Source organism: Acidiferrobacteraceae bacterium (genome assembly GCA_037388825.1).
Taxonomy (GTDB): Bacteria; Pseudomonadota; Gammaproteobacteria; order Acidiferrobacterales; family JAJDNE01; genus JARRJV01.
Map to the genome: position 1 here is coordinate 1 of JARRJV010000006.1, position 40,594 is coordinate 40,594.

At 60.8% G+C, this 40,594-nt stretch carries 44 protein-coding genes; 18 read left to right on the forward strand and 26 right to left on the reverse strand.

What is annotated here, in order from left to right; all coding sequences use genetic code 11:
* Nucleotides 1-571 (reverse strand): hemerythrin domain-containing protein (locus P8X48_01930; GenBank protein ID MEJ2106072.1); only part of this gene is annotated, 571 nt, incomplete at its 3' end.
* A gap of 4 nt (nucleotides 572-575) precedes the next feature.
* On the opposite strand from P8X48_01930, the gene P8X48_01935 reads away from it, so the two are divergent.
* A complete protein-coding gene (locus P8X48_01935) occupies nucleotides 576-1,316 on the forward strand; it encodes a pseudouridine synthase (GenBank protein MEJ2106073.1) in 741 nt (246 codons plus the stop codon).
* 61 nt (nucleotides 1,317-1,377) lie between these two features.
* On the forward strand, nucleotides 1,378-2,481 hold the full coding sequence (locus P8X48_01940) for a quinone-dependent dihydroorotate dehydrogenase (GenBank protein ID MEJ2106074.1): 1,104 nt from the start codon (nucleotides 1,378-1,380) through the stop codon (nucleotides 2,479-2,481).
* A gap of 12 nt (nucleotides 2,482-2,493) precedes the next feature.
* On the opposite strand, the gene P8X48_01945 is transcribed toward P8X48_01940, so the two are convergent.
* The 4 genes from P8X48_01945 to P8X48_01960 all read right to left on the reverse strand — a co-directional run bounded on the left by P8X48_01945 (nucleotide 2,494) and on the right by P8X48_01960 (nucleotide 7,266).
* Complete coding sequence (locus P8X48_01945) at nucleotides 2,494-3,087, reverse strand: DUF938 domain-containing protein (protein ID MEJ2106075.1); 594 nt, start codon at nucleotides 3,085-3,087, stop codon at nucleotides 2,494-2,496.
* A 51-nt stretch (nucleotides 3,088-3,138) separates the two neighbouring features.
* Nucleotides 3,139-4,254: a DegT/DnrJ/EryC1/StrS family aminotransferase gene (locus tag P8X48_01950; GenBank protein MEJ2106076.1), complete on the reverse strand. Its 1,116-nt coding sequence runs from the start codon at nucleotides 4,252-4,254 to the stop codon at nucleotides 3,139-3,141.
* The gene (locus P8X48_01955) at nucleotides 4,242-5,210 is read right to left on the reverse strand and encodes a Gfo/Idh/MocA family oxidoreductase (protein ID MEJ2106077.1); all 969 of its coding nucleotides are present in this window, start codon (nucleotides 5,208-5,210) and stop codon (nucleotides 4,242-4,244) included. Before P8X48_01955 ends, P8X48_01950 begins: the two co-directional genes overlap by 13 nt.
* Nucleotides 5,211-5,337: 127 nt before the next feature.
* Nucleotides 5,338-7,266 (reverse strand): HD domain-containing phosphohydrolase, encoded by a 1,929-nt coding sequence (locus P8X48_01960; GenBank protein ID MEJ2106078.1) that lies wholly within the window; start codon nucleotides 7,264-7,266, stop codon nucleotides 5,338-5,340.
* A 92-nt stretch (nucleotides 7,267-7,358) separates the two neighbouring features.
* Here P8X48_01960 and P8X48_01965 point away from each other — a divergent pair, with 92 nt between their 5' ends.
* Entirely contained in the window at nucleotides 7,359-8,216 is an 858-nt protein-coding gene (locus tag P8X48_01965) for an SDR family oxidoreductase (protein ID MEJ2106079.1), read from the forward strand.
* Here P8X48_01965 and P8X48_01970 read toward each other — a convergent pair.
* The 3 genes from P8X48_01970 to P8X48_01980 all read right to left on the reverse strand — a co-directional run bounded on the left by P8X48_01970 (nucleotide 8,213) and on the right by P8X48_01980 (nucleotide 12,223).
* Nucleotides 8,213-9,163 carry an LbtU family siderophore porin gene (locus tag P8X48_01970; GenBank protein ID MEJ2106080.1) on the reverse strand — a complete coding sequence of 317 codons (951 nt, stop codon included), beginning with the start codon at nucleotides 9,161-9,163 and terminating at the stop codon, nucleotides 8,213-8,215. The genes P8X48_01965 and P8X48_01970 overlap by 4 nt on opposite strands.
* A gap of 137 nt (nucleotides 9,164-9,300) precedes the next feature.
* Nucleotides 9,301-10,899 carry a hypothetical protein gene (locus P8X48_01975; GenBank protein ID MEJ2106081.1) on the reverse strand — a complete coding sequence of 533 codons (1,599 nt, stop codon included), beginning with the start codon at nucleotides 10,897-10,899 and terminating at the stop codon, nucleotides 9,301-9,303.
* Nucleotides 10,900-10,987: 88 nt separating this feature from the next.
* On the reverse strand, nucleotides 10,988-12,223 hold the full coding sequence (locus P8X48_01980; GenBank protein ID MEJ2106082.1) for a DUF1015 family protein: 1,236 nt from the start codon (nucleotides 12,221-12,223) through the stop codon (nucleotides 10,988-10,990).
* A 101-nt stretch (nucleotides 12,224-12,324) separates the two neighbouring features.
* Here P8X48_01980 and P8X48_01985 point away from each other — a divergent pair, with 101 nt between their 5' ends.
* The 3 genes from P8X48_01985 to P8X48_01995 are packed head-to-tail and all read left to right on the forward strand — an operon-like array spanning nucleotide 12,325 to nucleotide 15,464.
* Entirely contained in the window at nucleotides 12,325-13,377 is a 1,053-nt protein-coding gene (locus P8X48_01985; protein MEJ2106083.1) for an agmatine deiminase family protein, read from the forward strand.
* Nucleotides 13,378-13,379: 2 nt separating this feature from the next.
* Nucleotides 13,380-14,297 carry a carbon-nitrogen hydrolase gene (locus tag P8X48_01990; GenBank protein MEJ2106084.1) on the forward strand — a complete coding sequence of 306 codons (918 nt, stop codon included), beginning with the start codon at nucleotides 13,380-13,382 and terminating at the stop codon, nucleotides 14,295-14,297.
* Between the two features lie 30 nt (nucleotides 14,298-14,327).
* Nucleotides 14,328-15,464, forward strand: coding sequence for a hypothetical protein (locus P8X48_01995; protein MEJ2106085.1), 1,137 nt, complete (start codon nucleotides 14,328-14,330; stop codon nucleotides 15,462-15,464).
* Here the strand turns inward: P8X48_01995 and P8X48_02000 are convergent.
* The 3 genes from P8X48_02000 to P8X48_02010 form a co-directional block, all read right to left on the reverse strand.
* The gene (locus P8X48_02000; protein ID MEJ2106086.1) at nucleotides 15,443-15,835 is read right to left on the reverse strand and encodes a hypothetical protein; all 393 of its coding nucleotides are present in this window, start codon (nucleotides 15,833-15,835) and stop codon (nucleotides 15,443-15,445) included. The genes P8X48_01995 and P8X48_02000 overlap by 22 nt on opposite strands.
* Nucleotides 15,832-17,106 (reverse strand): citrate synthase, encoded by a 1,275-nt coding sequence (locus tag P8X48_02005; GenBank protein MEJ2106087.1) that lies wholly within the window; start codon nucleotides 17,104-17,106, stop codon nucleotides 15,832-15,834. The genes P8X48_02000 and P8X48_02005 overlap by 4 nt, the downstream gene beginning before the upstream one ends.
* Before the next feature lie 99 nt (nucleotides 17,107-17,205).
* Complete coding sequence (locus P8X48_02010) at nucleotides 17,206-18,126, reverse strand: hypothetical protein (GenBank protein MEJ2106088.1); 921 nt, start codon at nucleotides 18,124-18,126, stop codon at nucleotides 17,206-17,208.
* Nucleotides 18,127-18,223: 97 nt separating this feature from the next.
* On the opposite strand from P8X48_02010, the gene P8X48_02015 reads away from it, so the two are divergent.
* The 3 genes from P8X48_02015 to P8X48_02025 all read left to right on the forward strand — a co-directional run bounded on the left by P8X48_02015 (nucleotide 18,224) and on the right by P8X48_02025 (nucleotide 22,061).
* Nucleotides 18,224-19,123, forward strand: coding sequence for a hypothetical protein (locus P8X48_02015; GenBank protein ID MEJ2106089.1), 900 nt, complete (start codon nucleotides 18,224-18,226; stop codon nucleotides 19,121-19,123).
* An 83-nt stretch (nucleotides 19,124-19,206) separates the two neighbouring features.
* Nucleotides 19,207-21,225 carry a UvrD-helicase domain-containing protein gene (locus P8X48_02020; GenBank protein MEJ2106090.1) on the forward strand — a complete coding sequence of 673 codons (2,019 nt, stop codon included), beginning with the start codon at nucleotides 19,207-19,209 and terminating at the stop codon, nucleotides 21,223-21,225.
* A 131-nt stretch (nucleotides 21,226-21,356) separates the two neighbouring features.
* Nucleotides 21,357-22,061 (forward strand): hypothetical protein, encoded by a 705-nt coding sequence (locus P8X48_02025; GenBank protein MEJ2106091.1) that lies wholly within the window; start codon nucleotides 21,357-21,359, stop codon nucleotides 22,059-22,061.
* 12 nt (nucleotides 22,062-22,073) lie between these two features.
* Here P8X48_02025 and trmD read toward each other — a convergent pair whose 3' ends face one another.
* From trmD to queD, 3 genes are read right to left on the reverse strand one after another with little or no spacing between them, the layout of a single operon-like run.
* On the reverse strand, nucleotides 22,074-22,823 hold the full coding sequence (gene trmD / locus P8X48_02030) for a tRNA (guanosine(37)-N1)-methyltransferase TrmD (GenBank protein ID MEJ2106092.1): 750 nt from the start codon (nucleotides 22,821-22,823) through the stop codon (nucleotides 22,074-22,076).
* Nucleotides 22,824-22,846: 23 nt separating this feature from the next.
* Complete coding sequence (locus P8X48_02035; GenBank protein MEJ2106093.1) at nucleotides 22,847-23,386, reverse strand: TlpA disulfide reductase family protein; 540 nt, start codon at nucleotides 23,384-23,386, stop codon at nucleotides 22,847-22,849.
* Nucleotides 23,379-23,741 (reverse strand): 6-carboxytetrahydropterin synthase QueD, encoded by a 363-nt coding sequence (queD, locus tag P8X48_02040; GenBank protein ID MEJ2106094.1) that lies wholly within the window; start codon nucleotides 23,739-23,741, stop codon nucleotides 23,379-23,381. The genes P8X48_02035 and queD overlap by 8 nt, the downstream gene beginning before the upstream one ends.
* 128 nt (nucleotides 23,742-23,869) lie before the next feature.
* Between queD and P8X48_02045 the strand changes: the two genes are divergently transcribed.
* Complete coding sequence (locus P8X48_02045; protein ID MEJ2106095.1) at nucleotides 23,870-24,439, forward strand: rhodanese-like domain-containing protein; 570 nt, start codon at nucleotides 23,870-23,872, stop codon at nucleotides 24,437-24,439.
* Nucleotides 24,361-24,687 carry a rhodanese-like domain-containing protein gene (locus P8X48_02050; protein MEJ2106096.1) on the forward strand — a complete coding sequence of 109 codons (327 nt, stop codon included), beginning with the start codon at nucleotides 24,361-24,363 and terminating at the stop codon, nucleotides 24,685-24,687. The genes P8X48_02045 and P8X48_02050 overlap by 79 nt, the downstream gene beginning before the upstream one ends.
* A gap of 19 nt (nucleotides 24,688-24,706) precedes the next feature.
* Here P8X48_02050 and P8X48_02055 read toward each other — a convergent pair whose 3' ends face one another.
* Nucleotides 24,707-25,882 (reverse strand): pyridoxal phosphate-dependent aminotransferase, encoded by a 1,176-nt coding sequence (locus P8X48_02055; GenBank protein ID MEJ2106097.1) that lies wholly within the window; start codon nucleotides 25,880-25,882, stop codon nucleotides 24,707-24,709.
* Nucleotides 25,872-26,633, reverse strand: a complete 762-nt coding sequence (locus P8X48_02060; protein ID MEJ2106098.1) for an HAD family hydrolase — start codon at nucleotides 26,631-26,633, stop codon at nucleotides 25,872-25,874. Before P8X48_02060 ends, P8X48_02055 begins: the two co-directional genes overlap by 11 nt.
* 155 nt (nucleotides 26,634-26,788) lie before the next feature.
* On the opposite strand from P8X48_02060, the gene dksA reads away from it, so the two are divergent.
* The 7 genes from dksA to P8X48_02095 all read left to right on the forward strand — a co-directional run bounded on the left by dksA (nucleotide 26,789) and on the right by P8X48_02095 (nucleotide 32,760).
* A complete protein-coding gene (gene dksA, locus P8X48_02065) occupies nucleotides 26,789-27,229 on the forward strand; it encodes an RNA polymerase-binding protein DksA (GenBank protein MEJ2106099.1) in 441 nt (146 codons plus the stop codon).
* Nucleotides 27,230-27,316: 87 nt separating this feature from the next.
* Nucleotides 27,317-28,624 carry a dihydroorotase gene (locus P8X48_02070; protein MEJ2106100.1) on the forward strand — a complete coding sequence of 436 codons (1,308 nt, stop codon included), beginning with the start codon at nucleotides 27,317-27,319 and terminating at the stop codon, nucleotides 28,622-28,624.
* 37 nt (nucleotides 28,625-28,661) lie between these two features.
* Nucleotides 28,662-28,847 carry a hypothetical protein gene (locus tag P8X48_02075; protein ID MEJ2106101.1) on the forward strand — a complete coding sequence of 62 codons (186 nt, stop codon included), beginning with the start codon at nucleotides 28,662-28,664 and terminating at the stop codon, nucleotides 28,845-28,847.
* Between the two features lie 56 nt (nucleotides 28,848-28,903).
* The gene (locus P8X48_02080; GenBank protein MEJ2106102.1) at nucleotides 28,904-30,418 is read left to right on the forward strand and encodes a diguanylate cyclase; all 1,515 of its coding nucleotides are present in this window, start codon (nucleotides 28,904-28,906) and stop codon (nucleotides 30,416-30,418) included.
* 9 nt (nucleotides 30,419-30,427) lie between these two features.
* Entirely contained in the window at nucleotides 30,428-31,348 is a 921-nt protein-coding gene (gene gluQRS, locus P8X48_02085; protein MEJ2106103.1) for a tRNA glutamyl-Q(34) synthetase GluQRS, read from the forward strand.
* Nucleotides 31,323-31,784: a hypothetical protein gene (locus tag P8X48_02090; GenBank protein ID MEJ2106104.1), complete on the forward strand. Its 462-nt coding sequence runs from the start codon at nucleotides 31,323-31,325 to the stop codon at nucleotides 31,782-31,784. Before gluQRS ends, P8X48_02090 begins: the two co-directional genes overlap by 26 nt.
* Nucleotides 31,777-32,760, forward strand: a complete 984-nt coding sequence (locus tag P8X48_02095) for a hydrolase (GenBank protein MEJ2106105.1) — start codon at nucleotides 31,777-31,779, stop codon at nucleotides 32,758-32,760. The genes P8X48_02090 and P8X48_02095 overlap by 8 nt, the downstream gene beginning before the upstream one ends.
* A gap of 92 nt (nucleotides 32,761-32,852) precedes the next feature.
* Here P8X48_02095 and P8X48_02100 read toward each other — a convergent pair whose 3' ends face one another.
* From P8X48_02100 to P8X48_02145, 10 genes are all read right to left on the reverse strand, one after another.
* Entirely contained in the window at nucleotides 32,853-33,683 is an 831-nt protein-coding gene (locus P8X48_02100; GenBank protein MEJ2106106.1) for an EAL domain-containing protein, read from the reverse strand.
* A 376-nt stretch (nucleotides 33,684-34,059) separates the two neighbouring features.
* Nucleotides 34,060-34,542: a cupin domain-containing protein gene (locus P8X48_02105; GenBank protein MEJ2106107.1), complete on the reverse strand. Its 483-nt coding sequence runs from the start codon at nucleotides 34,540-34,542 to the stop codon at nucleotides 34,060-34,062.
* A 71-nt stretch (nucleotides 34,543-34,613) separates the two neighbouring features.
* On the reverse strand, nucleotides 34,614-35,285 hold the full coding sequence (locus P8X48_02110; protein MEJ2106108.1) for a M23 family metallopeptidase: 672 nt from the start codon (nucleotides 35,283-35,285) through the stop codon (nucleotides 34,614-34,616).
* Between the two features lie 33 nt (nucleotides 35,286-35,318).
* Nucleotides 35,319-35,780 carry a DUF2569 domain-containing protein gene (locus P8X48_02115; GenBank protein MEJ2106109.1) on the reverse strand — a complete coding sequence of 154 codons (462 nt, stop codon included), beginning with the start codon at nucleotides 35,778-35,780 and terminating at the stop codon, nucleotides 35,319-35,321.
* A gap of 133 nt (nucleotides 35,781-35,913) precedes the next feature.
* Nucleotides 35,914-36,783 carry a cupin-like domain-containing protein gene (locus tag P8X48_02120; protein ID MEJ2106110.1) on the reverse strand — a complete coding sequence of 290 codons (870 nt, stop codon included), beginning with the start codon at nucleotides 36,781-36,783 and terminating at the stop codon, nucleotides 35,914-35,916.
* A gap of 165 nt (nucleotides 36,784-36,948) precedes the next feature.
* Nucleotides 36,949-37,452 (reverse strand): hypothetical protein, encoded by a 504-nt coding sequence (locus tag P8X48_02125; protein ID MEJ2106111.1) that lies wholly within the window; start codon nucleotides 37,450-37,452, stop codon nucleotides 36,949-36,951.
* Nucleotides 37,453-37,706: 254 nt separating this feature from the next.
* A complete protein-coding gene (locus tag P8X48_02130) occupies nucleotides 37,707-38,165 on the reverse strand; it encodes a DoxX family protein (protein ID MEJ2106112.1) in 459 nt (152 codons plus the stop codon).
* Nucleotides 38,166-38,286: 121 nt separating this feature from the next.
* Nucleotides 38,287-39,156, reverse strand: a complete 870-nt coding sequence (locus P8X48_02135; protein MEJ2106113.1) for an SAM-dependent methyltransferase — start codon at nucleotides 39,154-39,156, stop codon at nucleotides 38,287-38,289.
* A 31-nt stretch (nucleotides 39,157-39,187) separates the two neighbouring features.
* Nucleotides 39,188-40,111: an EamA family transporter RarD gene (gene rarD / locus P8X48_02140; GenBank protein ID MEJ2106114.1), complete on the reverse strand. Its 924-nt coding sequence runs from the start codon at nucleotides 40,109-40,111 to the stop codon at nucleotides 39,188-39,190.
* A 152-nt stretch (nucleotides 40,112-40,263) separates the two neighbouring features.
* The coding region (locus tag P8X48_02145; GenBank protein MEJ2106115.1) for a methyltransferase domain-containing protein at nucleotides 40,264-40,594 on the reverse strand (331 nt) is incomplete at its 5' end.

Sequence of the window (40,594 nt, forward strand, 5' to 3'; positions counted from 1 at the left end):
GAAAATCCATAACCTTGCGGCCAATTCCCCGCATTTCGTGACGGAACTGGTTTACGGTCTCGATATTGACCCGATTGTTCGCCAGCTGGCGCGAAAGGTACACGTAAAGTTTGACGTTTTCGGTAAGTAAATGTGCCTGCAAGGTGGTCCGGAACTCTCCCAACAGGTCGCGGATGGTCTCGAAATCCTTGTCGTGTACGGCTTCCTGGATCGATTGCAACAGCTGGATCAATTGACGGTGATCTCCCTTCAGCTGATCGACCAAACGTGCGTCAAAGTAAATGCTGGTCCCGGGCGCCGGCTTGTACGGGTTGTACGCGGTACGCATCTCCGCCTTCCTGCCGATCGGGATACCAAAAATCTGCGCCATGCTTCCTCCGTGATCAATCGGCTCCAGGGGCCGCCGTTTTCTGAAATAGCCTTCTAAAATAAAACTAGCAGCGAGACCGCATCTGTCTACGCATTCTGCGTCAGATTGCTGGCCACCGATCTTTGGCCAAATGCCGCCCGTCGCCCGAAAAAAGTTGTATCCTCTGCCCCAGAACGTCACTTCACCGATGTCCGGCCTCACCCATATGTCTTCCAACGAAAAAATCCGGCTCTCCAAACTGATGTCCGAGCGGGGAATCTGTTCGCGGCGGGAGGCCGATGCGCTTATCGAGAAAGGCTGGGTCCTGGTGGATGGCGAGCGGATCGATGTCCTCGGGACCCGCGTCGCCCCGGACGCCGAAATCGTACTCGATGAACGTGCGCGGCAGGCCCAGCGGGAAAACGTGACCATCCTGCTCAACAAACCGGTGGGCTACGTCTCGGCCCAGGCGGAGAAAGGCTATCGGCCGGCTATCAGCCTGATCGGCGCCACTACCCGGTTCTCCGGTGACCGTAGCGATCGCCGGTTCTCGCGGGAGCAGCTGCGGGGACTGGCGCCGGCCGGCCGCCTGGACATCGACTCCCAGGGACTGCTGGTGCTGACCCAGGACGGGCGAATCGCGCGCACCCTGGTGGGCGAAGGCTCGCAGATTGAAAAGGAATACCTGGTACGGGTGCAGGGCGAGATCACGGACCGGAAACTCGATCGCCTGCGACATGGAATGCATCTGGACGGCAAGGCCCTGCGCCCGGCCCGGGTGCGGCAACAGAATCCGGATCAGCTCAATATGGTTCTGACCGAGGGTCGAAAGCGCCAGATTCGCCGCATGTGTGAACAGGTCGATCTGCAGGTCACCGGTCTAAAACGGGTGCGGATCGGCCGCGTGCGTCTGGGAAGCCTGCCGGAGGGATGCTGGCGCTACCTTGCGGACGACGAGCGCTTCTAGTTGGGTTATCATTCCGTACCCGAATGCTGAACCAGATAAACCAAATCGGCACCCTCCCTCTGTGTACAGACTGATTCGCCCCCTACTGTTTCGTCTTGACGCGGAACGCAGCCACCGGCTCGTACTGTCTGTCCTGCGCTGGATCTGCCTGGTGCCCGGCATTCCCTGGCTCCTGACACAGCTCTATCGTGTCAAAAGCCCGGCCCTGGAAACGCAGGTCATGGGGATCCGCTTCTCCAATCCGGTTTGCCTCGCAGCTGGCCTGGACAAGAATGCGGAGTGTGTGCGCCCCCTGTTCACCCTCGGCTTCGGCGGAATTGAACTGGGCACAGTTACCCCGGACCCGCAACCGGGGAATCCGCCCAAACGCCTTTTTCGACTGCCCCGCCATCACGCGCTGATCAATCGATTGGGTTTTCCCAGCGTGGGTCTGGAGGCTTTCATGGAGAACCTGCAGAGGGCGGGCAAGCCCGGGCCCCTGGGCGTGAACATTGGCAAAAACCGGAACACATCCAACGACCATGCGGCGGACGACTATCTGCGCGCTTTCCGGGCGGTGTATGCCGTGGCGGATTACATCGTGGTCAATGTCTCATCGCCGAATACGCCACAACTTCGTGCCTTGCAGGATCGCGAAAAACTCTCCGCCTTGCTCACAAGCCTGAAGAACGAGCAGGTCGAACTGGGGAAGACGCGCCGAGTTTTCGTCCCGATCGCGGTGAAGATCTCGCCGGACCTGACGGACGACGAGATCAACGACATTGCCGATCTCGTTCTTGAAGTCAAACTCGATGCGGTTGTCGCCACGAACACGACAGTGGATCGGCCCGGCCTGGATGGGGAACTTCTTGCCGCCGAAACGGGCGGCCTCAGCGGTGCACCGCTCAAGGCCCGTTCCACGGAAGTGATCCGCCTGCTCTATCACCGCTTGCAGGGCCAGGTACCCATCATCGGCGTCGGAGGCATCGAGAATGCAAATGATGCCTGGGAGAAACTCGTCGCCGGGGCCGACCTGCTGCAGGTCTACTCCGGATTCATCTACGGGGGACCCGGCCTCGCCCGGAGGATCTGTCGCGGCCTTCTCCGCCGAACCCGTGCGGCCGGTTGCGACACCCTCAGTGAAGCCGTCGCCCAGGCGCGCAGCGGCGTCCGGATGATGCGCTAGGGTCGATACCGTCTAGGACAATTTCCGCCACCAGATGGAACGGTTGTTGGCGGGCATGGCGCGATCACCCTCCAGTTCCAGTCCCACGTCCCGTGCCAGGGCATCCACCGCTTCGAAATCCCGTATACCGCTTTCCGGATCACGATCCTTGAGCCAGCGATCGAAATCCTCATTGCTGGACTCCAGGGGACGATGCGCGTAGCGGTAGGGGCCATAGACATAGAGCAGACCGCCGGGGGGCAGAATCCGGCTCGCCCCGGCGAACAGCCGTTCGACACCCGCCCAGGCAACAATGTGTATCGTATTGATGCATACAACCGCATCGGCCCGGGTCACCGGCCACGGCCCCCGTAACAGGTCGAGCTCAACGGGCGCAGACAGATTGTCCAGATCCGCCTCGTCGCGCCACGCCTGGATGCTGGACAGGGCCCCGGCTCGATCGGTGGGATGCCAATTCAGTTCGGGAAAACGCGATGCAAACCAGAGGGCATGCTGGCCGGTACCACTGCCGATCTCAAGCACACTGCCCGTGGATGGCAGGATCTCGCCAAGAACCCGGGCAATGGGTTCCCGGTTTCGTTCGAATGGGGCCGAATACTGTTTCATCTGCCGGACCTTGGGGATGGACCGGGAGGAGCCCCCGATCCACGGAAACACTCAGGGTTGATCGGCCAGCACCAGCTCGCACACCCGGTCGACATGGGCTTCCGGCATTCCCGGATAGATTGGAAGGGAAAGGGCTTCCAGCGATGCCTGCTCACAAACCGGCAGGCTGCCCGGGGTGTACCCCAGATCGCGATACACCTCCTGCAGATGCAGACCCTCGGGATAGCACAGCGAGGTGCCAACCCGATTGTCGGTCAGCTGCCGGCGCACGGCGTCCCGGTTCTGAAGGCGTACCGTGTAGAGATTGTAGGCGTGCCCGCCCCAGGAAGGATTCTCCGGCGTCGCCAGGATCTTGCCGCCGAGGTGCTCGCCGTATGCCTCGGCAACCCGGCGCCGGCCGGCAATGGCCTCGTCAATGAAGCGCAGCTTGATCCGCAGCAACGAGGCCTGAATCTCGTCCAGACGACTGTTGTAACCGATCTCGGTATGAATAAAAGGCTTCACCGCGCCATGGTTGCGCAAGCGCAGCAGGTGTTCGGCCACATCGTCGCGATCCGTGGTAATGATTCCACCATCGCCATAGCAACCCAGGACTTTCGTGGGATAGAAGCTGAAGCACCCGGTATCGCCCATGCTTCCAACCTTGCGCCCTGCCACATCGGCGCCAAAGGCCTGTGCGCAGTCCTCCACGACAGCAAGACCATGCTCCTGCGCGATCTTTCCGAGGGCATCCATGTCCACCGGATGTCCGAAGATATGAACCGGCAGGATTGCTCGCGTGCGATCGGTGATTCGCTCACGCACAGTTTCCGGGTTTAGCGTAAAGCTGTCCGACAGAATATCCGCGAACACCGGGGTGGCGCCCACGACGCTGATCGCCTCTGCCGTCGCGTAGAACGTATACGGTGTCGTGATTACCTCGTCGCCCGGACCAATTCCCAGCGCCCGCAGGGAAAGAACCAGTGCGTCGGTGCCGTTCGCGACTGATACCGCGTGCGCCACACCGACATAATCCGCGATTTCCTTTTCAAGGGCCTGGACATTTGGACCGAGAACAAAGGCCCCGGACTGCCCGGTTGCGCGAATACTGTCGATCCACTCCGGCGAAAGCTCTGAAAATTCCCGGGTGAGATCCAGGAAGGGAACCGATTCGATTACATCTGACATGCTGCGATTTTCTCCCGCACAAGTAAGGCAACCCGCAAGGCCTCCAGGCCGACTCGCCCGGTCACCAGGGGCGTAGCTCCGGTTCGCACATTGCGAACGAAATCTTCCAGTTCCGCGTTCAGTGGCTGTACCGGTTCGATTTCGATACGTTCAGTCACAATTTCCGGCCATTCGCCTTCCTTGTTGGTCGGCTCGGCATAGGCCGAATCCAGCTTCTGGTCGGTATAGTCCAGGCCAAAATAATGATTCGGTTCGAATACCCGAATTCGGCGGAACTTCTTGTTCGAAACGCGGCTTGCGGTCACATTCGCCACGGCGCCGTTCTCAAACTCCAGGCGGGCATTGGCAATGTCTGTGTGCTGTGTAATGACGGGCACGCCCATGGCCTCGATCCGGCGAATGGGTGAACCGACCAGCTCAAGCACGATGTCGATATCGTGGATCATCAGATCCGTCACCACATCGACATCCGTTGCCCTCGCGACGAAAGGGCCGAGTCGATGAACCTCAATGAACATGGGCCTGGTGGCACGCCTGGCCAGGGCCATCACACCTGCGTTGTAGCGTTCAAGGTGACCGACCTGGAAAACGACCTTGTGCTTTTCCGCCAGCTCCACCAGCTCGAGCGCTTCCTCGTAGCTCGGCGCAATGGGCTTCTCGAGCAACATGTGTACACCCGCCTCCAGGAACGGGCGCGATACGGCAAGGTGATAGGCAGTAGGAACAACGATGCTGACTGCATCGACCTTGCCGACCAAACCGCCGGCGTCGGTGTACGCCTCACAGCCGCATTCCTCCGCCACACGCTCGGCGGCCTGTCGGTCCACATCGGCAATGGCGACAAGCTCTACACCGGGCATGTCGCGGTAGATGCGTGCATGGAACTTGCCAAGGTATCCGGTACCGACGACGCCGACTCGCAGGTTTGCGGTACCCGTGTTTGCTTGGGCGGACATGAAATTCCAGTTGATCGAGGACAATCCCTAATGGTCGCAGCCCGCGGTAGCAGAGGCGGATTCTCTCCTCTCGAGCGATACCGGTGCTGAAAACGGCACGCATTATAGCGCGCCGTCCGGCCAGCGACTACCGGCCGCCCGTTGGCGCGGCGCCGATATCGAAGGCCCGGGATTCCACGAAAATCCGGAACAGGTCTGCATCCACCTTGCCGGACCGGGACTCCTCTCCCAGGATATCCAGGGCCTGCTCGAGCGGAACGGCCTTCTTGTACGGGCGATCCGGCGCGGTCAATGCATCATAGATGTCCGCAATCGCCATCATCTTGGACTGCACCGGAATCTCCCCGGCATTGAGCCCCCGCGGATATCCGGTTCCGTCGAGTTTCTCATGGTGCGCATAGGCGATGTCCGGCAGGCTTGCCAGATTTCGGGTCCAGGGGATCAGGCGAAGAAATTCGAAGGTATGGCTGACGTGGGACTCGATCTGCTCGCGCTCCTCCGGCGAAAGACTGCCCTTGGACAGGACCAGGCTGCTGAACTCGAACTCCTCGAGCAGCGGAACCGCATTGCCGTCATGGTCGGGGAAGCGATAGGCAACGATACTTCCCAGATCGTGATCTGCCTCACCGTGCACGACATTGGGCTGGTTGGCACGCAAGATCGTCTCAAGAAATCCCGCCAGCCTCTGATCTTCGTACGCCAGCATGCGCTCGATCTCCTTGCGCCGGCCACGCAACTCATCGGCCGACAGCGAACTGGCTTCGTACAGATCGAGGATCTCCCGATAGGCCTGGCGACTCAGGCTGGTGCGCGCGTAGCGAAAGCGTTGCTCGATGAGCGCAAGCTGTTCGGGGTACAGCTTGTTGGCCTTGACCAGAACGTTTTCCCGCACACCTACCTTGCCGAAATCATGCAACAGGGCCGCGTAGCGGATCTCCTTCAGCTGATCCCGACTGAACTGGACTGCACGCACGCTGTGCAGATCGCTTTGATCAACGGCCTTGCCCAGACGCTCGGTGAATTCGGCCACGCGGAAGGAATGTCCGGCCGTGGTCGGGTCCCGTGCCTCGATCGCCTGTACAGATGCACGTATGAAACCCTCGAACAATCGCTCGATATCGGCGTAGAGAATACTGTTTTCGAGTGCCACACCGGCCTGGCCTGCCAGCGCCAGGGCGATCTGGGTGCTTACGGAATCGAACGGCAAGACCTGCTTGTGAAAGTCATCCGCTGTGCTCAATCTCTGTTGATAGTCCAGCTTCCGGTTGATCAATTGCAGCACACCTACCACGTCGCCGTCCTTGTTCGTCATCGGCACCGTCAACATGGATCGTGTGCGGTAGTTGAGACTGCGGTCCGAAGCAGGATTGAATGTATACGGCATGTCCTCGGGTATGTTGTACGCATCCTCGATGTTGACCAGTTCCCCCGTACTGGCCACGTAGCCGGCAATACTGTACTTGCCCACAAGGGTCATCTGCGCGCTTGCCCGTGCATCGGTGGACGCATTCTGCCAAAGCCGAAAATAGAGCTTGCCCTTGTCATCGCGGGTATAAATCGATGCACCGTCGGCACCCGTCAGCTTGCGCGCATGGCTCAGGACCAGATCCAGAAGCGAGTCCAGGTCCTTTTCCGAAGCCAGTGCATGACTAATCTCGAGGACCTTCTCCAGCGTTCCAGTCACACGATCCTGGTCATTCCGATGTTCGAGCACCGACTGGGCCGTGCGAAGGGTGGCACAGACCAGTTGCGGCGAGGTACCCGGCACCAGTACGCCGCTAACCAGGGGGTCTTCCAACAAGGCTTCATGAAGGCAGTTTGGGTCGTCGGTCCACAGGACCACGCCGAACTCGGAGCGTTCCCTGGCATCCAGATCCGCCAGAATCCGTTGGGCTTGCTGGGGGGTGAGGACGAGAAGGGCCGGGAGACTCAAGGGGTCAATCGCATCCAGGGAATGAAACTCCTGGGAGAGATCCGACTCTTTATATAATAGAGACAGATCGATTTGCCCCCGGGCCTCTGAGGCTATCCATAGTGAACTCTGCGGTCTCCCCATTTCCGTTCCCCGACCGTTTTCGCGGGACTGGCGCCCACTTTGCGCTATTGTATGCGATTCACCAAGCATAGACGCGATATATTTAACGCACCATGCACAAATCTAGGGCAGTAGTGATTACGGGCTGCTCCAGCGGCATTGGACACTGTCTGGCACAGGGTCTGAGGGCGCGGGGTTACCGCGTCATCGCCACGGCGCGGAAACCGGAAGACGCTGAACGGCTGGATCAGGAGGGCCTGGAAGGGCTCCACCTGGATCTGCGCGACAGCGATTCCATTCGGTCCGCGGTCGCAACGGTTCTGGAACGAACCGGGGGAAACGTATACGGCCTTATCAACAATGGTGCCTATGGACAGCCAGGAGCGGTGGAAGATCTTTCCCGCGAGGTGCTGAGGCAGCAATTCGAAACCAATCTGTTTGGCACCCAGGAACTCACCAATGCCATCCTGCCGGCCATGCGTGCCCGAAACAAGGGCCGCATCGTACAAATCAGCTCCATCCTCGGTATCGTGACCTTCGCCTATCGCGGCGCCTACACCGCCAGCAAATTCGCACTGGAAGCCTTGTCCGACACCATGCGCCTGGAACTCCGGGGGAGCGGAATCCACGTCTCCCTGGTCGAACCGGGACCTATCGTCAGCCGCTTCCGCGACAACGCCCTCGCCGCCTTCCGCGAGAACATCGACCTGGAACACAGTACTCATCGCGAACTGTATCGTGCGGTACTGAAACGGCTGGAAGGACGGGCCGGACGCACGCCGTTCACGCTGCCGCCGGAAGCCGTGCTCAAGCGCGTGGTTCATGCGCTGGAGGCGCCCCGCCCAAAGATCCGCTATCCCGTCACGACACCAACGTATGTCTTTGGATATTTTCGCCGACTGCTGCCGGCGCGGTGGCTGGATCGTGTCGTCTTTGCCGTCGGCGACCGGCCCGATAGTGAATCGGGCTAGAACTCCGCGGTGAACTTCGCCGCAAGCCCCTGGGCCTCCCTGCCCGTTCCTCCCACTGCCGCCGCGTAGTCGCGATCGACGATCCATTCCAGCCCTACATGGGTATGGGCGCCGAGCTCCTTTGACAGACCAATGGACAAGCGACGCCGGGGAAATTCCAGCGAAAGTGCGTCGGCGCTCTCCTGATAAGACACCGCTGCCACCCACTTCCTTTCCTTCGATCCGAATTCGCGCGCGATTTCCAGTTGCCACGCCCGAGGTCTGGCACCAGCTCCGTTGAAGGAGAGCTCCGAGCCGTCAAATGCCTTCAGGGTTTCCAACCAGGATGCCAGCAGATGCCAACCTGCTCGGTGGACCCCGATATGGCTTGACCAGGCTGGAACGTCGGCCTGCAACGTCCCCGGAGTGATCCATCCCTGCAGGCGGCGGGCACCACCAAGGTTCCCGATTGCGCTGATCGCGGCCTCCAGAAGGTGTCCGTTGGCCTTGCGTTCGAATCCGAGGTCGCCACCCCATGAGATCGAACCGGCGGCCGATGGTTTGCGGCTGTCATATGCGTATATCCTTCCAAACCAGGTCTCTTGCGATACACCGACCCGAACCGCACGCTCCCGCTCCTCGCCAATCTCAAGTGTCAGCGGATCGGAAAGGAGAAAGGTTTCGAACTGCCCGATACCCAGGTAGAACTGGCCCACGTCGAGACTGACGCGCCGCTCGGAGCCAAGGGCAAAAGACGCACGGGCCTCGTCCAGTTCCAATGGCGTACTCCCTTCCTCGTAGAGAGCGGAAACATGCATCGACAGGCGATTGCTCAGGATGCTGTCGATGGACAAGGCCGCCTTCGCCAGCTGCGCGCCCTGCGTGGACGTAGCGGCGTAGTCACGCGCATATCCCCACTCCAGTTCCGCGGCACCGGACAGGGAGAACGAAGCTGCGTCCGCGCTCATCGGCGCAAACGCCACGGCGAACCAGGAGAAGCTGCGCGCCAAGCGCCGAAATCGGCCGGGCGCTCGATGGGAAGAGGTGCTGTCGGCGCCAAGAACTGCTGGAGATCGACGCATGCGCAAGGGTATCAATCCACGAGTCACTCATAATCCTCATTGAGTGCCCGGAGGAAGGCCGCCAACGCGGAGACATCCCCTTTCCCCAGATGAATATGGCGCAGTTCCGGCGCCGGGTTGCGCACCCGGCCCGCGCGCGCCAATGCGGCGATCACCTGATAGTGCCGCACTGTCTCTTCCAGGGTGTCGTATCGGCCACTGTGCATATAGGGCGAAGAATCTCCGAGATCGCGAAGGATGGGCGTCTTGAAACGGGCAATGGTTCGGTCCAGCACCGCCGCCGGTTTGCAGGCGTGCGCGCACAGCAAATGGTTCAGCTTGTGCTGCGGCGCCGGCATATCGGGGTTGGCATACACATTCCACAGGCCGAGGTCTGCGTCCCCCGGCCGGTTGCGCGCAACCACGGCACGAAATCGGCCGCTGGCATGGGGATGCCGCGGGGTTGGAGGAAGCCAGGCATCGTAGTCCCGCTCGCGTCGCGCCAGGGTCGGGATGCTCAAGGCGGCGAATGAGCCGGTGCCGTGGGCGTCGTCATAATCCAGTTGCGAAACACCTGTGTTATGGAAACGGAAATCGGAGAACTCCGGCGCGACATGGCACGCAATGCAGTTGCCGATGGCCGAGGATTTTTTTGGCGCCGATTCGGCAAAGAAGATCTTCAAGCCCGCCAGTTCCCTCGGCCCGAACGCAAAGGCCTGCTTGTGATGCCGGAAATGGCCATCCCCCTTGCCAACGAATCTGGGCTGGCGCAGTCGGTTCACGGCTGCGCGAAGCCGGCGGCTATAGGCGAGCGCCGATTCGTCGCTACGCGGCGCGCGCGGCAGTGCATATTTTTTGAGGAAGATATCGTACGGCGACCCGGTGTGTCTGCCGCTGGCGTCGCGCGCGAAACGGATGTTGTCCACATAGGCCGCGATCAGCCGCGAGACAGCATCGACGATCTGCGCGTCGCTGGCGTGGTCCACATCGATGCGGTACGCCGGCGGCAGGCGCAGGTCTGCCGGGATGGATCGATCGGTTCCCGTGAGCACCTGTTCGTACGCACCACCGAATTCCTTTGCCAGCGGGCCACGGCCATCGTCCCGACGGATAACGGCCGCGATATGACGCAAGGCAATACCGTGCTCCCCGGGCAGCCAGCCATAGTTGCGACCGGTCAGGGTCGCACGGACGAGATCGTCCAGACTGGCGAACTGCCCGTCATAGTGGAACAGGCCGTGGCCCGGCACGGTGATATCCACCATCTGCATGGCGTTGCGCACGGAGGTGCGCTCACCGTCGGGCCGGGTTGTAACGGGGCTGCGGCGGGCGAAGTCTGCGTAGGTACGCATGCCGCCGCCCCTGGCCCCTCCCTGCTCGTCCACCAGGTGGCAGGCACGGCAGTTCATGGCCTGCCCGGCAAACGGCCCCTTGATCCGGCCGGCCGTCGTTTCGGTCCACTCCATGACCGGGTCGGCGCGGTGCGGATGCCTGTAGGCGAACCAGGAAAAGCGGGTTTCCAGGGAAAGGCGCTCGCCGATGCGAACCTCAGGGGGATCCTGATCGGCCCGTGCGGACGCGCTCACGACGCCACAGAGCACGATCGCGCCCAGGATCAGGGCCTTTGTCTTTTTCGCCGACACACCGCACCCACCAATGAAAACTGGATGCGATTGTTAATGCTTCTCATTTGTATGTCAAGTCAGCAACAGAATGGCGCCGTCCCCGACTCTATTCGGCGAGCTGATGGGAGACCATGCCGTCCGCCAGTTTCGGCTCAAACCAGGTGGACTTGGGCGGCATCACTTCGCCGGCGTCCGCCACGGCCATAAGCTGATCCAGGGAGGTCGGAAACAGGGAAAAGGCCACAGCCATTTCGCCACTGTCCACGCGCCGCTGCAGTTCCTCCAGGCCGCGAATCCCGCCCACAAAATCGATGCGCTTGTCACGACGGGGATCGGTGATGCCGAGGATGGGCGCAATCAGGTGGCTGGCCAACAAACTGACATCCAGCCTTCCCACCGGATCGTCCGCCGGTATGAGATCCTCGCGGATGGTCAGCCGGTACCACTGCCCGGCGAGATACATTCCGAACTCGCCGCTTGTCGCCGGTCGAACCGGCGCATCTTCCGACGCAACGGCAAAGGCATCCTGCACGGCCTGCAGGAAATCCTCCGGTGTACGACCGGCAAGATCCTTCACCACGCGGTTGTAGTCCAGGATCTGCATCTGGTTATCAGGAAACGCGACTGACAGGAAATAGTCCGCGGCGTTCTCACCCGCGCCGGCCTTACGCCTGGCCGCCGCCACCCGCGAGGCCGCGGCCGAACGGTGATGACCGTCGGCGATATACAGACAATCCATGGCATCGAAGACTTGCGTGATCTTCTCCGCCGTCGCCGGGTCGCGCACAACCCACAGGGCATGCTGCACACCGTCGTCGGCGGTAACGTTCACTTCCGGTTCGCCGCTGCAAGTCTCGGCAACAATGCGATCAATGTCGTCATGGTGACGATAGGTCAGGAACACCGGTCCCGTCTGTGCATTCAGGGCCTCGATCTGGCGCACGCGATCGTCCTCCTTGTCCGGTCGGGTGAATTCGTGTTTGCGAATCCGGTTGCTGTCGTAATCCGCCACCGAGGCCACCAGCACCAGCCCGGTCTGCACATGCTCGCCCATGATCAGGCGATAGATGTAGTAACAGGGCTGGTCATCCTGGACCAGTACCCCCTGCTCCAGCATGTGCTGGAAGTTTTCGCGCCCCTTGGCGTAGACCGCCTCGTCATAGGGGTCGGTCCCCGGCGGCAGATCGATTTCCGGCTTGGAGATATGCAGGAAGCTGTAGGGTTTGCCGGCGGCCCTGACCCGGGCCTCTTCGGTATTGAGCACATCATAGGGTGGCGCCAACACCTCCTCGGCGCGGCCGGGGGCGGGTCGCAGACCCTTGAAGGGACGAATCAGATTCATGGTTTTCCTGTATAGTTGCGGCGTGTCACGGCCCCGGACCACCCCGGAGCGCGTCGCATTATACGCACCGTACCCGCAATTGCCGACCCGGAATCCCGGATATGAACCAGCCCCCCTGCCGCCCCTATCTGCCGCCGGAATGGGCCCCGCAGGACGGCGTCATGCTCACCTGGCCCCATCCCCATGGCGATTGGGCGGACCATCTCGCCGACGCCGAACGCACGTTTACGCAGCTGGCCCTGGCGATCAGTCGCCGCGAGCGGGTACTGATCGTGTGCTACGACGAGGCCCACCGTTCCCGCGTTCAGGACCTGCTAGTCTCCGCCGGCGTCGATCGGGCCCGCACCGATGTCCGCATCGCGCGGTCCAATGATTCCTGGGCACGGGACCACGGACCCGTCACCGTTCTTTGCAGCGGCCAGGCCCAGTTGCTGGATTTCCGTTTCAACGGCTGGGGCGGCAAGTACCCGGCCGATCTGGACAATGCCATCACCCCGACGCTGTTTCGCGACGGTGTCTTTGGCGACACGCCCCTGGAGACCGTAAACCTGGTACTCGAAGGCGGCGGTATCGAGGTGGACGGTTCCGGTACCCTGCTCGCGACCCGGCCCTGCCTGCTATCTCCGAAACGTAACCCCGACCTGACGCGAGAGTTGATGGAGAGACTGCTGGCGGAGCACCTTGGCATCGAACGCTTCCTGTGGCTGGAACACGGCTGGCTTGCCGGAGATGATACCGACGGTCACATCGATACCCTGGCCCGCTTCTGCGATCGCGAAACCATTGCCTTTGTCCGTTGTGATGACCGTGACGATGATCATTACGGGCCGCTGTCCGCCATGGAGGCCGAACTGAAACAGTTCACGAGCGCCACCGGCGCGCCCTACCAGCTTGTTCCGCTGCCCTTGCCTGGCGCCCGATTCGACGATACGGGCCAGCGCCTGCCGGCGACCTATGCCAATTTCCTCATCATCAACGATGCCGTCCTGGTACCTACCTATGACGACCCTTTGGACGAGCTGGCGTTGACACGACTGCAAGCCTGTTTCCCCGACCGCGAACTGGTGGCCATCGACGCCTTGCCTCTGATTCGGCAATACGGCAGTCTGCATTGCGTCACCATGCAACTGCCGGCCGGGGTGCTGGCGAGCTGAACATGACGGATTCCGGCAAGAATCAATCAGACACACTGACCGTGGGACTGGTCCAGCAGGCCTGCGGCGAAGACTACGACGCCAATCTGACCGCGTCTGTCGACGGAATCCACGAGGCAGCCTCCCGTGGCGCGCGACTGGTATTGCTGCAGGAGTTGCATACCGGCGTCTATTTCTGCCAGAGCGAAGACTCCGCGCGGTTTGATCAGGCCGAAGCCATTCCCGGACCGACCATGAACCGACTGGGTGCCTTGGCGAAGGAACTCGGGATTGTGATTGTCGGATCCCTGTTTGAACGACGGGCCGCGGGCCTGTACCACAATACCGCCGTGGTGCTGGAGCGCGACGGGACTCTCGCGGGACGCTATCGCAAGATGCACATCCCCGACGACCCGGGCTACTACGAAAAATTCTATTTCACGCCCGGCGATCTTGGCTTCACACCCGTCGATACCTCCCTCGGCCGCCTGGGTGTGCTCATATGCTGGGACCAGTGGTATCCGGAGGCGGCACGGCTCATGGCGCTGCATGGCGCCGAACTGTTGCTATACCCCACCGCCATCGGCTGGGACCCGCGCGACGAGGTTGATGAAAAGCAACGCCAACTTGAAAGCTGGCGCACGGTGCAACGGGCGCACGCGGTTGCCAATGGTCTTCCGGTGCTCAGCTGCAATCGCACCGGCCACGAACCCGATCCCGCGGAACAGGGTCCGGGCATCGATTTCTGGGGCAGCAGTTTCATCGCCGGGCCCCAGGGCGAGATTCTGGCGGAGGCGCCGACGAATGATCCGGCCGTACTGGTGACGGCGATTGACCGGAAGCGTTCCGAGTCGGTACGCCGTACCTGGCCGTTCCTGCGCGATCGGCGCATTGACGCCTACGACGACCTGACGCGACGATACATCGACTCCGATTCCTGATAAACCGATTGTGACAGCGAAGACACAAGCATGATTGTAATCACCCGACCCGATGTCGATAACGAGAGCGAGGAGTTCCGCAGCCTGCTGGAGTTCCTGGAGAACAAGCCCAACGTCCGCACCAGCGTGCATCGGGAGATCGGTACCCAACAGACGCTGACGGAAATCTATCTGATCGGCGATACCGCCTCCCTGGACGCGGCTGAGATCGAGAGCCTGCCTGCCGTGGAACGCGTGGTGCGCGTGTCGCAGGAATATCGCGTCCTGGGCCGCCACCGCGACGACCTGCGGCCTACAGGTTTCGAATACAACGGCGTGGAATTTTCGCAGGACAACCTCAATGTGTTTGCCGGACTGTGTGCTGTGGACACGCGTGAGCATGTGGAAGCGATGATGAAAGCGCTGCAGGCCCATGGCCAGGTGTGCACGCGCATGGGTGCCTACAAGCCACGAACCAGTCCCTATGCATTCCAGGGCCACGGCAAGAACTGCCTGCCCTGGGTGTTCGAACTGGCGGGCAAGTACGCCATCCGCGTCGTCGCCATGGAGGTGACCCACGATTCCCACGTGGATGAAATCCGGGCGGCCCTGGATGCCACCGGCAAACCCACGGGGGTTATGCTGCAGATCGGCACACGCAATACGCAGAACTTCGAACTGCTAAAGATCGTCGGCCGGCAGCAGGAGTTTCCGGTTCTGCTCAAGCGTGGTTTCGGCATCACCCTGGAGGAATCCCTGAACGCAGCCGAGTATCTGGCGAGCGAGGGGAACCGCCGCGTGATCTTCGGTCTGCGCGGCATGAAGACCAATATGGGCGACCCGCATCGCAACTTTGTCGACTTCGCCCACGTGCCCGTGGTCAAGCGTCTGACACGCATGCCCGTGTGCATCGACCCTTCACATTCCGTGGGAACGCGCGACGCAGCCCCGGACGGCATCACAGACCTCATGCACGTTACCGCACAGGGCGTCATCGCCGGCGCGAACATGATTCTGGTGGATTTCCATCCAGCGCCCGAGAAGGCACTGGTAGACGGGCCGCAGGCGCTGACGCTGGAAGAGCTTCCGTATTTCCTGGACGACGTGGCCGTGGCGCGCGAGGCCTATGAGAAGCGACGTCGACTCAACCAGGAATTTCGCAAAACTCAGGGAAGGGCATCCCGGTAGAGATCCACGACCGCGCGATCCGTGCGGCGCATCAAAACAATGTCCCGACCGATGATTCGCCGCACGTAGTCGTGCGGCAGGGGCGTCAGCTTGCGCTCCAATGCTCGCGGCAGGCCTATCCCCTCGAGGTTCGACGGCAGCAAATCCAGCTTCACAAAGCCCTCTGGCAGGGCTCCCGGTCCACGGCCGAACGCCTTCCCCCTGTACCACTCTGCGATCAGATTCCGGTCACGCTCGCTGATGACGACCCCTCTGGCCATTTCTGCTTCCTCGAACGACAGCCGATGGGAACTGAAAACGGCGGTCGCGCATGCCGATAGTCCCGACACGGAGATGAGCACGAGAACGATTGCGAACGTCTTGCGTTTCATTTCGGTAAATGCCGTAGAGTCGGACCGACATACAGTTGCCGCGGCCGATCGATGCCATGGGGTATTTCGTGCAGCTCCAGCCAGTGGCTGACCCAACCGGTGGTGCGCGCAAGAGCGAACATGGCCGTGAACATATTGGTCGGCACGCCCATGGCCCGCAGCACGATGCCTGAATAGAAGTCGACGTTGGGATAGAGCTTGCGCTTGATAAAATAGTCATCCTTGAGTGCGATCTCTTCCAGGCGCACGGCGACCTCCAGCAAGTGATCGTCCAGACCCAGATGATCGAGTAACTGTTTTGCTGTGGCCTGGATTACCCGTGCACGCGGATCGAAGTTCTTATACACGCGATGACCGAAACCCATGAGACGGAACGGATCCTTCTTGTCCTTGGCGCGATCAATGGCCTTGCCGATGTTGTCCACCGAGCCGATTTCCATCAACATCTTCAACACCGCCTCGTTGGCACCCCCGTGGGCCGGACCCCAGAGGCTTGCGATTCCGGCAGCGATACACGCGAATGGATTGGCATTGGTCGATGCCGTCATGCGCACGGTGGAAGTTGATGCGTTCTGCTCATGATCGGCATGCAGGATCAGGATTTGGTCCAGCGCCCGCGCCTGAACCGGATCGATATGGAAATCGGTGTTCGGTCGCCCGAACATCATCTGCAGGATGTTTTCCGAGTAGCTGTATTCCTTGCGCGGGTAACGGATGGGCCGACCGACGTGATAGGTATGACTTGCCGCTGCAATCATGGGCATCTTGGCCACCAGACGCATGGCTGCGAGCACACGCTGATCGGGATCGTCGATATCCATGCTGTAGTGATAGAAGGCAGACAGTGCGCCGACCACAGCCACCATGATGGCCATGGGGTGGGCATCGCGCCGGAAGCCACGGTAGAAGCTCAGCACCTGATCATGGAGCAGGCTGAGGTCGCCGATCTTGTCAGCGAATCCGGCGAATGCGTCTTCCGCGGGAAGCTCACCGAACATGAGCAGATAGGCAACCTCCTCGAAGCTGCTCTTCTCTGCCAGCTCCTCGATCGGATAGCCGCGATAGAGCAGAATCCCTTCGTCGCCGTCGACGTAGGTGATCGCGCTGCTGCACGCGGCAGTGGAGCGGAAACCGGGGTCGAAGGCGAGCAGCCCCTGTTGAGAATACAGGGACTGGATGTCGATGGCGCGCGGGCCCATCGTGCCCTCCACGAGTGGCAGGCTGTTTTCGTCGTGCTCACTTGAAATAACGGCGTTTACGTAGTCGGCCATAGGCTTCCGGTTCGCGTGGTATTTGTATCGGGTCGAACGGGAAAGCCTACATCGAAGGCGCCGTTCAGTACAGGGGCCGAACACCGAACACGGTCCGCCCTAGTTATCCTCGCGCCACCACTTCGCGATCGCCCTCCCCACGAATGGATTTACCAGGTAGCCATAGGATCGGTGCACATTCAGACCTTCTTCATTGCGAAAGTAGTTATAAACGCCCTCGTACTCGTCATGAATTACAAGACTGTGACCACGCGTCATCATGGGGCGAAAATCATCCTCGATGCCCTCATCCAGTGCGGTCAGATCCCCGACCGCCGCAATGTTGATCCAGCGATGGATGTTGCCGGGAAAACGTCTCGCATCGGTGGCGTTGGTGCCCAACAGGCGTCGGCGTACATAATGCATTCCCAGGGGGCTGCCCAGGGTCAGGTACAGGTCGACCTTCGCCTTGTTTCCCTCGCCATGCCACAGCTCCCACAGGCTGTCATAGGCGATGATGGAACCCATGCTGTGGCCGATCAACAGAATACGGTCACCTTCGGCCAACATTCCACGCAACATGACCTTGGCCTTTTCCCGTACCCGATCGGCGATCCCGTCCCGGTTCTGAAAATAGCGCGCGGTCTCGGCGATGATGGCGCGGATCGCGCGAATGGGTATGAGGGGAATCAGAAACGGCAAGGCATCAGCAATCTGATACAAAAGGCGCGTGGTGTGTCTGCGCCAGCTGTCGGCAATGCGCCGGTCGTCCGCGGTCGGGCCGGGCTGACGAATCAGGGTATCGATCCAGGGCAAATCCGCTTCCAGTGACTTGTAGTGACCGTAGAACAGATGATTCCACGCAATCAGCCGGAAGTTGTCCTTGGCCTTTCCGAGTTCGGTCGCGGCCTCTTCATCCACCCGGCGCACCCCTTCCACCAGGCAACGCCACAACTGTTCACGATGCTCCCGCGGATGCGGTTTCGGATTCTTGCCCGGAACAAAAACGATTGTCCGCTTTCTCGTGCCTGCATCGGACATGAACAAGCGCCCTCGCTGGGGATCGTGACAAAAGTCATTGTAGCGCTACTTGCGGACCCGGTACTATTTTGGTGTCTCTTTCCACCAGGGTCCAACTATGACATCTAGGCGAGTACTGATCATCGGTTTCGGGGAAATGGGTCATGCCATGAACCATCTCCTTTCTCCCCGACACGAGGTTCAGGTCTGGCACCGGGCCCACGCCGGCGAAGTGGCAATCGATCTGGCAAGAAGCGCGGAAAAACAGGATGTGGTGCTGTTCTGCGTTCCCACCGCCCCCGTCTTTGAACTCGCAAGCCGGATTCGCGACCGATTGTCTTCAGACACGCTCTGCCTCAGCATAGCCAAGGGGCTGGACGACCAGGCTCGACCTGCCTTGCTCGCCTTGCGCGCGGGCCTGGGAAAGGACACGAACTCCGGCGTGCTCTATGGACCCATGATCGCCGAGGAACTGATGGTCGACCGGCCCGGTTTCGCCCAAGCGGGTGTGGAAGACCGCGAACACTATATGAGGGTTCGCGATCTGTTCGCCAGCAGCAATCTCGTGCTTGAGTATCACGACGACCCGCCGGGGCTGTCCTGGTGCGCGGTGCTGAAGAATGTCTACGCCATAGCCTTTGGCATGGCCAATGGTTTGGGCCTGGGCGACAACGTGCGTGGCCTGCTCGCCGTATTGGCCCTGCGTGAGCTTTCCGCGCTGGTAGGAAAGTTGGGCGGCAAGACCGATACACCCTACGGGCTTGCGGGTCTGGGAGACCTGATCACCACCGCCACCAGCGCCGGTTCACACCACCACGAACTCGGTTTGCGTCTTGCCCGCGGCGAACGTGAAGGGATTACCGGGGAAGGTGTACACAGTCTGCGCACCATACGTGCCCACGAGCTGATCGATATCAAACCCTATCCCATGTTCAGCCTGATCGAACGGCTGGTACGGGAGCCGGAAGACCTGCCGGGCCAGTGGCACGACTTTCTGTTCTCGGCACTTCCAGCATAGGACGGCGACAAGGTCAATCTGTCATCTCCGGGCGGCTTCGGGCTACAATCGGCGGCGCCCAGATTCGTACCGGAACGCAGTTCGTGAAGTCTCTCAATCCCCGTCAACGCGAAGCCGTACACGCGACCGACGGACCCGTGCTCGTACTCGCCGGTGCCGGCAGCGGCAAGACCTCCGTTATTACACAGAAGATCGCCTACCTGGTCCGGCAGCGAGGCCTGGAGCCGCAACACATTGCCGCGGTCACCTTCACCAACAAGGCGGCACGGGAAATGAAGGCGCGCGTGAAGTCCTTGCTGGGTGAACAGACGAATGAACTGACGGTCTGCACCTTTCACACCCTGGGACTGAAGATCCTGCGACTCGAACATGCGGCCCTGGATCTGCGGCGCAATCTTTCCATCCTGGATTCGGAAGACAGTCTTTCCCGGCTGCGCGAGCTGTTGCGGGGTGACATGAGCGGGGACAAGAACCTGGCCCAGGAAGTACAGCGATGCATCTCCCGCTGGAAAAACGAACTGCTGGACCCCGGCGCCGCCGTGGCCCACGCGAGTTCCGATCCGGTCGAGGTGGTGGCGGCCCGGGTCTGGCCTGACTACGACCGGAGCCTGCGCGCCTGCAACGCAGTGGACTTCGATGACCTGATCGTGCTTCCCGTACGACTGTTGCGCGACGATGCCGCACGTCGCGCCGCCTGGCGCGAACGCATTCGCTATCTGCTGGTGGACGAATACCAGGATACCAACATCGCGCAGTACGAACTGGTGCGCCTGCTCACCGGTGACCGCGGTGCGCTCACGGTTGTTGGCGACGATGACCAGTCCATCTACACCTGGCGCGGTGCGCATCCCGAGAACCTGAAACTGTTGCAGAAGGACTTCCCCGGCCTGGCTGTTATCAAACTGGAACAGAACTACCGGTCCAGCGGGCGCATCCTGAAGGCAGCGAACCGGCTCATCGCCAACAACGAGCATGTATTTGAAAAACAATTGTGGAGCGACCTCGGTTATGGCGACCCCATTCGTGTGATTCGTACCGACGATGAGGAACATGAGGTAGAACGCGTCGTGTCGGAGATCCAGCACCACCGGTTCCGCTACCGCACGCGCTTGGGTGACTACGCGATCCTGTTTCGTGGCAATCACCAGGCGCGACTGTTCGAACAGGCCCTGCGCGAACAACGAATCCCGTACATACTGAGCGGCAGCAACTCCTGGTTCGACCGCAGTGAGATTCGCGACCTCATTGCCTACCTGAGACTGCTGACCAATCCGGAAGACGACGTGGCCTTCCTGCGAATCGTGAACACGCCGCGACGGGAGATCGGCCCGGCAACCCTGGAAAAGCTCGCGAGCTATGCCGCGGGACGGGACCTCGCTCTCATGGCGGCGTCATTTGAACTCGGGCTCGAACAACAACTGAATGCGCGACAGATCACGATTTTGCGTGCCTTCACCGAGTGGCTGCGGGAACAACAAATCCGCGCCCATGACCATCGTCCTGAAGAAACACTACGTCATTTGCTGGATGAGCTTTCCTACGAAGACTGGCTTCGGGACAGCAGTGGCGACCCGGCCGTGGCGCGGCGCCGCATTACCGCGGTAAATGACTTTGTCGAATGGTTGCAGCGCATGAGTCGCGATTCCGGTGAACGGCAAACCGCGCTTGAGTACGTGGTTGCGCGCCTTGCCCTGCTCGATCGCCTGGACCGCGAGGGCGATTCCGAAGACCGCGACGAGCTTTCCCTGATGACCCTGCATGCGGCCAAGGGTCTGGAGTTTCCGCACGTGTTCATCGCCGGCTTCGAGGAAGGCGTGTTGCCGCATCACTCGGCATTGGAGGAAGATCGCCTCGAGGAGGAACGACGGCTCGCCTATGTAGGAATCACGCGGGCGCAACGTTCCCTTACCTTCAGCTTCGCTGCCACACGCAAACGTCACGGCGATCGAATGGATTGCGAACCCAGTCGCTTTCTGAATGAACTACCTTCCGATGACCTGGCCTGGGAAGGCAAGGGACACGAACGGCCGGTAGAGGAACAGCAGGAACGCGGACGGGCCTACCTGGCCAATCTGCGCGAGATGTTGGGAGAAGGTAAATAAAGGGCCCTCGGCACAGGGAATCGACGCCGCTGGTCGGCGAAACATTCGCAGAAATCTAATATTTCTGCTATATATTTAGTGGGACATCACCTTTTTCCTTTCAACCTGCACAGAACAAGAACCGATCGGCAATGGCCAGGGGCAATACCAACATTTACCGGTGGATGGACGACGCACTGACGCCGCGCAACTTTCCGCGTTTCTATCGCCTTGTCTCGTCCTTGCGGTTTCCCATCGAGGTCTCCGACGTACTGGAGCTCCGGGCTGTCCTGAACGACGCAGTGGACCACGCACCGGAACCGGTGCTCACACCGGACTATCGTGATTTCCGCGAGGCGCTGTACTCGGCGGTCGACTCCTTCGGTCTGGAAAGCAAGCGTCACGCCGAACGGCTGCTCGCCATCCTGGTCATGCTGCGTGGCCTGCACTATCGGCACAGCATTATCTCACGGGATGCCGAGAACGCGCTGCGCATTCAGCAGGAAGAGGTTCGAATCGCCCGCCGCCGCTCACTGAACTACGGAGTCGCAGCGATGACGCTGGTGGGTGGACTGGCGGCCTACTGGTTCGTCCAGAAACAACCGGGATGGGCCGTGGAGGCCGCGACGCTGATTGCCAGCTACGGAAGCCTTGACCAATTCCGTTCCCTTCCCTTGCTCGACCGCGAACGCCGTCGCATCAATACCGAGATCAATGATGTATTGCGCGAACGCGTCAGCAGCATGGACTGGAAGATGCTGATCCACAAGCTGTCCCTGCTCATGGGGTACAAACGCGTCAGCGGTGTTGCCGTATTTCATGGCGAACACATCGGCACCAGCGGCATCCTGCACTAGTCGCAACGTCACTCAGACGTCTTTCTCTCCACGTTCCCGCCGGTACTCGCGCAACAGCTCCTGTTGTTCGTCGGTCAGGGAGCCCTCTTGCAGCAGATCGGGTCTCCGTTCCCATGTTCGGCCCAGAGACTGTTTCAGTCGCCATCGTCGAATCGCCGCGTGGTCTCCCGACAACAGGACCTGCGGTACCTGGGTACCTTCGAATACTTCCGGTCGCGTGTAGTGTGGACAATCGAGCAGCCCCTCCACGAAGGAATCCTCCTTGGCTGAATCCTCGTCGCCAAGTACGCCCGGAATCTGGCGCGCAAGGGCATCGATGAGGACCATGGCCGGCAGTTCGCCGCCGGAAAGAACATAGTCCCCGATGGACCACTCTTCATCCACATCGGACTCCAGTACCCGCTCGTCGACACCTTCGTAGCGCCCCGCTACCAGAATTGCGCCCGGGCCACGTGCAAGCTGAACGATCATGTCGTGGTGAACCCTTTTCCCCTGGGGTGACAGATAGATGACCGGTACGCCGGATGGACGGGCCGCACGTGCGGCGCGAATCGCCAACGACAGGGGGCCGGGCATCATGACCATTCCCGGACCACCACCATAGGGTCGATCATCGACGGTGCGATGCCTGTCCTCGGTGTAGTCGCGCGGGTTCCAGGTAGAGATCCGGACCAGACCATTGCGAACGGCACGGGACGTGACGCCGAAGTCGGTGATCGCGGACAGCATGTCCGGAAACAGGGTAACGACATCGATATCCACGGCGTGGTCCCTTTGCCCGGCGCCTAGCGCGGGAGATGCGTGAGGAAATGAAGATAGGCCTCGCTGTCCCATCGCCGGCCCCCGAGCGCCAGATAGCGCAGTCGGCCGCGGGGGTCGACCAGGTATGTCGATGGCAGGCCCCGGGGCTGCCATCGATCCGTGACCGTTCCGTCACGATCCATAAGCGGATTCAGCTCGGACCCGATACCACCGAGAAACAAAAACACGTCGTCATCGGTCTCTGACGTATTGACCACCAGCAGACGCAGGTATTTGGGAACCAGCTTTTCCTGCATGGCCTGGATGGTCGGCATCTCGCGGCGGCAGGGTGCGCACCAGGTGGCCCAGAAGTGGACCATCACCCAGTGACCGCGCAGATCGCGCAGATCAAAAACCTTCCCGTCCATGTTCGCCAGGTGCAGGGCCGGGGCCGGCCGCGGCTTCAGTGCGATGAGACCGGGTGGCAAGCGGTTTTCCGCAAACGTCACGCGGACATGCAGGGCGCCCATGGAAAACGCCGCGATCAACAATAGCGCGAAGCGGCGGCGCAACAGCTTACTCATCTTCACCGGCATAGATGCATCCCGCCGTGCAGGTCTCGCGAATGACGATCCGGCTCAGGGCCGGCAAGTCCGGTTTCAGACGCTTCCAGATCCAACGCGCCAGATTTTCGCTGGTCGGGTTCTCCAGGCCTTCGATCTCGTTGAGGTAATAGTGGTCCAGTTGATCGTAGATCGGCCGGAATGCGGCAGCGATGTCACCAAAGTCCTGGACCCAGCCCTGCGGTTGGGTCACCGGACCGGAAACATGGATTTCGATGCGAAAGGAATGTCCGTGCAGACGTGTGCACTTATGTTCCGGTGGTAGATTGGGCAGGCGATGTGCCGCCTCGATGGTGAAACGCTTGAAGATGTCCACTGGTCACCCGGGCCGAAAAAGGGGGAACAGTGTACTGTTTCGTTTGCCGGGGTGCCACGGGCCAGGTTTCATTCCCGCCGACGAAGCCGGTAGAATCCACGCGCTTCGCACCCAAGAACAGCAAGAACATGCCCGACCATACACTTCCGCTTGTCTTGTCCCCGGCCGAACTCGATGCCCTGCGCGCCGACCCGGACGTGCGAGTCGTCGACCTGTGCAAAACCGAGATCTATGTTCAGGCCCACATCCCCGGCGCAGTGCATCTGGACTACAGCCAGGTGGTGCGCGCGGACAAACCGGTCGGCGGCCTGCTGCCCGAGGCCGGTGACCTTTCGCGGGTATTGGGAAACGCGGGCATCTCCCCGGAAACCACGGTGGTTGCCTACGACGATGAGGGGGGCGGCCGCGCGGCGCGCCTGCTGTGGACGCTGCAGGCGATTGGCCACCGGCGCATGGCCCTGCTCGATGGCGGGATTCAGGCCTGGGCGGCGGAGTCCCTGCCCCTGGACACCGCCGTTCCCAAGGTGACGCCGCAGGACTATCCCGTGCGCTATGACGACAAGGTCGTCGCGGACCACGAATACATCCTGCTCATCTCAAGGATCCGGACACGGCCCTGGTGGATGCACGCACGCCGGAGGAATACCGGGGCGAGAAAAAACTGGCGCAACAGGTCGGACATATCCCCGGCGCGGTGAACTTCAACTGGACCGATGCCATGGACCCGAACCGGCAACGACGCCTGAAGGATGCCGACGAACTGCGCTCCCGCTTCGCCGAACTGGGCATCACGCCGGACAAGGAAATCATCGTCTATTGCCAGACCCACCACCGCTCGGCCCATACCTTCATTCTGCTGCAATGGCTGGGCTACACGCGGGTACGCGGCTATCCCGGTTCCTGGTCCGACTGGGGGAACCGCAGCGACACCCCGGTGGAATCGTGAACCCGACGGGAATGGAGATTCAGGCGGACGCCTGCGACAGCCACGCCCGCAAGCGGTCCACGGCCTCATGCAGTCGTTCCAGGTCCGTGGCGTAGGAAACACGCAAATATCGGCCGGATTCGAAACTCCCGAAATCGCTACCCGGTGTGAGAGCAACCGCAGTCTGCTCCAGGATCTCGCCCACCAATGTCTCGCTGTCCCGTCCAAACTCACTGCAGTCTGCATAGATGTAGAACGCACCTTCCGGTACCACGGGAATCCGGAAACCAAGGTCCTGCAGGGCCGGGACCAGGTAGTCGCGTCGCTCGCGGAAAATCTCCCTTCGGTGCTCCAGCTCGGCAATGACGTCTTGGTCAAAGGCATGCAGGGCCGCGTACTGCGCCGGCGTCGCGGCGGCAATGAAGATGTTCTGTGCCAGCCGTTCGATCCCGTCGATGTATTCCTCCGGCGCCACCAGCCAACCAAGTCGCCAGCCGGTCATTCCGTAATATTTTGAAAAACTGTTCACCACGAACACATCGTCCGCATGGGCCAACACGCTGCGTACCCGCGTGCCGTAGGTAAGGCCATGGTAGATCTCATCGACAATCAGTCGGCCGCCCAACTCGCGCACCGTTTCGACGATCGCACCCAGTTCCTCGTCCGCGATCACTGTGCCAGTCGGATTGGACGGCGACACCACCAGGGCCGCGACCGTACGCGGCGTCCAGTGTTCACGGATGGATTGCGCGCTGAGTTGAAATCCGCTGCCTGCATCCACCGGCACGGAAACCGCGCGGCCCTCAAACAGGCGGGCAAAGTGACGGTGGCAGGGATAGCCAGGATCGGCGATCAACAGCTCGTCCCCGGGGTTGAGCAGCGCGGCGAGAATCAACTGCAACGCCCCGGAACCTCCCGGTGTCACGACCACGCGCGAAGGATCGGGTCGCGCCTCCGCGGGATAATGGTCGGCGATCGCCTGTCGCAATTCCGGCAGACCCAGGGCTGGCGTGTAGTGGGTGTGCCCCTGCTCCAGGGCGACAATGCCGGCACGCACGATGCCATCGGGGGTCGGGAAGTCGGGCTCGCCGATCTCCATGTGAATGACGGGGCGGCCCGCCGCCTCCATGGCGCGCGCCTTGCCCAGGATCTCCATCACGCGAAAGGGCTGAATCTCCCCCAGGCGCGCTGCAAGATGGACCGGTCTATCCGCCATGCAGGCGCCGCAACAGGTCGAGATCGAGATAGCGCGAACCGTTGACCGACGCGCCCGACAGCACGTGAAACGGGGCGTCCGGTTCGCCCAGCTTGTCGAGCACGAGCAGCGCACCCGCGAATTCATGCTCACGTGTGTACTCGTTTACCGTGACCACCGTGGGCAGTCCGGCCGCGGTGGACGAACGGATCCCGTTTTCCGAATCCTCGAAGGCGATACAGGCATCGGCCGAGAGTCCCATCTTCTCCAGCACGTAGTCATAGATGTCCGGCGCCGGCTTCTTCTCCGGAACCACATCGCCGGCCCCGATGACCTCGAACCACTCCTCGCCGTCCGGACCCAGGGTCGCCCCCAGCAGCGCGGTCACATTGGCCGGCGTGGTGGTCGTGGCAATGGCCAGCCGCGTGCCCTGCCGCCGCGCCTCCTCGAGCAGGCGCCGAACCCCGGGGCGCAAGGGGATGTCGCCCTGCTCCATCAGTGCCGTGTAGTGCCCGGTCTTGGCTTCGTGCAGGGAGCGCACGAGCTCATCGAAATCGGCCGGGCGCTCATAGTCCGGCCGGAAGTGGTCGACGTAGTAGCGCATGCGCTCCTTGCCGCCGGTGACTGCCAGCAGCTTCCCATAGAGATCCACGCCCCAATCCCAGTCCAGTCCCGCGTCGCGGAAGGCCCGGTTGAACGCCACCCGGTGCCCGTCCCGTTCGGTATCGGCCAGGGTCCCGTCAACGTCAAATATCAATGCCTCAAATTCCATACAAAGTTCCTGCAAATACCTGTTTTATGGCTCGTTCCACCCGTCGGCCGGGCCCGCCCCGGGAAGGAAGTCTGTTGCGCGGGCCTACCCTTTCTGGTACAAATTCGCGCCAATTTTACGCCCACCCGGGCTCTGATTATCGCAGGAGTACACGCATGCCCGCTAGGAAGAAGAAGGAACCGGAAACGCTGGTTGGAGGGATCAAGCCCTACCAGGCGAAAAAGGGCGAAAAGTACATGAACAAGAAGCAGCAGGAGCACTTCCGCACCGTGCTGCTGGCATGGAAGGGTGAGCTCGAGGACGAGATCAACAAGACCATTCACCAGATGATGGATGGACCCTCCACCGAGGCCGATCCCAACGACCGCGCGAGCCGGGAAACCGATATCTCCCTGGAGCTGCGCAGCCGCGACCGCGAGGGCAAGCTGATCAAGAAGATCAACGAGGCCCTGGAGCGTCTGGAGTCCGGCGACTACGGATACTGCGAGAGCTGCGGCGAGGAAATCGGGATCAGCCGACTGGAGGCCCGGCCCACCGCCGAGCTGTGCATCGATTGCAAGACCCTGGACGAGATCCGTGAAAAGCAGATGAGCTAGGGCCAAAGTGGCGACCGAAGCAGTACACTGGCATCATGACGAAAAAGGGGACGCTGTCCCCTTTTTCATTTCTACGGAGACTGAATCTTGAGCAGCCTGCGCATCGTCAATGCCCGTATCGCCCAGCCCGACGGCAGCGTCATCGAAAGCGACCTGCTGTGTCGCGACGCGCACATTGATCGCATCGACGCCAGCATCGATGTCGAGGCCGATGAAACCATTGATGCCTCCGGCAAGCTGCTGCTTCCCGGTGTCATGGATCCACAGGTCCACTTTCGCGAACCTGGCAAGGAATACAAGGAAGACCTGGGCAGCGGATCCCGGGCAGCCGTCCGTGGTGGCGTCACCAGTTTCCTGGAAATGCCCAACACCCAGCCCCCGACCACCGATCAGGCAGCGCTGGATACCAAACTCAGGCTGGCATCGCAGAAGTCCGTCGCCAACTATGGATTCTTCATCGGCGCCACGCCCGACAACCTCGAAGCCCTCAATACCGTCCATCCGGTGTGCGGCATCAAGATCTTCATGGGATCGAGTACCGGAACCCTGCTGGTCAACCGCCGCGAGGACCTGGACCGTATTTTTGCCAATGGCGATCGCCTGATCGCGGTACACGCCGAGGATGAGGCGCGCATCAATGAACGCATGAAGCAGTTCGCCGGCCGCACCGACCCCGCCGTGCATTCCGAGATCCGCGACAACCAGTGCGCCCTGCTGGCCACGGAACTGGCGCTGGAACTGTCGACGAAATACCAGCGCCGCCTGCACATCCTGCACCTGTCCACCCACGAGGAGGTGGACCTGCTGCGCCGCCACAAGCCGGCCTGGGTCACGGCGGAAGCGGTTCCGAATCACCTGTTGCTGAATGTTGCCGACTACGAAAAGCTGGGCGGCCTGGTGCAGATGAATCCCCCGATTCGAAAGCCGGAAGACAACGAGGCGCTGTGGGCGGGGCTGCACGATGGCATCATCGACTTCATCGCCACGGACCACGCGCCGCACACGCTGGAAGAGAAGCGCGTGCCCTATCCCCGGACCCCCTCGGGCATGCCCGGGGTGGAGACCTCCCTGCCGTTGATGTTAACGGAGATGCAAAGGGGCCATTGTAGCCTCGCCGAGATACAGCGCTGGATGTGCTACGGCCCCGCCGAGGCCTACCGCATCACCAACAAGGGCAAGGTGCTCGAGGGATGGGACGCGGATCTCACGCTGGTCGACCTGGACCACACCCGGCCGGTGCGCAACGAGGAAGTCTTCTCGCGCAGCGGCTGGAGCCCCTACGCCGGCCGCGAACTCACCGGCTGGCCGGTGTACACTATCGTGAATGGCCGCGTGGTCTTTGACCACGATTCCATTCGCGACGGAGTTCTCGGCAAGGCATTGGAATTTTCCTGATTCCCGTCGGTTCAACGGCAAACAGAATCGTGTCCTGGTGGGCCAACGCCCGCCGGCGCCCATGCGCCTGGGGACGATGGCCCTGGGATGGGGCATATCGACGATAAGCGCCTATTTGGCAATCGATTTCTTGCTGGAATTCATCAACCCGGAAACTATGGCGCCCTCTGCGGTATACCGGACATACCCCGGTTTTGCCCTGTTCGCCCTGTTCCAGAGCTGATTTGCCCGGCAGACCGGGCCTCGCGGGCTATACTAGGTCAAAAAAGCGGCCCGACCATGACCCAGGAAATCAAATCCGGCGCGTCCACCACTGGCGCCACAGTCCTTCTCATCGACGATTCGCGCGTCATGCGCAAGGCGATCTCGCGCATCCTCAAGGACGAGTTCACCCTTCTCGAGGCCGAGGACGGCGAACAGGGATGGGAAATGCTCAACGCCGACGATCAGGTGCAACTGGTCATCTCCGACATCGAGATGCCGCGCCTGGATGGCTACGAACTCCTGCAGCGCATCCGTTCCGCCTCCACCGACCTGCGCGAGATTCCGGTGATCGTCATTACCGGTGCCGACGACGAGGCGACCCGCCGCGCGGCCCTGGATCGTGGCGCCACGGATTTCGTCACCAAACCGGTGGATGCTACCCAGTTGCTGCCACGCGCACAGGCCCAGGTGCGTTCGCGCATGACCGCACGTACCCTGGTCGAGACCAGGAAAACCCTGAAGGAAGAATCCACGCTTGATCCGCTCACCCGGCTCTGCAGTCGTCGCTATTTTCTGCAACGCGGCACCCAGGACGTCGCTTATGCGCGCCGCCGCAGCCAGGACCTCGCGCTGTTCCGTGTGAACATCGACAAGTTCAAGCAGATCTATCGCGAATTCGGCGACGAGGGTTCGGACCAGATCCTCGTCTGGGTTGCCGGCATCCTGCAGAGAGAGGCCCGTACCGAGGACACGGTCGCCCGTGTAGGCGGCGCCGAATTCGCGCTTCTCGCCCCGTCCACCGGACCCGATGCCGCGCAGACCCTGGCCAAGCGCCTGCTCCAGGTAGTGAATTCTGCCAAGTATACCGGTGGCGACCCGACGGACCCGCTGAGCATTACTGCCAGCATTGGTATCTCGAACCTGAGCGAGGACAACAGCCTGGAGATCGAGCAACTGCTCGAGCTTGCCGAGACCCGCGTCAAACAGGCGCGATTGGGTGGCGGCAACACCATCGTAGCCACCGGCGGAGAACTCGCCGCCACGAAAGTGCCGGTTTCCGCGCCAGAGGCCGACACCCAAACCGAATCCGAACCGGGAACAGCGGTGACCGAAGACCTTGTCCTGGACGACGTGCTGGCCGACACCACGGCAGAACCGGAGCTTGAAATCGAATCTGACGAGACCGCACCGGTGCAAACGAGTGATTCCGGTATCACCTTGCCGGATGAGCTTGTTCTGGACGACAAGGGTCCTGCGGAAGCAACAGCGGAACCGGATCTTGACTTCACCCTGGATGAGTCCCTGTCCATGGACACCGAAGACGTGCTGTCCCTGGATGAACCGGTCCCGGACGAAGAGGCTTCCACCACAGCGGCGGTTGCCGCTTCCAGGGGAAACGGATTGGATCTGGAACGGGCCGTGGCGCTGCTGGCCAATGGCGAGACCGGCGCCGTGGAACCGCACCTTGCTCACCTGATTCTTCGCGTCCTTCCCCTGCTGGAGCTGGGCGACGAAAAACTCGATATCGGTATTGCCTTTGCGACTGCACTCATCCGTAGCAAGTTGCAGGAACAGACCCGGGATCAATAGCCACCGCCAATGATGCGCGGCCGTTTTGCCCCCTCTCCTACCGGACCCCTGCACCTTGGTTCCCTGGTCGCCGCCCTGGGCAGCTACCTCGATGCCCGCTCCGCCGGCGGCGAATGGCTGGTGCGCATGGAAGACCTGGATCCGCCACGGGAACAGGCAGGCGCGGCGGACGATATCCTGCGCACCCTTGAGGCCCTTGGTTTCCAGTGGGACGGGCCGGTGGTGTATCAAAGCCGCCGTGGCCCACTGTACGAAGAGGCCCTGGCGGAACTGTCGGCCCAGGATCACATCTACTTCTGCACCTGTTCTCGCAAGGAGATCGCCGACCTGGGGCTACCCGGAATCGACGGCCCCCGCTATCCCGGCACCTGCCGATACGCACACCATGACCCCCACGACGCCGCCATCCGCTTGCGCACTGATGACCGTTTGATCGAGTTCCAAGACGCGGTCCGTGGAACCAGGCAACAAAGGGTGGAAAGCGAAATCGGAGACTTCGTCCTTCGCCGTCGCGACGGTCTGTACAGTTATCAGCTGGCCGTGGTGGTCGACGACGCCAATCAGGGCGTCACCGATGTGGTTCGGGGCGCGGACCTGATGGATTCCACAGGGCGCCAAATCTTCCTTCAACGATTTCTTAACATTGCCACGCCTGCCTACCTGCACCTGCCCCTTGTCGTGGATCCCTCGGGCCAGAAACTAAGCAAGCAGTCCGGCGCGCAGGCGGTCGACATCCGGCGCGCAAACCATGTACTCTGTGATGCCCTGCAGTATTTGGGACAGGAGACATCCCCGGAACTGCGCGGGGCATCAGCGGGAGAAATTCTTGAATTCGCCACAAGCCGTTGGGATCGTCGGCAAATCCCCGTGGAACCGCAGACCGTCAGGCAAGGGACAACCGACCATGAAGCGCAAGACCGAGACACCTGAATTCCTGCGCCGCTTTCGCGGCCATTTCAGCGGCATTCTCCGCTGGGAACAACTGGACAGTTTCTGGCAGACCTTGCGCGCGAAGGCGGGCGCGGGCTGGTACATCTATGCCGTGGGCGAACCGGTCCCCAACTTCACCCGCAGCGCCGACGAAGTGAATTCTTTTATTACCGAAGTCGACGCCCTGCTCCACCATGAGCACGAGGAAGACTACTGCGGTATCGTATACGTGGACGATGTCTCCGACCCGACCTACATCAAGATCTTTGATCCGAACAACCTGGGAGTCGCCTGTGGTTTCAGCGACAACCCGCCCGCCCCCGGCTGGATTCTGTCCCTGATCCCGCCGGTGGAACTTCCCGGTACCGGGCCCCTGGCCGGCAACCGTCGCCGCTGGTGGCAGCGCCTTTGGCCGCAGCCCCAGGAATATGCCTGAAGCGCCATCCGTTCCACCCGCGCCGGAAGTCCCCGGATTTCAACCCGCCTGGTGGTGCCGCAACCGCCACCTGCAAACCCTCCTGCCCCTTCTGAGCAAGCAGCCACTGCCGCCGCTTCGGCGTGAGCGTCTGGAGCTGCCCGATGGAGACTTCCTGGACCTGGACTGGACCCCGCGTGGAAACGGCCCCCGCGTCCTGGTCCTGCATGGACTCGAAGGTTCGGTGGAATCCCACTATGCACGCCGCGTCCTGCGCGCGATCGATGATGCCGGCTGGCAAGGGGTGCTCATGCACTTCCGCGGCTGCAGCGGCGAACCCAATCGCCTGCCGCGCCGCTACCACTCCGGCGAAACCGGCGACCTGGCCTATGTCGTGGAGGTGCTGCGCAAGCGCGACGGGCGCACGCCCCTGGCCGTCGTTGGCTACTCCCTGGGCGGAAACGTATTGCTAAAGTGGCTGGGCGAGAATGGCGATCATGCCGCGGTCACCGCCGCGGTCGCGATCTCGGTGCCCTTCATGCTGGATCGCCTCGCGGATCACATGAATCATGGCTTCGCCCGCGTCTACCAGGCACACCTCGTCCGCTCACTGGTGAAGAACACGCTTTCGAAGCGGAGTTTGCTCGCTGGCCGAATCGACATGACGAGAGTGCCGAAACTCCATTCGTTCTGGGAGTTCGACGACGCGGTCACCGCCCCCCTGCATGGCTTCGAGAACGCACGCCGCTACTACCAGGCGTCAAGTTCGCGCCCGTTCGTCGGCCACATCAAGATCCCGACCCTGATCCTGCATGCGCGCGACGATCCGTTCATGGTTCCCGAGGTGATTCCGCAAGAAGAAGAACTCGGACCCGGGGTGCAGCTGGAACTGACCGAGGGGGGTGGTCACGTCGGATTCATCGAGGGCGGTACCCCCTGGCATCCGCGCTACTGGCTGGAGCGCCGGATCATCGATTATTTGCGGCAGCGCCTCTAGGGCCGGTCAGGCAGCGGAAGATCCCTGCCCCAGAGGCCGGATGGACTTGGAGGGATTATAGCGGGCCGGCACTTCCGGCGCGTGGGTGAAGTCTAGCGGCTGGCGGCTAATGCAAGGGGTATCCCGTCGATGCCGCGCCAGTCCCGCAGAAAGTCGGGAATGTCCCCGGCGGGCAGCGGTCTTGCGAAATAGTGTCCCTGGGCGACGCCGCAGCCCATACGACGCAGACTGGCGAGCTGCTCCGGCGTTTCCACGCCCTCGACCACGGTTCGCAGTTCGAGTATGTGGGCCAGCTGGATCATGGACATGGCAATGGCGAGGTCTTTCTTTTTGGTGCGGATACGCTGAATGAAGGATCGATCAATCTTGAGAGTGTCGAAACGGAAACGGCGGAGATAGGCCATGGTGGCGTAACCGGTTCCAAAGTCGTCCATGGAAAGCCCGATACCCAGACGCCGGATCTGCCGCAGGGCCTTGCGGGTGCGATGAGTATCCAGCATGACCGCACTCTCGGTCAGCTCTATTTCGATGCTCGCTGGGTCGAGGTTGTACTTCCGCAGGGCTTCTTCCAGCAACTGAACCAGGTTGCCTTCGGCAAACTGGCAGGCCGAAACATTGATCCCCAGGCGCGCTTCGGGAGATACGAGCCTCCGTTCCGTCCACTCCCGCCAATGGGCGCACGCGGTGTCGATGATCCAGGCGCCCACGCGATTGATCAGGCCACTGCTTTCCAGCAAGGGGATAAACTCCCACGGCGATACATCGTGTGCGCCCTTCGGCTGCCAACGAAGCAGGGCTTCGAAGCCGGCCACGGCGCCGTTGTCGATGTCGATCTGTGGTTGATATTCAAGGCGAAATTCATTGCGCTCAAGCGCCTGCTCGAGCTTCGCTTCCAGTTGTATCGTGGTAGCGCTGGTAGCCATTTTATCCAGATTAGTACGCGTCGGAATCAAATTCATGGTGAGTGCATTCTCGTGCGCCGAATTCCCGCTGTGCCTCGTTCTTATCTCTATCCCCGAAAATCTCTATTTTGTCTTGTCCATCGCTGCTGCGGGAAACGCACGACCACCCCTCTTCGCGTTTCGGCGTCACGACTCGAGCGCCAAAAGTGCGATTATAGGGCCTTGGCGCGTGATCCCGAAATCTGCCCCGAAACCCGTCGTCAGAGCCTGTAGGGAGTATAGACGCTGATTGCGCGGGTTGCGCGCAGCCGGCCCGGCCCCTAAGTGCGCGGTTTGTCTCACTTTTTCCGCCGCCCCGTGGCAGCCGGGCTGGAAATGGGGCAACGAAACCGCGAAATCAGGGGTAAGGCGTGCCGTCCTTGTGGGTGAATTTCCATTCTTCGTCCACCAGCGCCGCTGCCAGATCGTCGTCGGGATAAACCGCTGCATCACCCAACGTCCGGTCGCCTACTTCGAGATACAGCACATCGTCATCCGATTCATTCACCAGATGATGGGCATCTCCTGTGCCGGCCGGAAATCCCGCGCACATTCCCGGGACCAGCCGGGTCGGTCCCTGGTCCGTATACAGCGTTGGCTCGCCCTGCAATACAAAGATGAATTCGTCCTGCCGCGTATGGGCGTGGCGCAGCGCCGATATTGAACCCGGGGTCAGGCGGGTGAGGTTCACGCCAAAGTTCCGGAGGCCGAACAGATCGCCCAGGGCACGCTTCACCCTGCCGTCCACACGTGCCGCGAAAGGTTTCGGGTAGAGCGATGGTTTCGTGCGCGGGGGTACCTCCTCTGCCTGGATGGCGATCGGAAGATGCTTGTCTTTCAAAAGTGTACTCCTGCCGCGTGTCGGGACACGTAGAGTGATACCGCACCTCCCGCTCGTCAAGCCGCCAGTCTTTACCGGCTGTGAAAACGAATATGAGTCCCGACCATCGGAACGCAGTCCGACTCTTCGACCCACTGCCCTTTGCTGTCCCGGGACTGAAAGCTGTCAAACACGAATGGCACGACTTTTGCGCGATACGGATCGTCCATTTGATCAAAAAGATTCATATGCAGGTGAGGCATGGTCGAGTTCCCCGAACTTCCTACCCGGCCCACGACCTCTCGACGATGCACTTCCTGCCCTTCCGATACGACAATGGACCCGTTGCGCAGGTGTGCCAGAAATACGACGTGCCCTTCCCGTGCCTGAATCATTACATGATTACCTGCGTTCGGGCGGATATCCAGCCGCCCCTCGCCCATTTGCGGGCGGAAACGATAGGTCGCGTTGTACCAAAGGCGGATCATGTTCCACAAATTTGCATACTCATGGTCCGGCCAGCCGGATCCAACGCGGATTACCGTGCCATCGAGCGGCGCGCGCACGGGCTCGTCCCAGCAGTAGAAGTCACGCGAGGCTACCCGGGAAAGATAGAACTTCAGCTGCGTTCCGGGGTGCTGCGCCCTCTTCCTCGCGCCGGTCTTGACGAAATCAAACGCGAAGGGGTGGTGACCGGGGGGACGCAGAAATCTCCACTCACCATCAAGCGGAGGCGAAATCACGATGCCCGCTTCCAAATCCATGTGCTTGCCTCCGATTCCCTCTTTTCGTCCCAATCAGTTCACGAACGTGGCCTTGACCCGTTTGGACACGCGGAAATACGGAATCCAGATGGCAGCGCCGATCATGTCACGCACGAGCTGCTTCAGTGTTTCGGCGGCAAACACTTGTGCACTTGCGGCTAGCTCGACCACGAGCAGAAACAGATCCGTACCCAAGCCAGCCGCCAGGAGAATGATGATCATGCGCGGCGCCTTGCGTTGCTTGCGGAAAAAAAGAACGGCCACATAGATCGCGAAGGCGAGCAGCGCGGCACCGACCAGCAGTTCCACCGCAAACACCCCACCGTAACCTGCCTGTGCCACCCGGGAATACAGTCCCAGGGCGAACACCAGCCCCACCACGCCAACAATGGGCCCCAGCACCATTCCGATGGCCGGAAGAATTAGCCATCCGCCAATGCCCTCGAGATTCTTGTCGACTGCTTCCGCCTGCAATGCCTGTTCCTGCTCGCTCATCTCCATCCTCCCTTGTTTGTACACTTCGTTCTTGAATCATTTGTGCGGCGGCGCCGGAAAGACGCGATCACGTATTATTCAGGCCGGAAATCCACGGTTCTGCCCGACTCACTCCCTGTCGTCATTCCCGCCATCAGGCGATTCCAAGTCTCTTGTGTGTCCGAATGATCGCCTGACGTTCGTTCCGGTCGTTCCAGGGTTGGCCGACCAGTTTGCGCATCAACCCTTCGATGCTGCGAATCACAAGCAGGTTGCGCGCCATCTTCAGCGCCGTTGCCGGTTGACGGGGAAATGCCCTCAAGGACATGGAAAAGCTGATCTCGTCGTAGGCGATGTAATGCCAATAGCCGGGTGGAATGTAGAGCACATCCCCGTGCTTCAGCTCGACCGTGTGGGCATGGAGACTTTTCAAGGCCGGATACTTTTCGAAATCCGGATCCTCATAGTCGATATCAAACAGACTGCTGAACGAAAACGGTACGTGGTACATGTAGCGGGTCTGCTCGGGTGAAACCAGAAGAACCCGTTTTCTTCCCCCAAAGTGGCACAGAAGGATATCGGCAAGATCGATATCAAAGTGCATTTGCACCCGGGCGCCCTCTCCGCCCATAAAGAACACCGGTAGTCTGCGGAACAGCTTCAGGCCCAGGTCCGGGAATTCAAAATCCTTTGCCAGTTCCGGGGACTGGGCCAATAGATTGAAAAAGAACATGCGCAAGTCCTGTTCACCGCTTTCCAGGCGGTCCAGGTAATCCCGCAGGGGCATGGTTGTCGCGGCGGCATGCTGGTGCTTGTTGTCGCGCGATGGCTGGCTGTCGTACAGGGGAACGGGCACATCGCCGGCGACGGTCTTGAGGTAATCTACCGACCACTTCTCGCGTGCCGGCCACCCCTGAGTCAGGGCCTCCAGCACAACCGGGTTTGCCGGTTTCTTGTAGCGATGGAGAAACTCTTCCCTGCCAATGGGTCCAACCCGATCGACAGCCGTCGTTGGAATTGTCATGCCTTCTACTTCACCACCGGCATTGGTCGGCGATGTCTGGGAACAGGATGCAGTTTATTGAAAATCCCCGCCCCATCTCAAGCTTCCCGCATTCTCGGGGAAGCAAATCTGACACGGACGGTCGGGAATTGCGCGCCCATGGGCCCGACCGCCCGGCAGCACGGTCTACAGTCTCTGGCGCAGCGCCTTCTCGAGCTGAATGGACTTTTCCTTATTGACACGATTTGAGCGAATCGCCGCCTCGACCATGGCGCGGATCAGAAGATTCTTCTTTTCCGGGGCCTTGTTCTTGGCGTTGGATGATACGTACGGTGTCAGCATGGTCTTCACTGTATTGGCGTCCAGCAGAATACCCGTGCGCTTGGGAACCGGACTCTTGTACATCGTTACGATGGCCCGCGAGGAATAGGTCGTAACCGTGTAGTAGGTGGTGTAGTAGTAAACGGGTACGCCCCTGGGCTTGTCTCCCTGGGCCAGGAGATTCGGGTCCAACATGGTGAACTTCGCCAGGCGCTCGTCCCCGGGCTCATTCATGGACGACTTCTTTTGAACTGGCGCGATGGAGAAGAACTCGTATCCTTGCTCCAGCGTCAGCTCCGCGCAGCGGTAGATCCAGAAATTCCAGACCGTCTGCCCGGACGTATTGCCATTTCCGTAGAACGAAACCATGTATCTGTTCTCGGAAATTTTTTCATCTTTGTAGCCGCCACCGACACCGAAAGGCTTGTACGGTGTGGTGCAGGCAAAAAGTCCAACCGAGAATACAAGAAAAATCGAGACTGCGAGTCTGCGCCGCATTGGTCTTCGGGTAAAAGTACCTCCCGTTATTTATGCCGAAACCGTGCGGTATGTACTATATATAGTATTCCGCACGGTTTCGGCCGATAACTAAACTAAGTACGGGAGGGAATTACCAATGCTGCTCAGACTCGCAGTCTCGATTTTTCTTGTATTCTCGGTTGGACTTTTAGCCTGCACCACACCCCGGCAATTGCGAGCCACAGAAATACCGCGAGCGCGGTCGTCTCATAGAAACCAAGTAGTGTCTCCAGCGAGTCCACCTGCGGCCACAGGGCTGAAATAATCGCCACAATCATGACCACGCCCAATCCGCCGGCCGCGATCCGTGTAAACAGCCCGGCGATCAAAAGGATTCCACCGACAAACTCCCAACCCGCTACAAACGGCGTGAGAACATGAGGAAACGGGATGCCCCATTCGATGAAATTCTCGGTCACGGCGGGCAGGTTATGGAGCTTGCCCCAACCGCTCCACAAGAATACCCAACCCGTCACGATGCGCGCGAACGGTGGCGCAATTGCCTGTAGATGCGCGGCCACCGATTCGGGCCAAAGAATCAACCATCTGGTCACAGCTTGCATAAGATCCGTCTCCTGTTGTTGTTTTGGACGGCACACGTACAACCGCGGACTCCACGCCTGTTGTGTGTCGCTCGCGCGTGTACCGGCTTCTTATGCTGTGACCACGAGTTCTTTCAGTTGTTCACCTTTTCTTCAAAAATACAATCCCCGCGTAACGCTTCATCGCCCGCCGGCGCTCGGGGGAAGCCAACATTCTCAGGATCCGCATCAATACCCTGATCAACATAGGAAAGGGAGCGGGTCGACCCAGGGACTCAGCCTCTTCCGCGAAATAGCGTACCTCTTTGGCAGTCCAGCCACACCGGGAAAAGAAACCGAAGTAATCTGCGGGTTCAAACAGGAACGGGGCATTGGCCATGGCCCGACTCATCCCGCTTCGGCGGCGGTACTCATAGGACGCCGGTGAAAAGTGATCGACGATCCAGCCCGACACAGCCTCGATATCCCGAAGGTCCTTCCCCAAGGCGGTCACATCGGTCTCGGAGAGATACGGGGTCACCGCCTCGGTCAGCACGAGAATCTTCCCCGAATCCGGCCCGATCGTCTTCAGAAATGACTGTCTTGCGTCGACATCGGAAAGGTCGAGTTTCACCCGCTCCAGGTGACATCGCGGCGTTTCCGTCGCGAGCTCGGCCTCTTTCAAGTCGATCAACTGCGGCTGGTCCACCTCGATCCAGCGTAGCGACGCGGGAAGATCCATTCGATACGGACGGGCATCGAGACCGGCACCCAGATTCAGGACCGTGTCCACGCCCTCCACGATGGCGTCATGAATGAAGTCGTCGATGATCCGGGTGCGGATCACTACGGTCCAGCCACCGACGAATGCCTTCTTCGGCAGCGCGTCGAGGATTTTCCTGCCCCTTTCCCCGGCCAGCCTTGCCGCCAGGGGGTCGCGAAACAGGGCGTCCGGCCTGTCGGTCTCCACCGCCCGATAGGCCGCGGCCATCAACGCCGTATCCGGCACATTCCGGATCGGGGTGTCGTTCATTTCAATTCCCTCCCTGGGGATCTTGTTCCTGTCAGGCTTCCTCGGGCACTCTCGAAGCATCGGCTTCGGCGCGACCCCGCCGGCGCAGGAGATCGACGCTGTACAGGACGAGCCCGGTCCAGATAAAGGCAAAGGTGACTGCATCTGCGTGGGTAAATCGTTCGCGCAACAGCAGCACCGCCGTCAGAAACTGCAGGGTCGGCGCAATGTAGTTCAATAGTCCCAGGGTCGTCAGTGGCAGACGACGCGCACCGACCGCGAACAGCAACAAGGGCACCACGGTGAATGTGCCCGTGCCAACGAGCAACAGGTCCATGGTGAGGGACGCATGCAGGAATGTTATCTGATGATGTTCAAACAGCGCGACCAGCAGGACCAGTGCCACGGGAAGCAGCAGCAAGGTCTCCACCAGCAGGCCGGTCGTGCTGTCCACGGGAACCTGCTTGCGAATCAGTCCGTAGACCCCGAATGCCGTCGCCAGGGTAAGGGCCACCCAGGGAATGGATCCATAGGCACCGACAAGAATGGCTACGCCGGCGGCTGCGAGGGCCACGGACAGCCACTGCAGGGGACGCAGCCGCTCGCCGAGGAACAGCAGCCCCATGAGCACATTGAGCAGCGGCGTGATGTAGTAGCCCAGGCTGGTTTCGAGCACATGATCGTGGGTGACGGCCCAGATAAACACGATCCAGTTGGTACCAATACACAGGGCGCTCGCCGAAAGCGCCAGCAGCATGTTCTTGTGGCGGAATACCGCAATCAGGCGCGGCAAGCGCCCGCTCAGTAGCGTGATCAGGACCAGCATCAATGCTGCCCAAACGATGCGATGGGACAAAACCTCCCAGGCGTTGACCTGCGGACCGATGAGGGTGAAGTACAGCGGGAGAAACCCCCAGATGCCGAATGCGCCCAGGGCCGCCAGCAGGCCCGTACCGTGATCAGTCTTCGGCTTCATGGCGTGAAACTTCTTTCAGATATGTGGGAAACCCGGGCTGCGAATATCAAATACCCGCACGCCCGGTGGCAGGCCCCGGATCATACCAAGAAACCACGGCCGATAAATCCGGTGTGCACGCCGATGTATGACCGCCAGGCGCGGAAGCCGGATCAACCCCTGGTGGCGACCGCCAGGAACACCGGATAGCGCCCCTGTTCCTTTTCCACACTCGTTGCATCGTAGAAACGGATGTCCTGAAAACCATGCTTTTCAAGAATGGACCTGAAGGCATCGCGATTGAATCCGGAATGATAGACCCCTTCGGTATCCTCGGGATGAAAGCTGCCGTCCTCTTCGTCCAGGTCCGCCAGGGCCACGCGGCCACCAGGTTTCAGGTGCTCGGCGAAGCGCTGCACCAGCTTGTCGGTGTCCCGAACATGGTGCATGGCCTTGGCGCTGACGATGAGATCGAACTTGGCGTCCATCGGGCGTTCCAGTATG

Coding starts and splice junctions, on each gene's coding strand:
- P8X48_01970 (MEJ2106080.1), bottom strand. CDS start 9,163: ATGAGCGCGGACGCAGCTTCGTTCTCCCTGTCCGGTGCCGCGGAACTG.
- P8X48_02110 (MEJ2106108.1), bottom strand. CDS start 35,285: ATGGATTTGGAAGCGGGCATCGTGATTTCGCCTCCGCTTGATGGTGAG.
- P8X48_01965 (MEJ2106079.1), top strand. CDS start 7,359: ATGCACAAATCTAGGGCAGTAGTGATTACGGGCTGCTCCAGCGGCATT.
- P8X48_02130 (MEJ2106112.1), bottom strand. CDS start 38,165: ATGCAAGCTGTGACCAGATGGTTGATTCTTTGGCCCGAATCGGTGGCC.
- P8X48_02035 (MEJ2106093.1), bottom strand. CDS start 23,386: ATGAGTAAGCTGTTGCGCCGCCGCTTCGCGCTATTGTTGATCGCGGCG.
- P8X48_02095 (MEJ2106105.1), top strand. CDS start 31,777: ATGCCTGAAGCGCCATCCGTTCCACCCGCGCCGGAAGTCCCCGGATTT.
- P8X48_01995 (MEJ2106085.1), top strand. CDS start 14,328: ATGATTGTAATCACCCGACCCGATGTCGATAACGAGAGCGAGGAGTTC.
- P8X48_02100 (MEJ2106106.1), bottom strand. CDS start 33,683: ATGGCTACCAGCGCTACCACGATACAACTGGAAGCGAAGCTCGAGCAG.
- P8X48_01980 (MEJ2106082.1), bottom strand. CDS start 12,223: ATGAATCTGATTCGTCCCTTCAAGGGTCTGCGACCCGCCCCCGGCCGC.
- P8X48_01990 (MEJ2106084.1), top strand. CDS start 13,380: ATGACGGATTCCGGCAAGAATCAATCAGACACACTGACCGTGGGACTG.
- P8X48_01985 (MEJ2106083.1), top strand. CDS start 12,325: ATGAACCAGCCCCCCTGCCGCCCCTATCTGCCGCCGGAATGGGCCCCG.
- P8X48_02005 (MEJ2106087.1), bottom strand. CDS start 17,106: ATGGCCGACTACGTAAACGCCGTTATTTCAAGTGAGCACGACGAAAAC.
- P8X48_02055 (MEJ2106097.1), bottom strand. CDS start 25,882: ATGGCGGATAGACCGGTCCATCTTGCAGCGCGCCTGGGGGAGATTCAG.
- gluQRS (MEJ2106103.1), top strand. CDS start 30,428: ATGATGCGCGGCCGTTTTGCCCCCTCTCCTACCGGACCCCTGCACCTT.
- P8X48_02060 (MEJ2106098.1), bottom strand. CDS start 26,633: ATGGAATTTGAGGCATTGATATTTGACGTTGACGGGACCCTGGCCGAT.
- P8X48_02090 (MEJ2106104.1), top strand. CDS start 31,323: ATGAAGCGCAAGACCGAGACACCTGAATTCCTGCGCCGCTTTCGCGGC.
- P8X48_02125 (MEJ2106111.1), bottom strand. CDS start 37,452: ATGGTTTCGTTCTACGGAAATGGCAATACGTCCGGGCAGACGGTCTGG.
- P8X48_02000 (MEJ2106086.1), bottom strand. CDS start 15,835: ATGAAACGCAAGACGTTCGCAATCGTTCTCGTGCTCATCTCCGTGTCG.
- P8X48_02115 (MEJ2106109.1), bottom strand. CDS start 35,780: ATGAGCGAGCAGGAACAGGCATTGCAGGCGGAAGCAGTCGACAAGAAT.
- P8X48_02025 (MEJ2106091.1), top strand. CDS start 21,357: ATGGCCAGGGGCAATACCAACATTTACCGGTGGATGGACGACGCACTG.
- rarD (MEJ2106114.1), bottom strand. CDS start 40,111: ATGAAGCCGAAGACTGATCACGGTACGGGCCTGCTGGCGGCCCTGGGC.
- P8X48_02135 (MEJ2106113.1), bottom strand. CDS start 39,156: ATGAACGACACCCCGATCCGGAATGTGCCGGATACGGCGTTGATGGCC.
- P8X48_01960 (MEJ2106078.1), bottom strand. CDS start 7,266: ATGGGGAGACCGCAGAGTTCACTATGGATAGCCTCAGAGGCCCGGGGG.
- P8X48_01945 (MEJ2106075.1), bottom strand. CDS start 3,087: ATGAAACAGTATTCGGCCCCATTCGAACGAAACCGGGAACCCATTGCC.
- P8X48_01935 (MEJ2106073.1), top strand. CDS start 576: ATGTCTTCCAACGAAAAAATCCGGCTCTCCAAACTGATGTCCGAGCGG.
- P8X48_02010 (MEJ2106088.1), bottom strand. CDS start 18,126: ATGTCCGATGCAGGCACGAGAAAGCGGACAATCGTTTTTGTTCCGGGC.
- P8X48_01950 (MEJ2106076.1), bottom strand. CDS start 4,254: ATGTCAGATGTAATCGAATCGGTTCCCTTCCTGGATCTCACCCGGGAA.
- P8X48_02045 (MEJ2106095.1), top strand. CDS start 23,870: ATGCCCGACCATACACTTCCGCTTGTCTTGTCCCCGGCCGAACTCGAT.
- P8X48_02080 (MEJ2106102.1), top strand. CDS start 28,904: ATGACCCAGGAAATCAAATCCGGCGCGTCCACCACTGGCGCCACAGTC.
- P8X48_02015 (MEJ2106089.1), top strand. CDS start 18,224: ATGACATCTAGGCGAGTACTGATCATCGGTTTCGGGGAAATGGGTCAT.
- P8X48_01955 (MEJ2106077.1), bottom strand. CDS start 5,210: ATGTCCGCCCAAGCAAACACGGGTACCGCAAACCTGCGAGTCGGCGTC.
- P8X48_02120 (MEJ2106110.1), bottom strand. CDS start 36,783: ATGACAATTCCAACGACGGCTGTCGATCGGGTTGGACCCATTGGCAGG.
- dksA (MEJ2106099.1), top strand. CDS start 26,789: ATGCCCGCTAGGAAGAAGAAGGAACCGGAAACGCTGGTTGGAGGGATC.